General features: G+C 71.4%; 56 protein-coding genes, 1 pseudogene and 1 riboswitch (2 of these 58 cut by a window edge). Of the genes and pseudogenes, 23 read left to right on the top strand and 34 right to left on the bottom strand.

The features are described from left to right. A protein-coding gene (gene fxsT, locus OG707_RS02985) for an FxSxx-COOH system tetratricopeptide repeat protein (protein WP_329114014.1) crosses the window boundary here: on the top strand, positions 1-2,194 show its 3' portion. It extends 1,763 nt beyond the left edge of the window; the window shows 2,194 of its 3,957 coding nt (coding positions 1,764-3,957); its start codon lies beyond the left edge, outside the window; the stop codon is at positions 2,192-2,194. Positions 2,195-2,224: 30 nt separating this feature from the next. On the opposite strand, the gene OG707_RS02980 is transcribed toward fxsT, so the two are convergent. The 4 genes from OG707_RS02980 to OG707_RS02965 form a co-directional block, all read right to left on the bottom strand. Further along, complete coding sequence (locus OG707_RS02980) at positions 2,225-3,088, bottom strand: alpha/beta fold hydrolase (protein ID WP_329114012.1); 864 nt, start codon at positions 3,086-3,088, stop codon at positions 2,225-2,227. An 88-nt stretch (positions 3,089-3,176) separates the two neighbouring features. Further along, on the bottom strand, positions 3,177-3,983 hold the full coding sequence (locus OG707_RS02975) for an aminoglycoside N(3)-acetyltransferase (RefSeq protein WP_329114010.1): 807 nt from the start codon (positions 3,981-3,983) through the stop codon (positions 3,177-3,179). A gap of 57 nt (positions 3,984-4,040) precedes the next feature. Then, the gene (locus tag OG707_RS02970; RefSeq protein WP_329114008.1) at positions 4,041-4,823 is read right to left on the bottom strand and encodes a DUF899 family protein; all 783 of its coding nucleotides are present in this window, start codon (positions 4,821-4,823) and stop codon (positions 4,041-4,043) included. 63 nt (positions 4,824-4,886) lie between these two features. Further along, a complete protein-coding gene (locus tag OG707_RS02965; protein ID WP_329114006.1) occupies positions 4,887-5,291 on the bottom strand; it encodes a CoA-binding protein in 405 nt (134 codons plus the stop codon). A gap of 102 nt (positions 5,292-5,393) precedes the next feature. Here OG707_RS02965 and OG707_RS02960 point away from each other — a divergent pair, with 102 nt between their 5' ends. From OG707_RS02960 to OG707_RS02945, 4 genes are all read left to right on the top strand, one after another. Next, a complete protein-coding gene (locus OG707_RS02960; protein WP_329114004.1) occupies positions 5,394-7,367 on the top strand; it encodes a glycosyltransferase family 2 protein in 1,974 nt (657 codons plus the stop codon). A gap of 4 nt (positions 7,368-7,371) precedes the next feature. Beyond that, positions 7,372-7,998, top strand: coding sequence for a YigZ family protein (locus OG707_RS02955; RefSeq protein ID WP_329114002.1), 627 nt, complete (start codon positions 7,372-7,374; stop codon positions 7,996-7,998). Positions 7,999-8,069: 71 nt separating this feature from the next. Continuing rightward, positions 8,070-9,236 (top strand): exonuclease SbcCD subunit D, encoded by a 1,167-nt coding sequence (locus OG707_RS02950; protein WP_329114000.1) that lies wholly within the window; start codon positions 8,070-8,072, stop codon positions 9,234-9,236. Continuing rightward, positions 9,233-12,247, top strand: a complete 3,015-nt coding sequence (locus OG707_RS02945; protein ID WP_329113998.1) for an SMC family ATPase — start codon at positions 9,233-9,235, stop codon at positions 12,245-12,247. Before OG707_RS02950 ends, OG707_RS02945 begins: the two co-directional genes overlap by 4 nt. Here OG707_RS02945 and OG707_RS02940 read toward each other — a convergent pair. Beyond that, positions 12,237-12,683 carry an Lrp/AsnC family transcriptional regulator gene (locus OG707_RS02940; RefSeq protein ID WP_329113996.1) on the bottom strand — a complete coding sequence of 149 codons (447 nt, stop codon included), beginning with the start codon at positions 12,681-12,683 and terminating at the stop codon, positions 12,237-12,239. The two genes, OG707_RS02945 and OG707_RS02940, sit on opposite strands and share 11 nt — an antisense overlap. A 94-nt stretch (positions 12,684-12,777) precedes the next feature. Here OG707_RS02940 and OG707_RS02935 point away from each other — a divergent pair, with 94 nt between their 5' ends. Further along, positions 12,778-13,263 carry a rhodanese-like domain-containing protein gene (locus OG707_RS02935; protein ID WP_329113994.1) on the top strand — a complete coding sequence of 162 codons (486 nt, stop codon included), beginning with the start codon at positions 12,778-12,780 and terminating at the stop codon, positions 13,261-13,263. Positions 13,264-13,325: 62 nt separating this feature from the next. Here OG707_RS02935 and OG707_RS02930 read toward each other — a convergent pair whose 3' ends face one another. Next, positions 13,326-15,008: a DUF885 domain-containing protein gene (locus tag OG707_RS02930; RefSeq protein ID WP_329113991.1), complete on the bottom strand. Its 1,683-nt coding sequence runs from the start codon at positions 15,006-15,008 to the stop codon at positions 13,326-13,328. A gap of 43 nt (positions 15,009-15,051) precedes the next feature. Beyond that, entirely contained in the window at positions 15,052-15,540 is a 489-nt protein-coding gene (locus OG707_RS02925; protein WP_329113989.1) for an Lrp/AsnC family transcriptional regulator, read from the bottom strand. A gap of 59 nt (positions 15,541-15,599) precedes the next feature. On the opposite strand from OG707_RS02925, the gene OG707_RS02920 reads away from it, so the two are divergent. Then, positions 15,600-16,793 (top strand): trans-sulfuration enzyme family protein, encoded by a 1,194-nt coding sequence (locus OG707_RS02920; RefSeq protein ID WP_329113987.1) that lies wholly within the window; start codon positions 15,600-15,602, stop codon positions 16,791-16,793. Here OG707_RS02920 and OG707_RS02915 read toward each other — a convergent pair. From OG707_RS02915 to pdxR, 3 genes are all read right to left on the bottom strand, one after another. Beyond that, positions 16,729-18,099 carry a GNAT family N-acetyltransferase gene (locus OG707_RS02915; protein WP_329113985.1) on the bottom strand — a complete coding sequence of 457 codons (1,371 nt, stop codon included), beginning with the start codon at positions 18,097-18,099 and terminating at the stop codon, positions 16,729-16,731. The genes OG707_RS02920 and OG707_RS02915 overlap by 65 nt on opposite strands. Positions 18,100-18,227: 128 nt before the next feature. Then, positions 18,228-19,808: an alkaline phosphatase D family protein gene (locus OG707_RS02910; protein WP_329113982.1), complete on the bottom strand. Its 1,581-nt coding sequence runs from the start codon at positions 19,806-19,808 to the stop codon at positions 18,228-18,230. A 97-nt stretch (positions 19,809-19,905) separates the two neighbouring features. Continuing rightward, complete coding sequence (pdxR, locus tag OG707_RS02905; RefSeq protein ID WP_329113980.1) at positions 19,906-21,312, bottom strand: MocR-like pyridoxine biosynthesis transcription factor PdxR; 1,407 nt, start codon at positions 21,310-21,312, stop codon at positions 19,906-19,908. Between pdxR and OG707_RS42415 the strand changes: the two are divergent. Continuing rightward, positions 21,303-21,716, top strand: a pseudogene (locus OG707_RS42415) (EamA family transporter); the annotation flags it as partial. The gene pdxR and the pseudogene OG707_RS42415 sit on opposite strands and share 10 nt — an antisense overlap. A gap of 516 nt (positions 21,717-22,232) precedes the next feature. Here OG707_RS42415 and OG707_RS02895 read toward each other — a convergent pair. Together OG707_RS02895 and OG707_RS02890 are read right to left on the bottom strand one after the other, a co-directional pair. Continuing rightward, on the bottom strand, positions 22,233-23,066 hold the full coding sequence (locus tag OG707_RS02895) for an alpha/beta fold hydrolase (protein ID WP_329113978.1): 834 nt from the start codon (positions 23,064-23,066) through the stop codon (positions 22,233-22,235). Between the two features lie 101 nt (positions 23,067-23,167). After that, complete coding sequence (locus tag OG707_RS02890; protein ID WP_329113976.1) at positions 23,168-23,821, bottom strand: NADPH-dependent F420 reductase; 654 nt, start codon at positions 23,819-23,821, stop codon at positions 23,168-23,170. A gap of 112 nt (positions 23,822-23,933) precedes the next feature. On the opposite strand from OG707_RS02890, the gene OG707_RS02885 reads away from it, so the two are divergent. Together OG707_RS02885 and OG707_RS02880 are read left to right on the top strand one after the other, a co-directional pair. Further along, a complete protein-coding gene (locus OG707_RS02885) occupies positions 23,934-24,818 on the top strand; it encodes an RNA polymerase sigma-70 factor (RefSeq protein WP_329113974.1) in 885 nt (294 codons plus the stop codon). A 249-nt stretch (positions 24,819-25,067) separates the two neighbouring features. Continuing rightward, a complete protein-coding gene (locus OG707_RS02880) occupies positions 25,068-25,850 on the top strand; it encodes a GntR family transcriptional regulator (protein WP_329113972.1) in 783 nt (260 codons plus the stop codon). A gap of 33 nt (positions 25,851-25,883) precedes the next feature. Here OG707_RS02880 and OG707_RS02875 read toward each other — a convergent pair whose 3' ends face one another. The 4 genes from OG707_RS02875 to OG707_RS02860 are packed head-to-tail and all read right to left on the bottom strand — an operon-like array spanning position 25,884 to position 29,910. Further along, positions 25,884-27,044, bottom strand: coding sequence for an ROK family transcriptional regulator (locus OG707_RS02875; protein WP_329113970.1), 1,161 nt, complete (start codon positions 27,042-27,044; stop codon positions 25,884-25,886). A gap of 19 nt (positions 27,045-27,063) precedes the next feature. Further along, positions 27,064-27,627, bottom strand: a complete 564-nt coding sequence (gene mug / locus OG707_RS02870) for a G/U mismatch-specific DNA glycosylase (protein ID WP_329113968.1) — start codon at positions 27,625-27,627, stop codon at positions 27,064-27,066. Positions 27,628-27,634: 7 nt separating this feature from the next. Continuing rightward, entirely contained in the window at positions 27,635-29,068 is a 1,434-nt protein-coding gene (purB, locus tag OG707_RS02865; protein WP_329113966.1) for an adenylosuccinate lyase, read from the bottom strand. Positions 29,069-29,127: 59 nt separating this feature from the next. Next, entirely contained in the window at positions 29,128-29,910 is a 783-nt protein-coding gene (locus OG707_RS02860) for an SGNH/GDSL hydrolase family protein (protein WP_329113963.1), read from the bottom strand. Between the two features lie 120 nt (positions 29,911-30,030). Between OG707_RS02860 and OG707_RS02855 the strand changes: the two genes are divergently transcribed. Further along, complete coding sequence (locus tag OG707_RS02855) at positions 30,031-30,258, top strand: holin (protein ID WP_329113962.1); 228 nt, start codon at positions 30,031-30,033, stop codon at positions 30,256-30,258. A 1-nt stretch (position 30,259) separates the two neighbouring features. On the opposite strand, the gene OG707_RS02850 is transcribed toward OG707_RS02855, so the two are convergent. From OG707_RS02850 to OG707_RS02820, 7 genes are all read right to left on the bottom strand, one after another. Beyond that, a complete protein-coding gene (locus OG707_RS02850) occupies positions 30,260-31,279 on the bottom strand; it encodes a hemolysin family protein (protein ID WP_329113960.1) in 1,020 nt (339 codons plus the stop codon). Further along, entirely contained in the window at positions 31,276-32,616 is a 1,341-nt protein-coding gene (locus OG707_RS02845) for a hemolysin family protein (RefSeq protein ID WP_329113958.1), read from the bottom strand. Before OG707_RS02845 ends, OG707_RS02850 begins: the two co-directional genes overlap by 4 nt. Before the next feature lie 145 nt (positions 32,617-32,761). Further along, complete coding sequence (locus OG707_RS02840; protein ID WP_329113956.1) at positions 32,762-33,187, bottom strand: GNAT family N-acetyltransferase; 426 nt, start codon at positions 33,185-33,187, stop codon at positions 32,762-32,764. 50 nt (positions 33,188-33,237) lie between these two features. Further along, the gene (locus OG707_RS02835; RefSeq protein ID WP_329113954.1) at positions 33,238-34,554 is read right to left on the bottom strand and encodes a glycosyltransferase family 2 protein; all 1,317 of its coding nucleotides are present in this window, start codon (positions 34,552-34,554) and stop codon (positions 33,238-33,240) included. After that, the gene (gene wecB, locus OG707_RS02830) at positions 34,551-35,789 is read right to left on the bottom strand and encodes a non-hydrolyzing UDP-N-acetylglucosamine 2-epimerase (protein ID WP_329113952.1); all 1,239 of its coding nucleotides are present in this window, start codon (positions 35,787-35,789) and stop codon (positions 34,551-34,553) included. The genes OG707_RS02835 and wecB overlap by 4 nt, the downstream gene beginning before the upstream one ends. A 135-nt stretch (positions 35,790-35,924) precedes the next feature. Then, the gene (locus tag OG707_RS02825; protein ID WP_329113950.1) at positions 35,925-38,489 is read right to left on the bottom strand and encodes an ABC transporter permease; all 2,565 of its coding nucleotides are present in this window, start codon (positions 38,487-38,489) and stop codon (positions 35,925-35,927) included. 7 nt (positions 38,490-38,496) lie between these two features. After that, the gene (locus tag OG707_RS02820) at positions 38,497-39,279 is read right to left on the bottom strand and encodes an ABC transporter ATP-binding protein (RefSeq protein ID WP_329113948.1); all 783 of its coding nucleotides are present in this window, start codon (positions 39,277-39,279) and stop codon (positions 38,497-38,499) included. A gap of 142 nt (positions 39,280-39,421) precedes the next feature. Between OG707_RS02820 and OG707_RS02815 the strand changes: the two genes are divergently transcribed. Further along, a complete protein-coding gene (locus tag OG707_RS02815; RefSeq protein WP_329113946.1) occupies positions 39,422-39,655 on the top strand; it encodes an antitoxin in 234 nt (77 codons plus the stop codon). Continuing rightward, positions 39,652-40,023 carry a fic family toxin-antitoxin system, toxin component gene (locus OG707_RS02810; RefSeq protein ID WP_329113944.1) on the top strand — a complete coding sequence of 124 codons (372 nt, stop codon included), beginning with the start codon at positions 39,652-39,654 and terminating at the stop codon, positions 40,021-40,023. Before OG707_RS02815 ends, OG707_RS02810 begins: the two co-directional genes overlap by 4 nt. 3 nt (positions 40,024-40,026) lie before the next feature. Here OG707_RS02810 and OG707_RS02805 read toward each other — a convergent pair whose 3' ends face one another. The 4 genes from OG707_RS02805 to bioB form a co-directional block, all read right to left on the bottom strand. Further along, positions 40,027-40,707, bottom strand: a complete 681-nt coding sequence (locus OG707_RS02805) for a class I SAM-dependent methyltransferase (protein WP_329113943.1) — start codon at positions 40,705-40,707, stop codon at positions 40,027-40,029. 81 nt (positions 40,708-40,788) lie between these two features. Beyond that, positions 40,789-41,478, bottom strand: a complete 690-nt coding sequence (gene bioD, locus OG707_RS02800; RefSeq protein WP_329113941.1) for a dethiobiotin synthase — start codon at positions 41,476-41,478, stop codon at positions 40,789-40,791. 1 nt (position 41,479) lies between these two features. After that, positions 41,480-42,742, bottom strand: coding sequence for an adenosylmethionine--8-amino-7-oxononanoate transaminase (locus OG707_RS02795; RefSeq protein ID WP_329113939.1), 1,263 nt, complete (start codon positions 42,740-42,742; stop codon positions 41,480-41,482). Next, positions 42,735-43,796 (bottom strand): biotin synthase BioB, encoded by a 1,062-nt coding sequence (gene bioB / locus OG707_RS02790; RefSeq protein ID WP_329113937.1) that lies wholly within the window; start codon positions 43,794-43,796, stop codon positions 42,735-42,737. Before bioB ends, OG707_RS02795 begins: the two co-directional genes overlap by 8 nt. 141 nt (positions 43,797-43,937) lie before the next feature. On the opposite strand from bioB, the gene OG707_RS02785 reads away from it, so the two are divergent. Continuing rightward, positions 43,938-45,098: an 8-amino-7-oxononanoate synthase gene (locus OG707_RS02785; protein ID WP_329113934.1), complete on the top strand. Its 1,161-nt coding sequence runs from the start codon at positions 43,938-43,940 to the stop codon at positions 45,096-45,098. Between the two features lie 3 nt (positions 45,099-45,101). Here the strand turns inward: OG707_RS02785 and OG707_RS02780 are convergent, their stop codons facing one another. Both OG707_RS02780 and OG707_RS02775 read right to left on the bottom strand, forming a co-directional pair. Beyond that, positions 45,102-45,344, bottom strand: coding sequence for a DUF397 domain-containing protein (locus OG707_RS02780; RefSeq protein WP_329113932.1), 243 nt, complete (start codon positions 45,342-45,344; stop codon positions 45,102-45,104). A gap of 11 nt (positions 45,345-45,355) precedes the next feature. Then, positions 45,356-46,222: a helix-turn-helix domain-containing protein gene (locus OG707_RS02775; RefSeq protein ID WP_329127588.1), complete on the bottom strand. Its 867-nt coding sequence runs from the start codon at positions 46,220-46,222 to the stop codon at positions 45,356-45,358. A 233-nt stretch (positions 46,223-46,455) separates the two neighbouring features. Here OG707_RS02775 and OG707_RS02770 point away from each other — a divergent pair, with 233 nt between their 5' ends. Further along, positions 46,456-46,887, top strand: coding sequence for an ATP-binding protein (locus tag OG707_RS02770; protein ID WP_329113930.1), 432 nt, complete (start codon positions 46,456-46,458; stop codon positions 46,885-46,887). On the opposite strand, the gene OG707_RS02765 is transcribed toward OG707_RS02770, so the two are convergent. Further along, complete coding sequence (locus OG707_RS02765; protein WP_329113928.1) at positions 46,884-47,789, bottom strand: LysR family transcriptional regulator; 906 nt, start codon at positions 47,787-47,789, stop codon at positions 46,884-46,886. The genes OG707_RS02770 and OG707_RS02765 overlap by 4 nt on opposite strands. A gap of 72 nt (positions 47,790-47,861) precedes the next feature. Here OG707_RS02765 and OG707_RS02760 point away from each other — a divergent pair, with 72 nt between their 5' ends. After that, positions 47,862-48,491 (top strand): LysE family translocator, encoded by a 630-nt coding sequence (locus OG707_RS02760; protein WP_329113926.1) that lies wholly within the window; start codon positions 47,862-47,864, stop codon positions 48,489-48,491. Here OG707_RS02760 and OG707_RS02755 read toward each other — a convergent pair. From OG707_RS02755 to OG707_RS02740, 4 genes are all read right to left on the bottom strand, one after another. Then, a complete protein-coding gene (locus tag OG707_RS02755) occupies positions 48,460-48,963 on the bottom strand; it encodes a DUF6328 family protein (RefSeq protein WP_329113924.1) in 504 nt (167 codons plus the stop codon). The two genes, OG707_RS02760 and OG707_RS02755, sit on opposite strands and share 32 nt — an antisense overlap. A 57-nt stretch (positions 48,964-49,020) precedes the next feature. Further along, positions 49,021-49,494, bottom strand: a complete 474-nt coding sequence (locus OG707_RS02750) for a C40 family peptidase (protein ID WP_329113922.1) — start codon at positions 49,492-49,494, stop codon at positions 49,021-49,023. A gap of 3 nt (positions 49,495-49,497) precedes the next feature. Next, a riboswitch (cyclic di-AMP (ydaO/yuaA leader) is annotated at positions 49,498-49,673 on the bottom strand. 291 nt (positions 49,674-49,964) lie between these two features. Next, on the bottom strand, positions 49,965-50,273 hold the full coding sequence (locus tag OG707_RS02745) for a hypothetical protein (protein WP_329113920.1): 309 nt from the start codon (positions 50,271-50,273) through the stop codon (positions 49,965-49,967). A 7-nt stretch (positions 50,274-50,280) separates the two neighbouring features. Continuing rightward, on the bottom strand, positions 50,281-50,895 hold the full coding sequence (locus tag OG707_RS02740; protein WP_329113918.1) for an ATP-dependent Clp protease proteolytic subunit: 615 nt from the start codon (positions 50,893-50,895) through the stop codon (positions 50,281-50,283). Between the two features lie 71 nt (positions 50,896-50,966). Between OG707_RS02740 and OG707_RS02735 the strand changes: the two genes are divergently transcribed. From OG707_RS02735 to OG707_RS02705, 7 genes are all read left to right on the top strand, one after another. Further along, positions 50,967-51,242 (top strand): type II toxin-antitoxin system Phd/YefM family antitoxin, encoded by a 276-nt coding sequence (locus OG707_RS02735; protein ID WP_329113916.1) that lies wholly within the window; start codon positions 50,967-50,969, stop codon positions 51,240-51,242. Between the two features lie 127 nt (positions 51,243-51,369). Further along, positions 51,370-51,672 (top strand): urease subunit gamma, encoded by a 303-nt coding sequence (locus OG707_RS02730; protein WP_329113915.1) that lies wholly within the window; start codon positions 51,370-51,372, stop codon positions 51,670-51,672. 16 nt (positions 51,673-51,688) lie between these two features. Continuing rightward, entirely contained in the window at positions 51,689-52,000 is a 312-nt protein-coding gene (locus OG707_RS02725; RefSeq protein ID WP_329113913.1) for an urease subunit beta, read from the top strand. Beyond that, the gene (locus tag OG707_RS02720; protein WP_329113911.1) at positions 51,993-53,714 is read left to right on the top strand and encodes an urease subunit alpha; all 1,722 of its coding nucleotides are present in this window, start codon (positions 51,993-51,995) and stop codon (positions 53,712-53,714) included. Before OG707_RS02725 ends, OG707_RS02720 begins: the two co-directional genes overlap by 8 nt. Further along, positions 53,714-54,376, top strand: coding sequence for an urease accessory protein UreF (locus OG707_RS02715; protein ID WP_329113909.1), 663 nt, complete (start codon positions 53,714-53,716; stop codon positions 54,374-54,376). Before OG707_RS02720 ends, OG707_RS02715 begins: the two co-directional genes overlap by 1 nt. 27 nt (positions 54,377-54,403) lie before the next feature. Further along, the gene (gene ureG, locus OG707_RS02710) at positions 54,404-55,081 is read left to right on the top strand and encodes an urease accessory protein UreG (protein ID WP_329113907.1); all 678 of its coding nucleotides are present in this window, start codon (positions 54,404-54,406) and stop codon (positions 55,079-55,081) included. Then, positions 55,078-55,400 carry the beginning of an urease accessory protein UreD gene (locus OG707_RS02705; protein WP_329113906.1) on the top strand. Its footprint extends 430 nt past the window's final position, so the window shows 323 of its 753 coding nt (coding positions 1-323); the start codon lies at positions 55,078-55,080; the stop codon falls past the right edge of the window. Before ureG ends, OG707_RS02705 begins: the two co-directional genes overlap by 4 nt.

The raw sequence follows: 55,400 nt of genomic DNA, 5'->3' as shown, positions 1-55,400 counted from the left end.
CCGCTGGCTGCTGATCTTCGACAATGTGGAGGATCTCGACAAGCAGCTGCTGCTCTTCCCCGAGGAGACCAGCCCCGTCTCGGGCCATGTGTACGGCCATATCCTCGCCACCTGCCGCAACAAGCCGGTCTCCACCCGCGTCGAGTCGACCGAGGTGGACGTCTTCGCGCGCGGCGAGAGTGTGGAGCACCTCTGCCGGCGCGTACGCAAGCTCGCGCCCCCGGACGCCGAGCGGGTCGCCGAGGCCGTCGGCGACCTTCCCCTCGCGGTGGAGGTCGCCGCGGCCTGGCTGGCGGAGACCGCGACCCCCGTGGACGCCTACGTCGAGCAGCTGAAGGAGCAGAGCACCAGGGTGCTTTCGCTCGGGAAGCCCGAGGACTACGCGCAGAAGATCGGAGCGACCTGGAACATCTCCATCGACCGGCTCAGGGAGGAGTCGAAGGCCGCCGTCCGTCTCCTGGAGCTGTGTTCCTTCTTCTCCGCCGAACCCATCTCGATGCGGCTCATCGGCAGCGACGCGATGCTCCAGTCCCTGCTGCCGTACGACCCGGACCTGCGCGAACGGTACATGCTCGGGAAGGTCATCCAGGCGCTCAACCGGTTCGCGCTCGCCAAGGTGGACCCGGCCGACAGCAGCATTCAGGTGCACCGCCTCGTCCAGGCGGCGGTCCGCGCCGGGCTCAGCGCCGAGGAGCAGGAGAAGGCCAGCCACGAGGTGCATCTGATCCTCGCCGAGGCCCGGCCCGCGGAGGGAGTCGACCGTGACAATCCCGTCAACGACCCAAAGAGCTGGCCGAGTTTCGAGCTGATCTGGCCGCACCTGGGTCCCTCCGGCATCGCGGACTGCGACGACGAGAAGGTCCGCCAGATCATGGTCGACCGCATCCGCTACCTGCTGAAGCGCGGGGAGCTGGAGAGCGCGCGATTACTCGGTACGCAGCTCAACGCCATCTGGAGCAGGCAGCTGGGCGAGGACGATCTGCAGACCCTCAACATCCGCTTCGAGCTGGGCAACGCGCTGCGGGCGCAGGGCAAGTACGAAGAGGCGCGCGCCCTGGACGAGGACACCCTGGCCCGGCAGGTCCGGGTGCTCCACAAGGACCACCCCCACGACGACCACCCCAGCATCCTGATCACCACGGGGAGTCTCGCCGCCGACCTGCGGGCGCTGGGCCGGTTCGAGGAGGCGCTCGGCAGGGACCTCGGGATCTACCGCGGTCTGCGCCAGATCTTCGGCGAGAACCATCCCCGTACCCTGATCGCCGCCAACAACCTCGCGATCGACTACCGGCTGAGCGGCGACAGCGAACTGGCGCGCAGGCTCGACGAGGAGACGGTGGAGCGCCGCAGCGCACTCCTGGGCGACGACCATCCCTTCACCCTCACCACCAAGGGGCATCTCGCCCGGGATCTGCGGGAGACCGGTGAGTACCGGGCCTCGGTGCAGGTGCTGAGGGAGGTCGTGGCCGCGTTCGAGCGGGTCCTCAACGCCGATGTGCCGGAGGTGCTGCGTACGGCCAAGAGCCTGGCGGTGTCCCTGCGCAAGGCCGGGCACCCGTACGACGCGAAACGGCTCACCGAGGAGACGTACAACCGCTACCGGGCGCGGTACGGGACCAAGGTGCCCGACGCCCTGGCCTGCGGGCTGAACCTGGCCGCCGACTTCTCCGCGGTCGGCGACAAGCAGGCGGCGCTCGACCTCGCGAGCCAGGTGCTGGAGGGATACCGCGAGACCCTCGGCGACGACCACCCCTTCACCCTCGCCTGTCGCAACAACATCGCGATCTACCAGCGGGGGCTCGGGGCGGCCGCCGAGGCGGCGGAGGCGGGCGAGTGGGTCCGCGTGGCGCTCGAGGAGGCGCTGGGCGCGCGCCATCCCTTCACCCTGTGCGCGGCGCTCAACCTGGCCAACGCGTACGGCGACATCGGGGAGCTCGCCAGGGCGGAGGCATGGGAACGCGCCGCGCTGGAAGGGCTGTTGGAGCGGTACGGGCCCACGCACCCGGACGTGCTCGTCTGCCGGTCCAACCTCGCCATCACGCTCCGGGCGTCCGGCCGCAGCGAAGAGGCCCAGCAACTGCGGACCAAGGTCCTGGAACCCGCCGCCCGTCAGCTGGGCGTGGACCATCCGATCACCGAGGCGGCCCGGGCCTGGCGGCGGCTGAACCGAGACCTCGAACCGCAGCCGGTCTGAGGCGCCGGCGGGGGAGGGCGGGGTACGGGCTCACCGGGTGGCCCAGATCAGTACGCGGGTGAGGACCCGCAGGGCCCCGAAGTGCGCCGCGCCGCGCTCCACCACCAGTTCGGCGCGCGGGATCCGTTCGGCCAGCCAGCGGGTGTGGGCCGCGGGGGCGAAGACGTCGTCCTCGCCGTGCCAGAGCAGCACGGGCGCGCTGATGTCCTCGGGCCGGAACTCCCAGTCGCTGGCGAACGCCATGACGTCGTCGACCCAGCCGTCGGCCGAACTCCGCAGCCCCTCGGCGAAGTTGCGCACCAGCATGGCCCGGATCCCGGTGTCCGAGACGATGCCCCGGTCGGAATCGGAGAGGTCGCGGTGCATGTCGGCGACCGAAGCCGCCGGATCGGACCTGATCGCCACCGACCGGAACTCCAGCGCCGCGGTCAACTGCCGGTGTCCTGCGGCCGCATTGACGTACTCGCGTACGTTGCCCTCGGTCATGCCGTCGAACCAGTCGAGCCCCTTTGCGTCGCGCGGCGCGAGCCCGACGAGCGCGGCCGCCCTCGCGATGCGATGCGGCAGCAGAGCGGCGCAGGCGAGGGCGTGCGGGGCGCCGCCCGACCGGCCGACGACGGCGAACTCGGCCAGGTCCAGGGCGTCGGCGATCGTCTCCACGTCGGCCGCGGCATGCGCCACCGGACGGCCGGGCAGCCGGTCCGAATCGCCGTATCCGGGCCGGTCGAAAGTGATCAGACGCACCCCCAGGCGGTACAGCACCGCGCTGCGCGGTGCCGGCCCCAGCCTGCTGCCCGGGGTGCCGTGCAGCAGGAACACGGGTCTGCCCCGCGGATTTCCGTAGTGCTCGACCGCCAGTTTCCGGCCGTCCTTGGTGCGGATCACCTGTCCCACCTGGCGCCTCCCCCGTGGTCCGGGTACGCGGCAAGTATGAGCGCGCGGAGGCCGGTCGGTACATACCCGCACAAGCCGAAGTTCCCCGTCAGTAGGGGCGGTTGGCCGGGAGCCACCCCTTGGCGAAGTCCGCGGCCTCGGTGACGTGGAAGAGCCGGCAGGACGCGTCACCGACCTGTCCGTACTTCACCGTCCCGCTGTCGCAACCGCGCTCGAAGTCGTCCCCCAGCGCGGCGAAGTCGTGGTCGGTGAGGTCGACGTCCTCGTAGCTCCACCAGGTGCGCCGCCCCTGCGTGGTGATCACGCACCGGTAGGTGCGGCGTGGGGGGTTCGGCACCCGGTACTCGCCCAGATGGAAGGCGCTGCAGGCGTCGAATCCGGTACCCAGGAGCAGGACTTGGGCCCAGCCGTCGTAGAGCCGGGCCAGCGGCGAGTCCTCGCCGAGGTGACAGTCGGGCAGATGCCCGGCCACGATCTTGCCGGCCCCCGATCCCAGCGCGGCGAACGAGGTCTGGGGGTGGGCGCTGCGCTCGGCGCCGGGTGTCCGGCGTACGGTCTCCGCCAGCACCCCCAGGGTCGGCGACGCAGGGGTGGTGAGCCGGTCGAAGGCCGGCATCCGCTCCCGTACGGCGGCAGCGGCCTCCTCGTCCAGCCCCTGCACGCGCGCACGGTAGTCCGGAGAGGTGTCCGAGTTCTCCGCGGTGAAGGTCGGCACCACCACCGTCCCCGACTCCCCGAGCGCACCCTGCAGGGCGCGGACGACGGTCTCCGCTCCGCCGTCCACCGCACCGAGCGCACGGAGCGAGGCGTGCACCACCAGCAGACCGCCGGTTTCCACACCCAACTCGGCGAACTGGGCGGTGAGTTGCTGTTGGCTGTGCGGCGGTCGGTGCATGGCGTCATTATGGGCGCAGTTCGCCGCAGTGGGACGCACCTTTCAGGTCAGGGCGCGTCAGTGGTGGTCGCCGTGCCGGCCGAGGGTCTGTTCGGGCGTCGCGCCGGGACGTGTCCACTGCGGTACGGGGCGGCCGGTCGGCCCCCAGGTGGCGTTCCCGTCCACGTCCGTACGCCAGGACCAGCACGCGTCGCGCCCCTCGGGCCAGCCGTCGGGGGTGTCCTCCCAGGCCTCGCCGCGGCCGTAGGGGGTCATGTCGAGCAGGGCGATCGAGCTGTTGATGCGCTCGTTGCCGCGGCCCGTCGTGGAGTAGGTGAGGTAGGTGCGGTCGCCGTCGCGCAGGAAGCAGGCGAGGTATCCCATGTCGCCGCCGACCGGCTCGGCGACGCCGTGTACCGAGTACCAGGGCTGGGTGTAGCCCATGAACTCCACGAAAGGCGCCACCTCGTCCCACACGCCCGTGGTCAGGACGGCGAACGAGACGCCGCGGGCGTGGAGGTAGGAGGCGTCCCGCAGGTGCCAGGCCGCATGGGTGCAGCCTTCGCACTGCCCCTGGTGCGGCGCGCCGTCGTGCCACATGTGCTGGTATACCACGAGCTCGTCGCGACCCTGGAACAGGTCCAGGAACGGGACCGGTCCTTCGGGGCCGACGACCTCGACCGTCCCGTCGAACTCCACCATGGGCAGCCGGCGGCGGGCCGCGGCGAGGGCGTCGCCCTCGCGGGTGTGGGCCTTCTCGCGGACCAGCAGTTCGGCACGATCCTTCTGCCAGGTGGCCAGGTCGACCACGGGCGGCCGGCCGGGCAGTTGGGCGGTCGGGTCGTGCGGCGAGGTCGTCATGGTGTCCTCCGGTGGAGTCGCGTGCCGGGCATCACCAGACGAGACTCCCGGCCCGGCCGGAACTCATCGCATCGCGCGGAATTCAATCGCCGGGCAGCGGTCCATGACCATGTCGAGACCGGCGGCGCGCGTGCGCTCGTACGCGTCCTGGTCGATGACGCCGAGCTGGAACCAGACGGCTTTCGCGCCGATGGCCACGGCTTCGTCGGCGACCTTCCCCGCGAGGGCGCTGTTGACGAAGACATCCACCACGTCGATCTCGAACGGGATGGCCTCGAGGGTGGGATAGCCCTGTTCGCCGTGGACCGTCTCGGCCTTCGGATGGACGGGGACGACGCGCTTGCCGTGGCGCTTGAGGACGTCCGCGACGCGGTACGCGGCGCGCTCCTGGTTCGACGACAGACCGACGACGGCCCAGGTGTCGCCGGATTCCGTGAGGATCTTGCGGATGGTGTCCTGATTGTTCATCGCACCACTGTACGGACGATGAGGACTCCCGCCGAAACGCCGCTGCTAGAGTCCCGACGGCCGGACATCGGGCCCGCACGGCGGGCCGCACCTGGGAGATCCATGATCAAGGTCAGTGTCGTCGTGGCCGTGTACAACACGGGGCGCTACGTCGAGGAGTGCGCCCCGTCGCTGCTGCAGCAGAGCCTGAGCGCCGACGAGTACGAGGTGATCTACGTCGACGACGGGTCGACGGACGACACCTTGGAGCGGCTGGAGAAGCTCGCTGCCGAGCATGCGCATGTGCGGGTGTTCACCCAGGCCAACTCCGGATGGCCGGGGAAGCCGCGCAACACCGGCATGGGTCATGCACGAGGCGAGTACATCCAATTCGTCGACCACGACGACCTGTTGGGCCACGAGGCGCTGGAGCGGCTCTACGAGCACGCCCGCCGCAACAACTCCGACGTGGTCATCGGCAAGATGTCGAGCACCATGGTCCGCCCCCGCCGGATCTTCCGGCACACGGTCGACGCCTGCACCGTCGAACACGACGAGCTGATGCAGACGATGTCCCCGCACAAGATGTTCCGGCGGGCGTTCGTCGAGGAGCACGGGCTGCGGTTCCCCGAGGGGCCGTGGATCCTGGAGGACCTGCTCTTCGTCTCCGCCGCCTATCTCGCCGCCGAGCGGATCTCCGTCCTCGGCGACTACCCCTGCTACTACTGGATGAAGCGGGACGACGGCGGCAACAACACCCGGCACCGGTTCGATCTGCGGCACGGCTTCTTCGACAACGTCCGCACGATCGTGCGGCAGATCAAGGACGGCACGGAACCGGGCGATCTCCAGGACCGGCTGCTCCACCGGCTCTACCACGTGGAGATCCTCTCCCGGACCCGCGAGCCCGAGATCCTCGCCGTTCCCGGGGACGAGCAGCGCCCCCGGTTCGACGAGGCACGCCGCGTGGCGATCGAGGAGTTCCCGCCCGGTGTGCGCGACCGGCAGCCCGCCGTGTCGCGGCTGCGTGCCGCCCTGCTGGAGCGCGGGGACTTCGCGGCGGCGCGCGAACTGGCCTCGCGCATCAAGGAGATCACCCTCACGCCCGAGGTCGGCGGCCTGCGCTGGGACGGGGGTGTGCTCACCGCGGACGTACGGCTGACCCAGTACCGGGGCGACGGCGAACCGCTCGTCCTGGTCGAGCGGGACGGCAGGCTGCTCCTGGACCCGGCGCTGCTCGACGGCGTACCGGGCGCCGAGGAGTGGGAGGTGAGCGATCCGTTCGCCTACGCGTACGCGGATCTGATCGTCAAGGACCGGGACCGCGAGGACTGGTGGTACCCCGAGGGCGACCTCGACGTACGGCTGGAGGAGCTGGGGGACGGCCGCTCCCAGGTCGTCGCCGTCGGCCGGCTCCGCCTCGACCCGGCCATCCTGGCCGGCGGCAGGCCGCTGGAGCGCGGGGTGCACGACATATGGGCGTACGTGCAGATGCTGGGCGTCGACCGGCACGTCCGGCTGACCGTCGAAGGGGAACCGGGAACGACCGCCGCGGCCGGACCCGCCGTGCTGGGCGAGCCCGCGCGGATTGCGATCCCGTACGTGACGGGGAGCGGCCAGCTCGCCCTCGACCTGGAGGAACGGCAGCGACGCCTCGCCGACGACCTCGGCAGGGGGCTGAACACGGGCCGCAGCAGGGGGCGCAGGCCGTCCGGCGAGCCCGTCGAGCTGCCGCTGCCCGGCCCGCTGGCGACGGCCGGCGCGCCGCTGCCGGTGAAGGTGCGGATCGGGGCGTCGAAGAAGCCGGTCACGGTCGCCGCGGAGATCGTCGGCGGTGACACCCCGGTGCTGCGGATTCCCGACCGGATCAAGGCGCCGGCCGGCCGCCATCCCGTGAGCCTGGTCACGGCCGCGGGGGAGCGGCCCAAGGCGGGCCCCGTCGCGTTCGCCGTCGTACGCGACGGACGCCTCGTCCGCCTCGAAGGCCCCGCCCACGAGCCGTCCGCCGGGGAGCGCCTCGCGGACGCCGTCGGCTCGAACGGGCAGGTCCGGCGCGTTCGCCGGGTGCTGGGGCGGGCGGCTCGGCGCATAGGGTGACGGGATGCAGGAGCAGTACCTGACCCTCACCCGCGCCGGCGTCCACGAGACCGAGATCAGCCGGTCGCGCTTCCTCTGCGCGCTCGCACCCGCGGCGACCGAGCAGGAGGCGCAGGACTTCGTCGCACGGATCCGCAAGGAGCATCCGACCGCCTCGCACAACTGCTTCGCGTACGTCATCGGTGCCGACGCCTCCGTCCAGAAGGCGAGCGACGACGGCGAACCCGGCGGTACGGCCGGCGTCCCGATGCTGCAGATGCTGATGCGACGCGAGGTGCGGTACGCCGTCGCGGTCGTCACGCGCTACTACGGCGGCGTGAAGCTGGGAGCGGGCGGGCTGATCCGGGCGTACGGAGGAGCCGTCGGGGAAGCGCTCGACGCGGTCGGCACCGTCACGCGCAGGCGCTTCCGGCTGGCCTCCGTCACCGTCGACCACCAGCGGGCCGGGAAGCTGGAGAACGATCTCCGTGCCACCGGGCGGGCCGTGCGCGAGGTGCGGTACGCGGAAGCCGTGACCATCGAGATCGCGCTGCCCGACGCCGACGTGGAGTCCTTCCGCGGCTGGCTCGCCGACACCACCGCGGGGGCGGCGGTGCTGGAGCTGGGCGGCGAGGCGTACGGCGACGCCTGAGTGCCACCGGAAAGCACGGATACGGGAGTAACCGCCCGTGATGTCAGACCCGCCGGTTAACCTCGGGGATCATGAGGCTCCTGCACACGTCCGACTGGCACCTGGGACGGTCCTTCCACCGGGTCGGACTTCTCGACGCCCAGGCCGCGTACCTCGACCACCTGGTGGCGACGGTCCGCGAGCGCGACGTCGACGTGGTCCTGGTCGCCGGTGACGTCTACGACCGGGCGGTCCCTCCGCTCGCCGCCGTCGAGCTCTTCGACCGGGCGCTGCACCGCCTCGCCGACTCCGGGGTGCAGACGGTCATGATCTCCGGCAACCACGACTCGGCCCGCAGGCTCGGCGTGGGCGCGGGACTCATGGAGCGGGCCGGCATCCATCTGCGGACCGATCCGGCCGGCTGCGCCACCCCGGTGGTGCTCACCGACGCACACGGCGATGTCGCCTTCTACGGGCTGCCGTATCTGGAGCCCGCGCTGGTACGGGACGGACTCGGCGCGGCGAAGGCGGGGCACGAGGCCGTGCTCGCGGCCGCCATGCGACAGGTGCGCGCCGACCTCGCAGGACGGGACGCGGGCACCCGCTCCGTCGTTCTCGCCCATGCCTTCGTCGCGGGCGGCGAGCCCAGCGACAGCGAGCGCGACATCACCGTCGGCGGGGTGGCCGCCGTCCCGTCCGGGGTCTTCGACGGCGCCGACTACGTCGCGCTGGGGCATCTGCACGGCTGCCAGGCCGTCACCGAGCGCGTCCGCTACTCCGGCTCCCCGCTCGCCTACTCCTTCTCCGAGGTCGACCACCGCAAGACCATGTGGCTCATCGATCTGGGACCCGGCGGCGAGATCGACGCCGAGCGGCTCGACTGCCCGGTGCCGCGCCGCCTCGCCCGGATCAGGGGCAGGCTCGACGAACTCCTGGAGGACCCCGCGCTCGTACGGCACGAGGAGTCCTGGGTCGAGGCGACGCTCACCGACCCGGTGCGGCCGCCCGAGCCCATGGCGCAGCTGGCGGGGCGCTTCCCGCACGTGCTGAGCCTCCTCTTCGAGCCCGAACGGGCCCCGGAGGATCCCCTCGCCTCGTATGCGCAGCGGCTCAAGGGACGCAGCGACCAGCAGATCGCCGAGGACTTCGTGGCGCATGTGCGGGGCGGGGCGGGGCCGGACGCACGGGAGCGGACCGTACTGGTCGGCGCCTTCGACGACGTCCGCGTGGACGACGGTGTGAAGGAAGTGGCCCGATGAGACTGCACTCGCTGCACATCAGCGCCTTCGGCCCCTTCGCCGCACCGCAGACGGTCGACTTCGACGCACTGTCCTCCGCCGGACTCTTTCTGCTGCACGGGCCGACCGGGGCGGGCAAGACGTCCGTCCTCGACGCCGTCTGCTTCGCGCTGTACGGGGCGGTGCCCGGGGCCAGGCAGAGCCCCGGTGCCTCGCTGCGCAGCGACCACGCCGCCGACGCACAGCTGACCGAGGTCCGGCTCGAACTGACCGTGGGCGGACGCCGGTTGGAGATCACCCGGCAGCCCGCACAGCCACGCCCCAAGAAGCGCGGCACCGGCTACGTCACGGAGAAGGCGCAGAGCTGGCTGCGCGAGTACGACCCGCAGGCCGGGAAGTGGGAGGCGCTGAGCCGCTCCCACCAGGAGATCGGCGAGGAGATCGGCCAGCTCGTCGGGATGAGCAGGGAGCAGTTCTGCCAGGTCGTGCTCCTGCCGCAGGGCGACTTCGCTCGCTTCCTGCGCGCCGACGCCGAGGCACGAGGCAAGCTCCTCGGACGCCTCTTCGACACCCGCCGCTTCGCCGCCGTGGAGGAACGGCTGGCAGAGCTGCGGCGTGCGGCGGAACACCAGGTGCGCGCGGGCGACGAACGGCTGCTGACCCTCGCGCACCGGATGGCGGAGGCCGCGGGCAGGGCGGCGGCCGGGGAGTGGCCGTTGCCCGACGCACAGCCCGGCGACCCCGGGCTGGCCGAGTCCGTACTGGAATGGGCGGCGATCGCCCGCAGCGGCGCCCGCGAAAGGCTCGACATCGCGGCCGAAGCCGTACGGGCGGCCGAGAACCGGCAGGCGGCCGCACGGATCGAGCTGGACTCCCTGCGCGAACTGGCCAGGCTGCAGCAGCGGTACGCGGACACGCGGCGCCGCGCCGGTGAACTGGCGGCCCGCCGCCCCGAGTACGAGCAGCTCAAGGCGCGCCTGGACCGGGCGCGGAAGGCGGAGCGCGTGGCGCCCGCGCTCTCGCTCCGCGACGAGGCGACCCGCGCACACGGCGCGGCGAGCGGCAGCCGTGAGAGATCCCGCGCACAGCTCCCCGACACGCTCGCGGACGCCGGCGCCGAGCAACTCTCCGCGCTGGGACGGACGTTGCGCCAGGAGCTGGGCGGACTCGACGCCGCCCGCAGGGACGAGCGGCGCAGCGCGGAGATCACCGCGGAGCTCGTGGAGCTGGAGCGCGAAGCGCGCGGAGACGACGAACTGATCCAGGAATCGGCGGGCTGGCTCTCCGGCTGGGAGGGCGGACGCCGCCGGCTGCAGGACCGTATCGAGGCGGCCCAGGAAGCGGTGGCCCGGGCCGAGCACCTCGCCGGCCAGCTGGAGCCCGCCCGTGGCAGGCTGCAGGCGGCACGCGAGCGCGACCGGCTGGAGAGCGGGACCGCCCAGGCCGCGGACCGGCTGAGCGCCGCCCGTGAACAGGCCGCTGCGGCCCATGAGTTCTGGCTCGACCTCAGAGAGCGCCGACTGCTCGGGATCGCCGCCGAGCTGGCGGCGGGCCTGCGTGAAGGCGAGGCCTGCACGGTCTGCGGGGCGAAGGACCACCCGGCGCCGGCGCAGGCCGGAGCGGACCATGTCGACCGGGCGGCGGAGGAAGCGGCGTACGAGCGCCACACCCGTGCCGAGGAGGCCCGCGCCGAGGCCGAGCGGCAGCTCGCCCGCGTACGGGAAGCGGTCGCCGTGGCGCGCGGCGAGGCGGGCACCGCCACCGTGGCCGAACTGGCCGAGCTGACCGGCCGGTTGCAGCAGGAGCACTCCGAGGCGCACGCGGTCGCGGCCGGAATGCACGCGGCCCGCGAAGCTCTCGACCGCGCCGAGCGCGAGCACACGGGGCGCGTCGCCGCCCAGCAGCAGGCCGAACTGCGCGCCTCGGGACGCACCTCACGGCGTGAGGCCCTGGAGGGTGAACGGATCGCGCTGGAGAAGGAGTTGACCCGGGCCCGCGGAAGCGAGGGCAGCGTCGCCGCGCACGCCGCGCTCCTCGAGCGGCGGGTACGGCTCCTCGAAGAGGCCGTCGAGGCAGTGCGTGCGGTCGAGACGACCGCACAGCGTCTGAAGGAGGCCGACGACAGGCTTGCCGACGCCGCGTTCAAGGCCGGCTTCGACACCCCGCAGGCAGCCGCAGCCGAGCTGCTCCCCGAGGAAGGCCACCGCCGGCTCCAGCACCAGGTGGACGCCTGGCAGGCCGAAGAGGCGGCGGTCGCCGACCGGCTCGCCGAGCAGGACGCGGCCGAAGCCGCCGGGCTGCCGCAGGCGCGCCCGGACATCGCGGGCGAAGCCTTCGACCGGGCGGAGCGGGCCGTCCGGGAGGCGGGCTCGGCGCTCGACGCCGCCCACGAGCGCGCCGCCGCCCTCGCCCGGCTCTCGCGGCAGGCCGCCGACGAGCTGCGGGGACTCGGACCGCTGCGCGAGGAGTACGACCGGGTGGCCCGGCTGGCCGGACTCACCGCAGGGACCTCCTCGGACAACGAACGCAGAATGCGCCTGGAGTCGTACGTGCTGGCCGCCCGCCTGGAGCAGGTCGCCGCGGCCGCCACCGTACGCCTGCACCGCATGTCTTCCGGCCGCTACACCCTGGTGCACTCCGACGCCCGGGCGGGCGGCCGCAGCCGCTCCGGCCTCGGGCTGCACGTCGTCGACGCCTGGACCGGACGCGAGCGGGACACCGCGACGCTCTCGGGCGGCGAGACGTTCTTCGCCTCGCTCGCCCTGGCACTCGGCCTCGCCGACGTGGTCACCGACGAGGCGGGCGGCACCCGGCTCGACACCCTCTTCATCGACGAGGGCTTCGGCAGCCTCGACGACCAGACGCTCGACGAGGTCCTTGACGTACTGGACTCGCTGCGCGAACGGGACCGCAGCGTCGGCATCGTCAGCCACGTCGCCGACCTGCGCCGCCGGATCCCCGCCCAGCTGGAGATCCACAAGGAGCGCGACGGTTCGCAGGTGAGGCTGCGCGCCGCTGGACTCAGCGGCTGATGGGGCGCCGCGGCAGCGGCGAGGAGTAGACGACGCTGGTGGTCACCGAGCCGAGGGTCGCGATCTTGCCGGAGACCTCCTCCAGATGTGCCATGGAGCGCGCCGCGACCTTGATGACGAAGCAGTCGTCGCCGGTGACATGGTGCGCCTCCAGGATCTCCGGAGTGACCGCCACCAGATCGTGGAACGGCTTGTAGTTGCCGTTCGGGTAGCGCAGTCGCACGTACGCGAGGATCGGCAGCCCCAGCCGGTCCGGGTCGACCACGGCCGCGTAACCCGAGATGACCCCGGACTCCTCAAGCCGCCGCACCCGCTCGGTCACGGCGCTCGCTGACATGGAGACGGCCCGCGCCAGCTCGGCGAAGCTGGCCCGGCCCTCCCGCTGGAGGACATCGAGAATGCGCCAGTCGGTGGCGTCCGGGGAATACTCGGTCATGAGGGAAAGGTAAGCGCCGAATCACCGGTCGATCAAGGCAAGTGCCGGGGAATCCCACTTCAAGAGATGATCACCGCGCCGTAGATTTTGAGGCATGACAACACAGCTCACCGCCCCCGCCAACGCCGTCCTCCGCGTCCCTGCGGCGTCCCCCGCAGCGGCCGCCGCCTACTTCTCCGCCAGCCTGGCCTTCCACGCGGACGTCTCCGACGTCGCCGCCGCGCTCGGCGCAGAGGGCGACCCGGGCTTCGTCGTCGTCGACTCGCGCTCCACCGCCTCCTGGGACCAGGGCCACATCCCCGGCGCGGTCCACCTGCCGACCGCGCTCATCGCCGAGCAGGCCGAGCGGCTCCTCGACAAGTCGGTGCCGGTCGTCACCTACTGCTGGGGCCCCGGCTGCAACGGAGGCACCCGCGCGGCGCTCGCCCTCGCGGAACTCGGCTTCCAGGTCAAGGAGATGCTGGGCGGCTTCGAGTACTGGGCGCGCGAGGGCTTCGCGTTCGAGACCTGGGAGGGCACGGAGAAGCGCGACGCCGACCCGCTGACCGCCCCGGTCGACTCCGAGGACTGCGGCTGCTGAAGACGCGGCGGAGGCCGGGCCCCGGGCGGTGCGCCCGGGGCCCGGCCTCCGTACAACTGCCGTTACAGCTTCGACAGTTCGTCCACCAGGTCGTCCAGACCCAGCGAACCCTGCGACAGCGCCGCCATGTGCCAGGCCTTCGCGTCGAAGGAGTCGCCGTGCGCCTTGCGGGCGTTCTCCCGGCCGAGCAGCCAGGCGCGCTCGCCCAGCTTGTAGCCGATCGCCTGCGCGGGCATCGACAGGTAGCGGGTCAGCTCGCTCTCCACGAAGTCCGCGGGACGGCCGCTGTGATTGCCGAAGAACTCCTGGGCCAGCTCGGGCGTCCAGCGCTCACCCGGGTGGAAGGGCGATTCCGCCGGGATCTCCAGCTCCAGGTGCATGCCGATGTCCACGATCACCCGGCAGGCGCGCATCATCTGCGCGTCCAGGTAGCCGAGCCTGCGCTCCGCATCCGTCAGGAAGCCCAGCTCGTCCATGAGCCGCTCCGCGTACAGCGCCCAGCCCTCGGCGTTGGCGCTGACCCCGCCAATGCTCGCCTGGTAGCGGGAGAGCTGGTCGGAGACGTGGACCCACTGCGCCAGCTGCAGGTGGTGGCCGGGGACACCCTCGTGGTACCAGGTCGACACGAGGTCGTACACCGGGAAGCGGGTCTCGCCCATGGTCGGCAGCCAGGTGCGGCCCGGACGGGAGAAGTCCTCCGACGGAGGGGTGTAGTACGGGGCCGCCGCACCGCCCGGAGGGGCGATGCACGACTCCACCTTCCGCACCCGCTCGGCGAGTTCGAAGTGGGTGCCGTCCAGCGCGTCCATCGCCTCGGTCATCAGCTCCTGCAGCCAGACCTGCACCGCCTCGACGCCCTCGATGTGAGTGCCGTGCACGTCGAGATGGGCCAGCGCCTCCCAGGGGCCCGCGCCCGGCAGGATCTTCTCGGCCTCGGTCTTCATCTCGGCCAGCAGACGGTGGTACTCCGACCAGCCGTAGGCGTACGCCTCGTCCAGGTCCAGGTCGGTGCCGTTGAAGTAGCGCGACCAGCGGGCGTACCGCTCACGGCCCACCGTGTCGGGGGCGCCGGCGACGGCGGGCGCGTACACGTCGCGCATCCAGTCGCGCAGCGCCACGACCGCCTCGGTGGCGGAGCGGCCCGCGGTGTCGAGCTCCTTGCGCAGCGCGTCGGGACCGGCCGCGGCGAAGTCCTCGAACCAGCCGCGCTCCTCCCCGGCCCAGTCGGTGAGCTGCTCGATGAACGTCGCGGTCGGGCGCGGCCCGCCGAGCAGTCCGCGCTCGAGACCCAGGGCGAGCGACTGGCGGTAGCCCTCGAACGCGGCCGGCACCGCGGCCAGCCGCTCGACGACCGCGGCCCAGTCCTCCTCCGTCTCCGTCGGCGTCACGGTGAACACCTCGCGGATGCCGTGCGCGGGGGAGTGGATGTTGGAGACGGCGCGCAGCGCCTCGTCGCTCTCGTGGACGGCGAGTTCGGCATTGAGGCGCTCGCGCAGCAGCCGTCCGCAGCGCCTCTCGGCGTCGCTGTCCGCACCGGGCAGTTGCTCGGCCGCGTCCAGCTTCAGAAGCGTCGCACGGGCGAGGGCGGCGAGGCGCTCGGTGCCCGCGGGGGAGAAGTCGGGCAGGCGCGAGGAACTCTCCGCGACTCCGAGGTACGTACCGTTGATCGGGTCGAGGGCGATGAGCTCGTCGACGTAGGCATCGGCGACCTGACGGGGCAGTGAGCTGCTGGAAGTCTCTGACATGCGGCCCATCCTCGTATGAAAGAGGGGCCCGCGTCATCACTATTCAGGCCCGGACTCCTGACGCGGGCGGCAGCAGCGGCCCGCACTCCCACTGCTGGAAGATGAGCCGCGTCTCCACCCTGGCGACCTCGCGCCGCGCGGTGAACTCGTCGAGGACGAGCCGCTGGAGATCGGCGGTGTCGGCCACCGCCACATGGACCAGATAGTCCTCGGGCCCGGCCAGATGGAAGAGCGCCCGCGACTCGGGCAGCGCCCGGATCCGGTCCACGAAAGGACCGACGAGCTCGCGGCGGTGCGGCCGCACCTGTACGGAGAGAAGCGCCTCGAGACCGCGCCCGAGCTTCGCCGGATCCAGCCTCAGCTGATGTCCGAGAATCACCCCCGAGCGGCGCAGCCGCGCCACCCGGTCCAGGCAGGTCGACGCGGCGACGCCCACCTCGGCGGCGAGCTCCCGATAGGTGGTCCGGGCATCGTTCTGCAGCAGGCGGAGTATGTGCAGATCGACCGGGTCCAGTGCGACAGATGCGGTCATCGGGCGAACGTAACACGGCAGTTGACGGCGGATGCCCGGGGGTTGTTCACAGTACGGCCATGGAAACCGACGTCACGACCACACCCAGGGCCCTGGCCACCGAAGCCGTGCACGCCGGACGCGAAGACCTCGCCGGTCTCGGACTGCACGCCCCGCCGCTCGATCTGTCGACGACCTACCCCTCCTACGACAGCAGGGCGGAGGCGGCCAGGATCGACGAGTTCGCCGCCACCGGCGCCCGCCCCGAGGGCCCGCCCGTCTACGCCCGGCTCGACAACCCGACCACCGGCCGCTTCGAGACGGCGCTCGCCCGCCTCGAAGGGGCCGACGCCTCGGTCGCGTTCGCGAGCGGCATGGCGGCGCTGACCGCGGTCCTTCTCGTACGGGCGGCGGAGGGCCTGCGCCATGTGGTGGCGGTGCGTCCGCTCTACGGCTGCAGCGACCACCTCCTGACCGCAGGGCTCCTCGGCACCGAGGTCACCTGGGTCGACCCGGCCGGTGTCGCCGACGCGATCCGCCCCGACACCGGTCTGGTGATGGTCGAGACGCCCGCCAATCCGACGCTGAAGGAGACCGACATCCGGGCGCTCGCCCACTCCTGCGGCACCGTCCCGCTGCTCGTCGACTCCACCTTCGCGACCCCGGTGCTCCAGCGGCCGATCGAACTCGGCGCGCGGATCGTGCTGCACAGCGCCACCAAGTACCTGGGCGGGCACGGCGATGTGATGGGCGGAGTGGTGGCCTGCGACGAGGAGTTCGCCGCGAAGCTCCGCCAGATGCGGTTCGCCACCGGCGGCGTACTGCACCCGATGGCCGGATATCTGCTGCTGCGCGGCCTGTCCACGCTTCCCGTACGGATGCGGGCCGCGTCCGCGACCGCCGCCGAACTGGCCCGCAGGCTGGCGGCCGACCCGCGCGTGGCACGCGTCCACTACCCGAAGCTGGGCGGCGCGATGATCTCCTTCGAGGTGTACGGCGACCCGCACCGGATCATCGCGGGCGTACGGCTCGTCACCCCCGCCGTCAGCCTCGGGAGCGTCGACAGCCTCATCCAGCATCCGGCCTCCATCAGCCACCGCATCGTGGCCGAGGGAGACCGTCGCTCCGCGGGGGTCAGCGACCGGCTGCTGCGCATGTCGGTCGGGCTCGAGGACGTCGAGGACCTGTGGCGGGACCTGTGCGAGGCCCTCAGTACTCAGCCTGCTCGTGACGAAGACGCGACCGGACCGGTGTGGCATTCAGCCGTGCGGTGACCACCAGGGTGCCGTCCTCGATCTGGTAGTCCAGCGGCAGACCGAGGCCCCGCATGGCCGCCACCATCCCGGTGTTGGAGGCCTGGGTCACCGCGTACACGCTCTCGCAGCCGGCCTCGACGGCGAGTGCGACGAGCCGGCCGAGGAGCTCGGAGCCGATGCCCCGGCGCTGCCAGTCGTCCTCGACGAGCAGCGCCACCTCGGTCTCGTCGCCGTCCCACAGAAGATGGCCGAGCGCGACGATCCGCCCCGACGCGGTCTGCACGGCGAGCGTGCGGCCGAAGCGGGGGCTGAGGAGGTGGTTGAGGTAGCGGTCCGCGTCGCCGACCGGGCCGTGGTAGCGCAGGCCGAGGGTCCGCTCCGAGCAGCGCTCCTGCATCTCGCGGGCGGCCTCGGCGTCGGACTGGTCGGCCCGCCGTACGGTGATCTCGTTGCCCTCGGGCAGGGTGAGGACGTCCTCGCTGCGCGGGATGCGCGGTCCGAGCCTGGCATCGAGCTCGACGAGGGCGCGGGCGCGCGCGCCCTCGGTCGGGGTGAACGGCAGATAGGGCCGCTCGACGGTGATGACACCGCCCGACGGGTCGCGCAGCCGCAGGGACGTCCCGTCCAGTACGCCTTCCACGGGAGCGGTCTCGCCCGTGGGCCGGCCCGTGATCGATACGGCGGGAAGCGAGTGGATCGTGCAGCGGCCGAGCAACTGGCGCAGGGCGAGCGGCAGTTCGGCCGCGTCCAGTGCGGTGCGGGTGGCGAGGCCGAGGATCCGGGTCGGCGCGTCCACCAGGTCGTGGGCGTCGGCCCGCTCGATCCAGGTGTCCAGGCCGCCGGCCGCGGCGACCTCCCTGCTCAGCTGGGAGGCCTGCAGGGTGGCGGGGGCCCGGAGCAGGAACTCGTCGACCGTGCCCTCGGCGAGCGGGTGGGTCTGCAGGGTCAGGATGTCGACGCGGTGGCGGGCGAGCGCGGTGCAGAGCGCACCGAGGGCGCCCGGTTCGTCCCGTACGGTCGTGCGCATCCGCCACAGGGCGGTGTCCGTGTCCGTGGCCTGCGCGACGGGGGTCGGATCGGTGTCGGTGTCGGCGGCCGGTGGTGCATGGCTGTGGCGGCGTGCCCACCATGTGTGGAATCCGGCCGTGGCGGCGAGTGCGACGGCCGAGAACACCAGCAGGTACCGGCCGTCGGGGCCGTGCGCGACCAGATTGGCGATGCCGTCGGCGACGGCGACGGCGGTGAAGAGTGCGGCGAGTTCGACGAGGTCCCGCCGCCAGTGGTGCGGACGGCGGGCGCTCTTCGAGGAAGTCACATCAGTCATGGCATCACTCTGACAAAGCGGTGTTGCGTGATCACGAACGTTTTGTGACTGACGGGTTAAGTGTGGTTTTGGTCGTTTGGATACCTTTTCTCGCCACGGATGGCGTGAAATGCCTGGATACCTTGCCGTTACTGGCCGACGCGCCCGGGCTGCAGAACCTGGGTGAACAGGACGGTGCCGCCCTGCGCCCGCAGCCGTACCGTCAGCTCACCGCTCTCGCCGTCGATCTCCACCTCGCCGTAGTACGGCGGATTCTCCAGCGGCGAGGCATTGGCGACCGCCGGGGCCGCCACGAAGACCCGGTCGGGCCCGAACGTGGCATCCAGCTGACTCGCCTGGAAAGCCCCCGCGGCCAGCGGCCCCGAGACGAACTCCCAGAACGGCGCGAAGTCCTTGAACGCCGCCCGCTCCGGAACGTAGTGCTGGGCGGAGGTGTGGTGCACATCGGCGGTCAGCCACAGCGTCCCGGTGATCCGCCTGTGCTTGATGTACCGCAGCAGCTCCGCGATCTGCAGCTCCCGTCCCAGGGGCGCGCCCGGGTCCCCCTGCGCGACCGCCTCGAAGTCGGTTGCCCCGTCGGGGACGACCAGACCGAGCGGCATGTCGGCGGCGATCACCTTCCACGTCGCGCGCGACCGCGACAGCTCGCGCTTCAGCCACGCCAGCTGCTCCGCGCCCATGATGCCGGTGGTGTCGTCGCTCTGCCGGCCGGGGGAGTTGGCGTCGCGGTACGTCCGCATGTCGAGGACGAAGACATCGAGCAGGGGACCGTGGTGCACCACCCGGTGCACCCGGCCGCCGGGCCGGTCCGGGCGCAGCGTCGAGATCGGGAAGTACTCGCGGAAGGCCCGCATCGACCGGGCGGCCAGCACGTCGACGTTCTTCTCGGCGTAGCGCACGTCGTCGAGGATCTGGCCCGGGTACCAGTTGTTGCGCACCTCGTGGTCGTCCCACTGGATGATCGAGGGCACCTGGGCGTTGAACTGACGCAGGTTCCGGTCGAGCAGGTTGTAGCGGAAGTTGCCCCGGTACTCGTCAAGGGTCTCGGCCACCTTGGACTTCTCCACGGTGGTCACATTGCGCCACACCCGCCCGTCGGGCAGCGTCACGCTGGGCAGGATGATGCCGTCGGCGTAGATGTTGTCACCGCTGCACAGGAAGAAGTCGGGGTCCAGTCGGCGCATTTCGTCGTAGACGGTGTAGCCGCCGATGTCCGGGTTGATGCCCCAGCCCTGCCCTGCGATGTCGCCGGACCACAGGAAGCGCACCCCGTCCCTGCGGTGGGCGGGCGCGGTGCGGAAGGTGCCGAGCACCGGCTCCGAGGTGCGGCGCGGGTCGTCCGGGTCGGAGAGCGTGACGCGGTAGTGGATCTGCTCGCCGGCGGGCAGACCGTGCAGCGCGGTCGTCCCGGTGAAATCGGTGCCGGAGCCGAGCAGCGGGCCGTGCCAGCTGCGGGCGCGGCGGAAGGACTCGGTCGCCGAGGTCTCCACCGTCATACGGGCCGGACGGTCCGAGCGCGCCCAGACGATGCCCGACGAGGTGGTGATGTCGCCCGCCTGGACACCCCAGTCGGCGCGGGGGCGCCCGGAGAGCGCCTGTGCGGGGGCGGCGGCGAGCCCGGCGGGCAGGGCCAGCGCGGCCGAAGCGGCGAGCGAACCGCGCAGGACGGTGCGGCGGTCGGGTACGGGGATACGGGGGCTGTACGACATCGATGCGCCTCCAGGGGCGGGTCGGCCGGGTGTGCCGAGCCATGCCTACTGCCCGGCCGAGGCGCCCGTGCGAACCCCAAGTGAACGGCGGGTGCTGTCAGTTGGCCGCGGCCAGCAGACGCACCCCGCGGACGATCTCGGAGGGCGAAAGGTGGGCGTAACCGAGCACCAGTCGTACGGCGCCGTCCTGCGGGCGCGCGCTCCCGTAGTCCGCCAGCGGCCGGACGGCCACGCGCGTGCGCTCCGCCCGCCGCAGGAAGCCGCTCTCGGGTCCGTAGCGCTCGGGCAGCCGCGCGATGATGTGCAGGCCTGCGGCGATTCCGCTCACCTCGGCGCCGGGGAAGTGCTCGGCGAGGGCGGCGACCAGGGTGTCGCGCCGCTCCCGGTAGAGGCGCTGGCAGCGGCGCAGCTGGCGGTCGTAGCCGCCCCCGGAGACGAACGTGGCGAACGCCGCCTGGTCGAGGGCCGGGTGGCCCATGTCCAGGGTGCGTTTCCGGGCGACGATACGGTCGGTCAGCCACTCCGGGGCCAGCAGCCAGCCCAGCCGCAGGCCCGGGGCGAGTGACTTGCTCACCGATCCTGTGTACGCGACGCGTTCGGGGTCCAGACCCTGGAGCGCGCCGACCGGGGCGCGGTCGTAGCGGAAGTCCCCGTCGTAGTCGTCCTCGACGATCAGACCGTCCACCGACCGCGCCCAGTCGAGGAGTTGGGTGCGCCGGTCGGCCGAATAGCCGATGCCGGTGGGGAAATGGTGGGCCGGTGTGGTCTGTACCGTCCGTACACCGCTCGCGGCGAGCGGCCCGATCGCGAGACCTTCGTCGTCGAGCGGAAGCGGAACCGCGCGCAGCCCGGCCGCCGCGAACAGTGCGGGGTGTTCGGGACTGCCGGGGTCCTCGACGCCGACCGTACGCTGACCCGCCGCGTGCAGGACGAAGCCGAGCAGCGTCATGGCCTGTGCCACGCCCGAGCAGACGACGATCCGCTCGGGATCGGCGACCACCCCGCGACGGCGTGTCAGCAACTCGGCGAGCGCGATGCGCAGTTGGGGAAGGCCGCGCGGGTCCGGATAGCCCAGCGCATGGTGTTCGAGGGTGTTCAGTACGGACTTGTGCGCGGCGGCCCAGGCGGTGCGCGGGAAGAGGGAGAGATCGGGGGTGCCGGGGACGAAGCTGACGAGGTCCTCGGCCGGACGCGGAACCGGAACGTCCGCCGCCCGGGCCGCCGACCGCGCCGACGCGCCCACCCAGGTGCCCGAGCCCCGGTCGCTGCGCAGATAGCCCTCGGCGGTCAGCTGCTCGTACGCCTCGGTGACCAGGCCGCGCGAGACCCCGAGGTCGGCGGCGAGTTCACGGCTGGCGGGCAGCCGGGTGCCCGCCGCGAGCCGCCCCGAACGGACCGCCTCGCGCAGCGACTCCTGCAGCATGCGGCCCCGGCTGCGGGCAGGGGCCGCGGCGGCGGGCAGCAACAGCTCCCAGGCCGGTGAATTGGTCCCCGATGGCTCCATGGAAGTGGACCTTAATACGGACCACCCCGCTCCCTAGCGTCATCTTCATGAACGCAACGTCCCTGCGAGGAGCGCTCCTTGCCGCCTTCGCCTGCATCCTCGTCGGCGGTTCCTTCACCGCCAACTCCGTCCTCGGCGACTATCCGTACGCGGGCGGCCAGGCCCTGCGCTACGGCCTCGCCTGTCTGCTGCTGCTCCCGCTGCTCGACCGCGGATCGACGCGCGTCCTGCGTACGCTCTCCCCGGCCCAGTGGGGCCGCATCGCCCTGATCTCCGTCGTCGGCATGGTCGGCTTCAACCTGGCGGTCCTCGCCGCCGAACGCAGCGCCGAACCCGCCGTCCCCGGGGTCTTCGTGGGCTGCGCACCGGTCGTCGTCGCCGTGCTCGTACCGCTGGTCGCGGGCAGGCGGCCCACCAGGCCGGTGCTGATCGGCGCGGCCCTGGTGGCGGCCGGGGCCTTCACCGTGCAGGGCTGGGGCCGCACCGACCTCGAAGGCATCGCCTTCTCGGCGGGCGCGCTGGTGGGCGAGGTGGGCTTCGCCGTACTGGCCGTGCCCGTGCTGCGCCCGCTCGGCCCCCGGCTGCTGTCCGCCACCGTCTGCGGGGTCGCCGCCGTCGAGTCGACGGTGGTCGGACTCGCCGTCGACGGGGGCGGATTCGTGCGCGTACCGGACGCGGGGGAGACGGCGGCGCTGCTGTGGCAGGCCGCCGTCGTGACCGTCGTCGGCTTCGTCTGCTGGTACATGGGCGTGCAGCGGATCGGCGCCGAGCGGGCCACCCTCTTCTCCGGGCTCATTCCCGTCGCGGCCGCGATGACCGCACCCCTGGTCGGCACGGGTGCGTACGGCATCGCGCAGGGCGCAGGGAGCGCGCTCGTCGGGGTGGGCGTCGCGCTCGGTTCCGGTGTGCTGGCCCGTCGTTCAGCGGCTGGTGTCGAGGATGACGCGCGCCACCGCCGCGGGGTCGTCGTTCATCGGGACATGACCGCAGCCGGGCAGCCTGACCAGGCGGGCCCCGGGGATGGTGTGCTTGGCCCGGATCCCCTGGCGGCGCAGGAGCAGCCGGTCCTTCGTGCCCCAGGCGACCGTGACGGGAAGGTCCCGTACGTCGTCGGTGAACTGGACGGTCAGACCGGCGGCCAGGGTCTCCTCGAAGCCGGTGGCCTCGCGCAGCGCGAGCGTCTCGGCGACGACGGCCTCGGGTGAACGGCGGGCGGGCCGGGCGTAGATGGTGCTGGTGAGCGCCGTACGCCCGGCCGCCGAGCGCGACATCCGCTCGATCAGCGGCAGCGGCAGGGAGTTCGCGATCCCGCGCATCGCCTTCAGGGTCGAGAAGGCGTACCGCCGCTCCGCCTGCGTCCAGAAGCCGGCGGGCGACAGGGCGGTCACCGATCGTACGAGCTTCTCCCGCCCCAACTCCAGGGCGAGCAGGCCGCCCAGGGAGTTGCCGGCGACGTGCGGGCGCTCGACGCCGAGCGCCTCGCACAGCGCGCCGAGCGTGGGGACCACCGATGCGAGGCCGTACGAGACGCCGTCGGGCAGGGCCGGCGACGCGCCGAATCCGGGCAGGTCCACGGCGATCACCTCGCGCTCGGCGGCCAGGATCCCGACCACCGGGTCCCAGGCTTGCCGGTGGTGCCCGATGCCGTGCAGCAGCAGGAGGGGTTCGCCGGCACCGGTGCGTTCGTACGCGACGGTGACCGTGCGGTTCCCCCGGGGGGACTCGACGGTGAATGAGACCTGGGCGGCGGCCATGCTGCTGCTCCCTGTTGTCGGGGACGGTGGTGAGACACCGTGTCAACAAGGATTACCCCTGGGTAGCTTTCACTTCAAGAGGCCGCCGCCAACCCGTCACATCAAGGTGCGCTGCGGATCTCGTAGTTGAAGGCCCCATGGCCGAACCGCTTGTACAGATTGATCCAGAGCGGCATCAGCATCTCCACGTCGCGCGCCTCCACGATCCCGCCCAGATCGAGCACCCGGTGCGCCGGCCACCCGAACTCGCCGAGCAGCGCCACCGTCTCCTCCTTGGCCCCGGCGTCCTCGCCGCACACGAACAGGTGGTGCTCGCCGGGTACGGCGTCCGGATCGACCATCACCGCCAGATTCACGGTGTTGAGCGTCTTGACCACCCGCGCCCCGGGGAACGACCGCTGCAGCAGCGCGCCCACACTGTCCGACTCGACCGGCGCCACCCGCAGCAGACCGTCCTCGAAGGTGATCGGATTCGACACGTCGACCACCAGCTTGCCCGCCAACTCGGCCTCGCCCGCGGCCTGCAGAACAGCCAGGGCCACCTGCCCGTTGACCGCCACCACGATCCGCTCGCCGAACGCCGCGGCATCGGCGAACGTCCCCGCCCCCGCGAGCGGACCCGCGCCCTGCGCCCACTCCAGCGCCTGCGGATTGTCCTTGGTCCGGGACCCCATCACCACCTCGTGCCCCAGCTCCACGAGCTTGCTGCCGAGCTTGACGCCGACCGCGCCGGTCCCCAGTACCCCGTAACGCATCCGAAATCCTCCCCTGACGGGCCGCCACCCGTGGGCGGCCGCCCGCACATTGTGCTCCTTCGCACGCCGGGAGCGCCTGGACAGCGGTGGACCCGTCGGATGGGATGGGAGAGTGGCAACTGACCTCTCCACCGACACCTTTGAAGAGCACCGATCCCTCCTGACCGGGGTGGCCTACCGGATGCTGGGCCGGGCGGCCGACGCCGAGGACGTCGTCCAGGAGACCTGGCTCCGCTGGTCCGCGGGCGAGCGCGAGACCGTCCGCGAACCGCGCGCCTATCTCCTGCGCATCACCACCCGGCTCGCCATCGACCGCCTGCGGTCCGCGCAGGCGCGGCGCGAGACCTACGTCGGCCCCTGGCTGCCCGAGCCGATCGTCACGGAATTCGGGCGCACCGCCCCCGACACGGCGGAACGGGCGGTGCTCGCCGAGTCCGTATCGCTCGCCGTCCTCGTCGTCCTGGAATCGCTCTCCCCGCTGGAGCGCGCCGTCTTCGTCCTCCGCGAGGCCTTCGGCTTCCCGTACGCGGAGATCGCCGGGACCCTCGACCGGTCCGAGGCGGCGGTGCGTCAGCTCGCGGGCCGCGCCCGCCGCCATGTCGACGAACGCAAGCCCCGTTTCGACGTCGACCCGGCCGAACGCCGCGATCTGACCCAGCGGTTCCTCGCCGCGGCGACGGAAGGGGACCTGGAGGGACTGCTCGCGCTGCTGGCCCCCGACGTACGTCTCGTCGGCGACAGCGGCGGCAAGTCCCAGGCGCCGCGGCGCGTCATCGAGGGCGCGGACAAGGTCGGGCGCTTCGTGCGCGGTGCGGCGACCAAGGGGATCACCGACGTCTCCTTCCGGATCGCGGAGGTCAACGGCGGGCCCGCGCTGCTCATCTACTCGGGTGCCGTACTGGACAGCATGTTCCAGCTGGACGTCGCCGACGGGCGTATCCAGTGTGTGTACATCGTGCGCAATCCCGACAAACTCGCCCTGCCCGCCGTGGAGTAGGTGCCGGCGAACACCACAAGGCCCCGCGATCCGTTCCGGACGCGGGGCCTTGTGCTGCGCGCACCTCACGGCCGTACGAACGTCCTGTGAACGCTCTGCGGCAGGCCTCGGTTTCGCTCCGTAACGGAACGAGGATTGGTCTTGACCAAGGGGGAGCGTCGCCCTATGGTCGCAGAGTTAGTGCAGGAACCTTTAATAAACAAGGGCACGGAAAAGCCGCCGGGGACACGGCGATTGCGGAGGATCAGGGTGGGGACCACGCAGCTGGAAACGGCGCCGGAGCCGAAGTACTGGCACCTCAAGACCGTCCTCAGTGACGCTCTCGACTCGGACTTCGCGGTCGGGGAGATCCTCCCCAACGAGCGTGACCTCGCGGCCCGCTTCGGTGTCGCGCGCGCCACACTGCGCCAGGCACTCGAACAACTCGAGCTGGAAGGGCGGCTGCAGCGCCGCCGCGGCGTGGGCACCACGGTCGCGCCTCCGCGCGTCGGTGTGGACGTGTCGACGTCGCAGCACGTCTGGCCGGGAGCCGGCGACGACGCCTGGCAGGCGCTGGACTGCACCCTCGCCGCGCCGCCCGTCGCGGTGGCGCGCATGCTGGACGCGGGCGACGAGTCCGGGAGCGGCTCGGGCGACGCGGTGCACACCGTACGAAGGATCCGGATGACGCAGGGCCAGCCGGTCGCGGCCGAGCTCCTGTACGTACCGGCCGGATCCGTGCCCGAACTCTCCGCCATCGACGCCCCGTCGGGCGCGACCCGTGCCCGCAGCGTCCTGCGCGAGCTGCAGCGTCTCGGCCTCGAGGGCCAGGACCGCTCCGTCGAACTCGGCTCCGCACGTGCCGACGACGCCAAGGAACTCGACCGGCTGCCCGGCGCACCCGTCCTCGTCGTCACCACGCGCTACCTCGCCGCGGGCGGCACCGTCGCCGTCTCCGTGGCGACCTACCGCGCGGACACCTGCCGGCTCACCTTCGGGGACTCCGGCGACCTGGAGATCAGTCACCACGGCGAGGAGCGCAAGGCCTCCTGAACAGCCTTCACGACACGGCCCGTTGCTGACTCGTCAGCGGCGGGCCGTGACTGTTCCCTCGACCGCGAAGAGCTGCTCCTCGACATGGTCGAGGGCAAGCCGCAGCGCACCGGTCGCCACGGCCGAGTCGCCGAGCAGCGAGAGCGCCACGCGCGGCGGCCGCAGACAGAACCGCGCCAACTCCCCGCGCAGCGGCTCCAGTACGTCCTCCAGACCGGCAGCCCAGCCGCCGATCACGACCAGTTCGGGGTCGAGCGCGAGCACCAGCGCCGCGACGTCGTGCACGAGGCGCCCGATGAACCGCTCCATGGCGGCCTTGGCCTGCGCGTCGCCGCGTTTGGCGTCGGCGAAGACCTGGGCCACCGCCTGCTCGTCGAGCGCGTGCAGCGGCTCGTCCGTCGTGGACAGCAGCTTCTCCGGGGTGGCCCCGCGCCCGAGCAGATGCAGTGCGCCGATCTCGCCCGCCGCCCCGCCGTAACCGCGGTGCAGCCGCCCGCCGATCAGTGATCCGGCACCCGGGCTGAGTCCGGCGAGGACGAAGACGATGTCGTCGGAGTCGGTGGCCGCACCCTTCCAGTGCTCGGCGACCGCCGCCGCGTTGGCGTCGTTCTCGACCAGTACGGGACAGCGGAAGGACCGCCGCAGCCGTTCGCCCAGGGCCAGGCCCGTCCACTCGGGGAGCGCGGTGCCGAGCCGTACGGTGCCGTCCGCCTCCACGATCCCCGGGCTGCCGACTCCGACCGCGCGCAGGCTGCTGCGGGCGACGCCGGCGCGGCGCAGTACATCGGCCACCGTCAGACGGACCCGCTCGAGACGTTCGTCGGCCGACGCGGTCTCCGGCACCTCGCGCGAACCCGCCGCGGTGATCCGTCCGTCGAGCCCGGAGAGCAGGGCGGCGACCCGGTGCGGGCCGATCTCGATGCCCAGCAGATGCCCGGCCTCGGCACGGAACCTGAAGCGCCGCGCGGGCCGGCCCTGACGGCGCGTCTCGCCGTCCTCCTCGGGTGCGTCCTCGACGACGAGCCCGGCCTCCATGAGCCCCTCGATGACGCCCTCGACCGTCGGCCGGGAAAGACCGGTGATCCGGGTGAGATCCGTGAAGGTCGGGAAGTCGGCCCCGCGCAGTGCGTGGAGCACCACCGCGGAGTTGATCCGCCGCAGCAGTGAGGGATCCCCGCCGGTCAGCCGCCCCAACGTGTCCTCCCAGCTCAGGTCATGCGCGTGTCTGCCGGATCGTACCGGCTGGTCGGGTGGACCGCAGCAGCCGGGCGTATTCGTCCGCCATTGTCTGGGCGGTCCAGTGCGCGTTGAGGCCGCTCGGATTGGGGAGCGCCCAGATCCGGGTGGCCCCGATCGTCCGCTCCTGCGGTCCGATCCGCGCCTTCGGCTCACCGAAGGCGGTCCGGTAGGCGGTGATGCCGACGACCGCCAGCCACTCGGGCTTCAGTTCCGCCACCTTGGCGGTGAGGATCCGGCCGCCCTCGCGGAACTCCTCGGCGCTCACCTCGTCCGCGCGTGCGGTGGCCCGTGCGGCGACATTGGTGATGCCGAGCCCGTACGAGAGCAGCTCGTCCTGCTCCTCGGGCTTCAACTGCCTCGGCGTGAAGCCCGACAGATGGAGCACCGGCCAGAAGCGGTTGCCGGGGCGGGCGAAGTGATGGCCCGTCGCCGCGGTCATCAGCCCCGGGTTGATCCCGCAGAACAGCACGCGCAGACCGCCCGCGGCCACATCGGGAACGATGCGGTCGCGGGCGGCTTCGAGCTCTTCGCGCTTCATCGTCGCGTCAGAGGATGGAGCCCGGGGTGTAACCGGCGGCCGCCGGGTGCTGCTTGGCGATCTCTTCGATACGGGAGACGACTGCCGCCACCTGGGCGCCCGCCGCGCCGGTGAAGGAGAGCTTGTCGGCCATCAGCGCGTCCAACTGGGCGCGGTCGAGCGGCATCCGCTCGTCGGCGGCCAGCTTGTCCAGGAGCTCGTTGCGCTCGGCGCCCTGCTCGCGCATGGCCAGCGCGGAGGCGACCGCGTGCTCCTTGATGACCTCGTGCGCGGCCTCGCGGCCCACTCCCGCCCGTACCGCGCCCATCAGGACCTTGGTGGTGGCGAGGAAGGGCAGGTAGCGGTCGAGCTCGCGGGCGACGACCGCGGGGAAGGCACCGAACTCGTCGAGGACGGTCAGGAACGTCTCAAGGAGGCCGTCGAAGGCGAAGAACGCGTCCGGCAGCGCGACCCGGCGGACCACGGAGCAGGAGACGTCGCCCTCGTTCCACTGGTCGCCCGCCAGCTCGCCGGTCATCGACGCGTAACCGCGCAGGATCACCATCAGGCCGTTGACGCGCTCGCAGGAGCGGGTGTTCATCTTGTGCGGCATCGCGGACGAACCGACCTGGCCGGGCTTGAAGCCCTCGGTGACCAGCTCGTGCCCGGCCATCAGCCGGATCGTCTTGGCGATCGAGGAGGGGGCCGCGGCGAGCTGCACCAGCGCGGTCACCACGTCGTAGTCCAGCGAGCGCGGGTAGACCTGGCCGACCGAGGTGAAGGCGTGCGCGAAGCCGAGGTGGGAGGCGATCCGCTGCTCCAGGTCGGCGAGCTTGGCCTCGTCGCCGCCGAGCAGGTCGAGCATGTCCTGGGCGGTGCCGACCGGGCCCTTGATGCCGCGCAGCGGGTACCGGCCGAGGAGGTCCTCCAGGCGTCCGTACGCCACGAGCAGCTCGTCGGCGGCGGTCGCGAAGCGCTTGCCGAGGGTGGTGGCCTGCGCGGCGACGTTGTGCGAGCGCCCGGCCATCACGAGCTCGGCGTGCTCGGCGGAGAGCTTGCCGAGGCGGGCCAGGACGGCCACCGTACGGTCGCGCACGAGCTCCAGCGAGAGCCGGATCTGCAGCTGCTCGACATTCTCGGTGAGGTCGCGCGAGGTCATGCCCTTGTGGACCTGCTCGTGCCCGGCGAGGTCGTTGAACTCCTCGATGCGGGCCTTCACGTCGTGCCGGGTGACCTTCTCGCGCTCGGCGATCGAGGCCAGGTCGACCTGGTCGATCACGCGCTCGTAGTCGGCGAGAGCGGCGTCCGGAACCTCGATCCCGAGGTCCTTCTGAGCACGCAGTACGGCGAGCCAGAGGCGGCGCTCCAGCTTCACCTTCTGCTCGGGGGACCAGAGGACGGCGAGCTCCGTGGAGGCGTAGCGGCCGGCCAGGACATTGGGGATGCGAGGCTTTGCAGTCACGTAACCAGATTCTACTGGTGGTTTCTGCAGGCCAGAGCCCCGGCCTCATTTGTGGCTTGCTACGAGAGCGGCCCGTTCCCGTACGGCAGCAGCTCGGCCCTCTTGGGGTCCCTTCCGTCGCCGGAGGACTTTCCCGTGAGCCGTCGCCCGATCCACGGCACCAAGTGCTCGCGGGCGAAGCTGAGATCGCTGGTGCGGCGGGTCACCCAGCCGGGGGCGACGGCGGGCGGCAGCGGTGCCTGCCAGTCGTCCTCCGCGTCGAGGCCCAGGGCCTGCCAGACGGCCTCGGCGACCCGGTGGTGGCCCTCCGCCGTCAGATGCAGCCGGTCGACGTCCCACATCCGCTGGTCGCCGAGGACAGCTGACCCGTACAGGTCGACGACCACCGCGTCGTGCTTGGCGGCCAGGGTGTCGATGAACGCGAAGAGCTCCTCCATGCGCGGCCGGAAGCGCTCGAACACCGGGCCGTTGCGGCCGGGGCTGTGCATCAGCACGAGCTGCTTGCAGGACGGCGCGAGCCGCTCCACCGCCTCTTCGAGCCGACCGCAGACCATCGGCAGGTCGCACTTGGGGCGCAGGGTGTCGTTGAGCCCGCCGACCAGCGTGACGACGTCCGCCTGCATGGCGGCGGCGGCTTCGACCTGTTCGTCGACGATCTGGGCGATGAGCTTTCCGCGTACGGCGAGATTCGCGTAGCGGAAGCCGGGCTCGCGGGCGGCGAGGCGGGCGGCGAGCAGATCGGCCCAGCCGCGGTACGAACCGTCGGGAAGCCGGTCGGACATTCCCTCGGTGAAGGAGTCGCCGACGGCGACGAGGCTGGTGTAGGTGGCATTCAACTCCATGGCGGAGTGATCCTACCGCGCGGTAGGTACGCGGGATCTGTCGCCCGGGGCCGTGGAGCGGTATGCCATGAGCACACCGGGCTCCCGGCCCCGGACCCGCCGTACGAGAGCGAGCGAACCATGTTCACCGCAGCCTTCTGGAAGGCCACCGCCGAGCGCGCCGTCCGGACCTTCGCGCAGTCTCTCGCCGCGGTTCTGGTGGCGGGGGCGACCAGCCTCATCGATGTCGACTGGCAGGCCGCCCTCGCCACGGCGGGCCTGGCCACCCTCCTCGCCGTACTGACCGCGATCGGCGCCTCGGGGGTGGGCCGGGAGGGACCCGGCCTCACCGAGACGACCGACCGCTGACTCAGACGACGGGCGGCTGGCCGACCAGCTCCCGCAGGACGTCCTCCATCGTGACCAGCCCGGCGAGCGTGCCCTCGTCACCGAGCACGGCCGCCAGGTGCGTACGGCTGCGGCGCATCGCCGTCAGTACGTCGTCGAGCGGAGTGGCCGCCCGCACCCGGGCGATGGGCCGCATGTCGGAGGCCGGGAACGGCAGGTCGCGCGGGGTGGCGTCCAGGGCGTCCTTCACATGGAGGTAGCCCAGGATCCGCTGGGCGGAGTCCACCACCGGGAAGCGCGAGAAGCCGGACTCGGAGGAGAGCTTCTCCAGCTGTTCCGGGGTCGTCCCGAGGCGTGCGTACACGACCTTCTCCAGCGGCACGACGACGTCGCGCACCGGGCGGCGGCCCAGCTCCAGGGCGTCGTGCAGCCGCTCGGTCGCCCGGTCGTCGAGCAGTCCGGCGATCTTGGCGTCGGTCACCATCCGGGCCAGTTCGTCGTCGGAGAAGGTGGCGGCCACCTCGCTCTTCGCCTCCACCTTCAGCAGCTTCAGGAGGAAGTTGGCGAAGGCGTTGATGGCGAAGATCACCGGGCGCAGCGCCCGGGCGACGGTCACCAGCGGCGGACCGAGTGCCAGTGCGGTCCGTACCGGGGCGGCCAGCGCGATGTTCTTCGGCACCATCTCGCCGAACAGCATGTGCAGATACGTCGCCGCCGCCAGCGCGATGACGAACGAGATCGGGTGGATCAGACCGCCCGGCATGCCCACCGCGTGGAACGCAGGCTCCAGCAGATGCGCGATGGCGGGCTCCGCGACGATGCCGAGCACCAGGGTGCAGAGCGTGATGCCCAGCTGGGCCGCCGCCAGCAGCGCAGACACGTGCTCCAGGCCCCAGAGCACGCTGCGCGCACGCCGGTTGCCGGCCTCGGCCTCCGGTTCGATCTGGCTGCGGCGCACCGAGATCAGCGCGAACTCGGCGCCGACGAAGAAGGCGTTGACGACCAGGGTCAGCAGACCGATCAGCAACTGGATCGCGGTCATCGGCCCGCCTCCTCGTCCTCGTCAAGGCCGGTGGGCAGCGGTTCGTGGAGCAGCACGCGTGCCGCGCGCCGCCCGCTGGCGTCCACCACGTCGACCTGCCAGCCCGCCGCCTCGAAGGAGTCGCCCTCGACCGGGATACGCCCCAGTTCGGTGGCGACAAGACCGGCGAGGGTCTCGTACGGGCCGTCCGGCACGCGCATCCCGATGGTCTCCAGCTGGTCGGTGCGTGCGGCGCCGTCGGCGGAGTAGACCGCGCGGCCGTCCGCGTCCTGGCCCGCGGGGGCGAGGTCGGGGGTCTCGTGGGGGTCGTGCTCGTCGCGTACCTCTCCGACGACCTCCTCGACGATGTCCTCGAGGGTGACGACACCGGCCGTGCCGCCGTACTCGTCGATCACGACGGCCATGGTGCGCCTGCCGTACAGCCGGTCGAGCAGACGGTCCACGGTCAGCGTCTCCGGCACCAGCAGCGGCTCGCGCAGCAGCTCGGAGACGGGGTGGCGGGGTCTGCGCTCGGCGGGGACGGCGAGGACGTCCTTGATGTGCGCGACGCCGACGACGGTGTCGAGGCTGCCCCGGTAGACGGGGAAGCGCGAGAGGCCGGTGGCGCGCGTGGCGTTGGCGACGTCCTCGGCGGTGGCCTGGACGTCGAGCGCGGTGACCTGCACGCGGGGGGTCATCACGTTCTCCGCGGTGAGGTCGGCGAGGTTGAGCGTACGGACGAACAGCTCGGCGGTGTCGGCCTCCAGGGCGCCCGCCTTCGCGGAGTGCCGTGCCAGCGCGACCAGTTCCTGCGGGCTGCGTGCGGAGGCCAGCTCCTCGGCCGGCTCCATGCCGAGGCGGCGCAGGAGACGGTTCGCCGTGTTGTTGAGGTGGCTGATCAGCGGCCGGAAGAGTGCGCTGAACGCACGCTGCGGGGTGGCCACGACCTTCGCGACGGCCAGCGGCGAGGAGATCGCCCAGTTCTTCGGGACGAGCTCGCCCACCACCATCAGGACGACGGTGGAGAGGGCCGTGCCGAGGACCAGTGCCACCGTGGACGCGGTGCCCGCGGACAGGCCCAGGGATTCGACCGGGCCGCGGATCAGCTTGGCGATCGACGGTTCGGCGAGCATGCCGATCACCAGGTTGGTCACGGTGATGCCGAGCTGGGCGCCGGAGAGCTGGAAGGTGAGGCTGCGTACCGCCTGGAGAGCGCTGGACGCACCGCGCTCGCCGCGCTCCACGGCCTGCTCCAGGTCGCTGCGCTCGATGGTCGTCAGTGAGAACTCGGCCGCGACGAACGCCGCACAGGCAAGGCAGAGCAGCAGCGCCACGACGAGCAGGAGCACTTCGGTCATCGGTTCACCTCCGTCCCATGATCAGTCACGAGGTGGAGGAGTGCGCGATGTCGGGTACTGGGAGGCTCGCCCATGGGCGGACGCTCACACCTTTCGGTCGTCGTAACAAGGTCCACCCATGGTAAAGGAAGCGCAAAGTGGAGGCTCAGCCGGTCAGCGGCCTGACCCAGCGGGTCCAGTGGTCCTGGGGGGCGTAGCCGGCCGCGCGCCAGGCGTGCTGCCCGCGCTCGTTGTCGTTGAGCACCATCGCGTCGATGCGCCGGCCGCCCAGCGAGACGAACCGTTCCTCCGCCGCGGCCAGCAGCGCGGAGCCGATACCGCGGCGGCGCTGGTCCGGATGGACGGCGAGCCGGTACAGATGGCAGCGCCAGCCGTCGAAACCGGCGATCACCGTCCCGACGAGCTGCCCGCCGTGTTCCGCGAGCAGCAGCGCATCGGGGTCGCGGGCGACGAGACGCTCGATGCCGTCCAGGTCGTCGCTGATGCTGGTCCCCTCCGCCGCCGTCTTCCAGAAGGCGAGTACGCCGTCGAGGTCGTCCAGTGTCGCGGGCCGTATCCGAAGATCATCCATGGGCAGAGCCAAGCAGAGCGCTCACCCGTCTGGCGAACCGGTTTTGGTTGTCAGCCCCCGGAGATCGGCTCACGCGGCGTCTTCACCCAGCCGCCGCGCCGGAACATCAGCCGGAACAGCGCCCGGAACAGACTGGGGATGATCAGCCAGGTGTAGAGGGCGTAGGGGACCGACATCAGGAACGCCTTCGGCAGGTCGCGCACGCGCATCGGCTCGGAGCGGGCCAGCAGGCCGAGCGTGCCGGTGCCGAAGGCGAGCCCGTAGATCAGCACGACGAGCCACAGCGGACCGCTCAGGAACGGCAGGTCCTTGAAGCACCAGAGCACCACCGCCACCGGCAGCGCGAGGGCCACGATCAGCTGCTGGATCGGCAGGGTGATGTACCAGAGCAGGTCGATCCGGACGATGAACGAGACCTTCATCCGCAGGATGCTGCCCAGGTGGCGCAGCGCCTGCAGATTGCCCTGGTACCAGCGCGTCCGCTGCCGTGACAGGCGGCGGTAGTTGTTCAGCCCCTGCTGCGAGACGCCCGAGCGCCACTCGTGCGTACTGCGCCAGCCTGCGCCGTACAGCCGCAGTCCCAGATCCTGGTCCTCGGTGAGGGCCGGCCGCCACGGGCCGTCCGCGCCGGCGATCTCGTCGAGCATCGACAGCCGGTTGAACTGCCCGTTGCCGCCCATGTCGGCGATGAACCAGCGGCTGCGCGCCAGTTGGTAGAGCCGGCCGTACACGGCGAACTCGACGTCCTGGCACCAGGTGAGGAAGCCGCTGCGGTTGTAGATGGTCACCTGGCTCTGGACGCCCCCGATCCGCGGGTCCGCGAGCCGCCGGGCGATCGCGGAGGGGGCGGCTGCGTCCAGGCGGCCGTCGGCGTCCACGATCACCATCACCACGTCCTGCGGACCGGTACCCCGGTGCGGCCCCTGCTTCAGCACTACGGAGTGGATGTGCCGCCACGCGTCGTTCAGCGCCTCCGATTTGCCCTTACGGGCCTCGGGGAGGTCGCGGCGCAGCACCACGAGCCCCGGGCGCGCGAGGCCCGCCAGGATCTCCGGGGTGCGGTCCTGCGAGCCGTCGTCGACCACGAGCACCACGCGCCGTTCGACATCGAGGTCGAAGAGGCGGTGCACGCTGTCGGCGATCGTCACTTCTTCGTTCAGCGCGGGGACCACGAACACCCACAGCAGCGGCGGGGGAGTGGCCGTCTCGTCGGCCGTGTTCCGGTCGTGCCGGCGTTGCCGGGCCGCGAAGGCGAAGAGCATCGCGGTCCAGACGACGCCGAAGACGATCACGGCGAGCGCCAGCACCAGCAGGATCCGGGCTGCGCCGGCGCCGGCGTAGAAGTCGAACGCGGCCGGGCCGCTCACGCCAGGCCCGCCGCGCCCAGAACCGCCGAGCGCCGGTAGCCGTGCCCGAACGGCACCGGTGGCGGGGTGTTGAAGGCCAGGTGGCCGAAGGCCTGTACGGTCCGGCGCGCCGCATGCCCGTCGCCGTAGGGATTCGGCGCATCGGCCATCCTCCGGCGCGCCTGCTCGTCGCCCAGGAGCACGGCCGTCTCCGCGGCGATGAGGTCCTCGTCCGTGCCGACCAGGCGCAGCGTGCCCGCGGTGAGCCCCGAGGTGCGTTCGGTGGTGTCCCGGGTCACCAGGACCGGCGTGCCGAGCGAGGGCGCCTCCTCCTGGATCCCGCCGGAGTCGCTGATGGCCAGGGTCGCGCGCTTGAGCAGCTTCGCGAACGGTACGTAGTCCATGGGGCTGGTCACGTGGATGTTGGGGCGCCCTGCGAGCAGCGGTCCCAGGGTGTCGGCGACGACCGGATTGGGATGCAGCGGGACGACGAACAGCACGTCGGGGTGGTCCTCCGCGGCGCGCCGGACGCCGCGGCCGATGCCGATCAGCCCCTCGCCCCAGTTCTCCCGGCGGTGCGCGGTCACGACCACGACCCGGGTGTGCGGGTCGAGCCCGTCGAGGACCGGATCGCCGTACTCCGTCTCCTGCTCGGCGGCCCAGAGCACCGCGTCGATACCGGTGTTGCCGGTCACCAGGATCCGGTCGGAGTCGATGCCCTCCCGGATCAGGTTCTGCTTGCCGAGCGTGGTCGGCGCCAGGTGGAAGGCGGCGATCCGGGCGATCAACTGCCGGTTGAGCTCCTCCGGGAACGGCGACAGCGTCGAGTGGGTCCGCATCCCCGCCTCGATGTGGTTCACCGACAGCCTCAGATGGAACGCGGCGAGCGCGGCCGCCGCCGCCGAGCTGGTGTCGCCGTGCACCAGGACGGTGACCGGGTACTGGTCGGCCCCGAACTTGCGCTTGCCCGGCTCCGGCGGCTCCCCGAAGTTCTTGCGCAGCGCCTTGTCGAACCGGTCCATGACCTCGATGAACAAGTCGTTCAGCGGCATCCCCGGGTATCCGACGCCGAGCTCGATGTCCGGGGTGATCCCGTCGAGCGCCAGCACCTCGCGGACCATCTTCTCGTGCTGCCCGGTCGAGATGACGGTCGGATGCAGCCCCTCACTGCTCCTCAGCTCCCGGATCACCGGCAGCAGCTTGATCGCCTCGGGGCGGGTGCCGACGACGACCGCCACATTGAGGATGTTCGGCATGGGCGGGCCTTCCTGGCCGGGGCCGGGCCGGAATCCGCCCGCAGCGCGTCCTGGCACACCGCGGGGGGCGCCCCAGACGATCAGTTTCGGCGACCGCCGTCGTCCGCGCATCCCGGGTGTGTGCCAGGTCGCCCGCTACTCGTGGGCGATGGCCGTCAGCACGTTCATCCGCGAGGCCCGCAGCGCCGGCAGGATCGCCGCCGCCAGACCCACGACCACCGAGCCCACCACGACCGCGATCACCGTCGACCAGGGCACCGCGAACGCCTTCAGATCCTGCAGCGCGAGCACCTGCTGCATCGCCACACCCCACACCATGCCCAGCACGAGCCCGAGCAGGGCGCCGAAGACGGCGATCACCACGGACTCCAGGCGGATCATCCGCCGCAGCTGCACCCGCGAGAGCCCGATCGCCCGCAGCAGCCCGATCTCCCGGGTGCGCTCCACGACCGACAGGGCAAGGGTGTTGACGACGCCGAGCACCGCGATGACGATCGCGAGGCCGAGGAGTGCATAGACGAGGTAGAGCAGTACGGCGATCTGGTCGGTGACGATCTTCTTGTAGTCGGCCTGGTTGTTGACCTTCACCTGCGGATACGGGGCGAGGGCCCGCTCCAGCGCCGTACGGAGCGTCTGCTGGTCGGTGCCGCTCGACGCGTTGACGTACACGACCGCGTCCTGGCCGTCGGGAAGGTACTTCTCCGCCGTCGCCATCCCCATGATCATGCCCGCGCCCATGCCGGCGCCGCCGGTGGACGGCATGTTCGTGAGCGCGGACAGCGTCAGGGACGCGGTGGCGCCGCCGGGGAAGGCGACCTCGACGGGGGAGCCGAGCTTCAGCCCGTGGTCGTGGGCGTAGTCGCGGTCCATCGCCACATGGCCGGGCGCCAGCGCCTGGGCGGTCGAGCCGTCCGCGTAGGTGAGGTGGGCGACGTCGTCCAGCTGCGGGTCGTAGCCCGAGGCCGTCGAGTCGATGTGCCGGCCGTCGGGCAGCCGCAGCTGGAGGGGGACGAACCGCTGCCGTACGACGGTGCCCACCCCGTCCACGTCGCGGATCTTCCCGGTGATCTCCTGGGGGAACGGCATGAAGTTGCTGTTCTGCACGATGTAGTCGGCGCCCAGGACCCGGTCGATCTGCTCGTCGAAGGACTTGGTCATGGAGGCGCTCGCCACCGACATGCCGACCACCAGGGCGAGGCCCACCATCAGCGCCGACGCGGTCGCGCCGGTGCGCCGGGGATTGCGCAGCGCGTTGCGCTGGCTCATCCGGCCGACGGAGCCGAAGATCCGGGGAAACGCGCCGCCCAGGACACGGATCACAGGACGTACGAGCAGCGGTCCCGCCACCACGGTGGCGATCAGTGTGAGGACCACGCCGAGCCCCAGCAGGGACGACGCGGTCGAGGTCTTCGTACTCGCAGCGCAGCCTGCGAGCGCCGCCGCTCCGGCCACCGCGAGGACGGAGCCCACCACGGCGCGCACCTTCAACGGCCGCCCCACGCCCGCCACTTCGGCGTCCGAGAGCGCCGCCATCGGCGACACCTGCGCGGCCCGTCTGGCCGGCAGATACGCGGCCACGAAGGTGACCCCGACGCCCACCAGGTACGAGGCCACGGGGGTGGGCCAGCTGATCACGATCTCGGCGGCCTTCAGGTTCATCCCGAAGGTGCCCATCAGCGCGATGAGCCCGTACGCGAGACCGATCCCCGCGGCCAGCCCCAGCGTGGAACCGATCGCGCCGAGCAGCAGCGCCTCGATCCGCACCGAGCGCTGCACCTGGCGGCGGTCGGCACCCAGCGCCCGCAGCAGGCCCAGTTCGCGGGTGCGCTGGGCGATGAGCATGGAGAACGTGTTGACGATCAGGAAGATGCCGACGAGTACGGCGATACCGGCGAACCCGAGCATCACGTACTTGATCACGTCGAGGAAAGAGCCCAGGTCGGCGGCCGAGTCCTTCGCCTGCTCGGCGGCGGTCTTCAGCTCGTACCCGCTTCCGACCACGGCGGCGACCCGCTGCTTGAGCACCGCGTCGTCGACGCCCTGGGCGGCCTCGACGGAAACCGCGGTCGCCGCGTCCGCCTTGCCGAGCAGCTTCGTCTGGGCGGTCGGGGTGTCCAGGAAGACCAGCGCCGCACCGGGGTTGGTGGTCGTGAACGTGGCGATGCCGACGACCTGGACCTTGAAGGATCCTGGCTGGGCGAGAACCGTCAGCGAGTCGCCGATCCGCACCTTCTTCTTGTCGGCCGTGTCCTTGTCCAGGAGCGCCTCGCCCGCGCCGTGCGGTTCGTGCCCGCTGGTCAGCTTCACCGGACTGCGGTCGGTGACGTACCAGTTGGTGGCGATCGTCGGTGCGCCGCTCGTCGGCCCGACGTTCTTGTTGTTGTGGTCGACGATGGTGATGTTCTCCACCGAGATGTCGACCCAGGACCTGGAGACGCCGTCGACCTCTCCGATCCGGTCGGCCAGCGCGGCGGGAACCGTGCGCGTGATGCCGGAGGGGATCTGCTCGTCGACGTCCTTCTTCGGCTGGACCTGGACGTCCGCCGAGGTGGAGGCGAAGAGCCGGTCGAAGGTGCGGCTCACCGTGTCGGAGAAGATCAGGCTCCCCGCGACGAAGGCCACGGACAGGATGATGGCCATCGCGGACAGCAGCATGCGGCCCTTGTGCGCGAAGAAGCTTCGCAGTGTCGCCTTCAGCACGGCGGCCTCAGCTCTTGCGGAGGGAGTCGAAGCGTTTCATCCGCTCCAGGACCAGGTCGGCGGTGGGTTCCGCCATTTCGTCGACGATCCGCCCGTCGGCCAGGAACAGCACCAGGTCGGAGTGGGCTGCGGCCCCCGGGTCGTGGGTCACCATCACGACGGTCTGCTCCAGTTGGTCCACCGCGTCGCGGAGGAAGGAGAGCACTTCGGCGCCCGCGCGGGAGTCGAGGTTGCCGGTCGGTTCGTCGGCGAAGATCAGCTCCGGCCGGGAGGCGAGCGCCCGCGCGCAGGCCACGCGCTGCTGCTGGCCGCCGGAGAGCTGGGTGGGGCGGTGCTTGAGGCGGTCGCGCAGGCCGAGCGTGTCGATCACCTGATCCAGCCACTTCTGGTCCGGCTTGCGGCCCGCGATGTCCATCGGCAGCGTGATGTTCTCCGCCGCGGTGAGCGTCGGCAGCAGGTTGAAGGACTGGAACATGAAGCCGATACGGTCCCTGCGCAGCCGGGTCAGCTCCCGCTCCCGCAGCCCGGTGATCTCCGTCTCGTCCAGCCAGACCTGCCCGGCGGAGACGGTGTCGAGCCCGGCGAGACAGTGCATCAGCGTGGACTTGCCCGACCCCGAAGGCCCCATGACGGCCGTGAAGCGGCCGCGCGCGATGTCCACGTCGACCGAGTCGAGGGCCAGGACGGTGGTTTCGCCGCTGCCGTACGCCTTGGTGAGCCCCCGGGCGCGGGCCGCCACCGGGACCCCTGACACGAGGCCGTACGAGCGTGCAGTTGAAGGTGTGGACAAGGCCGCCTCCCCGTTTGTGGCCGTCCCGAAGAACCCAACTCCCGTGCAAACGTTGAGAGTAGAGGGTGGGGCGCCGCCTTCGGTATCCCCCGGAGGTCTGGTCCTCTTGCGGGTGCTAGCACCCTGGCGCTAGCTTGGTGGGGTGGCCAAGACTCAGCTGAACGTACGCGTGGACGAGTCCACCGCGGAAGCCGCACGGCGGCGCGCCCTTCAGCGCGGCATGAGCGTGAACCGCTACATCGAAGAGCTGGTGAAGCAGGACGCGGGCGAGGTGGGGCGCACCTTCGTCGACGCCGCGGCCGACTTCATGAAGCAGTACGCCTCGGTGTTCGCCGAGGAGTTCGACGCCGAGCAGCAGCGCAAAGGCCACCGTTGAACCTCGAGATCGACCTCGCCTGGCTGCTGATGGTCGCCGAGCACAAGACACCCGGCGACCCGCAGGTCACGGACTGGGGCGCGCTGGTCGCCGCAGTGGCCCGGCACGAGGCGGAGATATTCGGCATCCCGGTCTACAGCGACCCGCCCGCACGGGCCGCCGCGTTACTCCAACTCCTGCTCCACGTACCGGCGTTGGAGCACTCCAACGCCATGTTCGCCTCGGCCGTCGCGTACGGCTATCTCGTCGCCTGCGGACTGAAGGTCGTCACCTCGCCCGAGCAGGTCAGGGATCTGGCCCGCCTCGTCAAGCAGGACAAGGCCGATGTACGGACCATCGCCGACGAGCTGCGCCAGTGGAGCCTGTGACCGTCATTCCCCGGCGAGCTCCGGCCGGCGCGCCACGCCCAGCACGCAGGGCGACGACGGGAACTGCAGCCCCTTCTCCGGCACGGTGAGCCGCCGGTAGGTGCCCAGCTCGAAGCCCGCCGCCTCGATCGCGGCCAGGGTGTCCCGCGAGGTGTGACAGCCGCCGAAGAGCAACGGCCACACGGTACGGTCCACGACCCGCTGAGCCCTGGCCATGCCGCGCCCGGGCGCCAACCCGTGCTCGAAGAACCGCAGTTCACCGCCGGGCCGCAGTACCCGCCTGATCTCGGCGAGGGCGCGCGGCAGATCTCGTACGGTGCACAGCACCAGCGACGCCACAGCCGCGTCGAACGCCTCGCTCTTCACGGGCAGCGCCTCGGCCGCCCCCGGCACCACGTCCACCGGCACCTCGGCGCGCATCGCGCTCTCCACCGCCATCTGCCGCAGGGTGCGCTCCGGTTCGATCGCGACGACCTCGGAGACGGCGGAGGGATAGTGGGCGAAATTGAGCCCGTTGCCGGCGCCGATCTCGATGACCCGCCCGGAGAGCCCGTCGAGCAGCTCGGCGCGGTGGGCGGCGATCCCGCCCTTGAGGTCGGCGGTGACACTCATACGGGCATAGAAGCGCGCGAAGAGCGGATGGTGCACGGCGTCGCGGGGAACCTTGGCGGAGCGCAGGGGCATCACGAACCTCCTCCGGTGAACCGGTCCGCCTTCGCCGGGCGGCTGCTGTGATTGTCCCCCCGCGCGGGCCGCATCACCCCTTCACCGCACCCAGATGCCGCCCAGGCCCGGCGCCAGCCAACTTGCCGCGCGGGCGCGGAAGTCCATGGGTGCGAGCGATCCCGCTCCCTCCGGGGCCGCGCCCACCAGCGACGCCCCGGTCGCCCCGGGGAAGTCCTCCAGGTTGCAGCGCGCCGCCAGGTCCGGGGCCGTCGGCCAGCTGCCGATCACCGCCCCCGCGCACTCCAGGCCCCGTACCGTCAGCGCCTCCACCGTCAGGGCCGTCGCGTTCAGCGTTCCCAGGCCGGCCTGGGCCACCACCAGGACCGGTACGGACAGCAGACGCGCCGCGTCCGCGAGCGTCCCGCCCTCCTCGTCGAACCGTACGAGCAGGCCGCCCGCCCCCTCCACCAGCACCAGGTCGTGCTCGGCGGCCAGCTTCTCCGCCGCCTCCGCCACGTCGCCGGGCCGCACCGGCACCATGCCCGCGCGGCGCGCTGCCGTCGCGGGCGCCAACGGCTCGGGGAAACGGGCCAGTTCGACGGCGGTCACCGCACCCGCCAGCCGCTCCACCTCCTGCGCATCGCCGCGCTCGCCGGGCGCGAGCCCGGTCTGGGCGGGCTTGAGCACCGCCACCGACCGGCCCTGCGCGGTCGCCGCGGCCGCCACCGCGGCGGTGACCACGGTCTTGCCGATCTCGGTGCCTGTACCCGTCACCACAAGAATCGTCATCTCAGGCCTCCTGTGCGACCGCGCGCACGGCACGGCAGATCTGTGCGAGGTCGGCGTCCCCGGTGACGTACGGCGGCATCGTGTAGACGAGGTCGCGGAACGGACGCAGCCACACGCCCTCCCGCACCGCCGCCCGGGTGGCCGCCGCCATGTCCACCGCGTGGTCCAGCTGTACGACGCCGATCGCGCCCAGCACCCGTACGTCCCGCACACCAGGCAGCCCGGCGGCATCGGCCAGCCCGGCGCGCAGCCCGGACTCCAGCCGCTTGACCTCCTGGCGCCAGTCCTGGGCGAGCAGCAGCTCGACCGAGGCCAGCGCGACCGCGGACGCCAGGGGATTGCCCATGAACGTCGGACCGTGGGCCAGCACGGGGACCTCACCCTGGGCGATCCCCGCCGCCACCCGCTCCGTGCAGAGCGTCGCCGCCATCGTGAGATAACCGCCGGTCAGCGCCTTGCCCACGCACATCACATCGGGCGACACGCCCGCGTGGTCCGCCGCGAAGAGCTCGCCGGTCCGGCCGAAGCCGGTGGCGATCTCGTCGAAGACCAGCAGGACGTCGTTGGCGTCGCACGCCTCCCGCAGCACCCGCAGATACGCGGGGGAGTGGAACCGCATCCCGCCCGCACCCTGCACGACCGGCTCCACGATCACCGCGGCCAGTTCGTGCGCATGGGCCGCGATGGTCTCCCGCAGCTGCTCGGCGTACGCCTCCTCGAACTCCGCCGGTGGCGCGTCCGCGAACACCTGGCGCGGCAGCACCCCCGACCACAGCTCGTGCATCCCGCCCTCGGGGTCGCACACGGACATCGGCTGCCAGGTGTCCCCGTGGTAGCCGCCGCGCCACGTCATCAGCCGCTGTTTCGCCGGCCGGCCGACGGAACGCCAGTACTGGAGGCACATCTTGACCGCGACCTCGACCGACACCGAACCGGAGTCGGCGAGGAACACGTGCTGCAGCGGCTCGGGCGTGATCTCCACCAGCTTGGCGGCGAGCCGTACGGCGGGCTCGTGCGTGAGCCCGCCGAACATCACATGGCTCATCCGCTCCAGCTGGCCGTGGGCCGCCGCGTTGAGCACCGGGTGGTTGTAGCCGTGGATCGCCGACCACCAGGACGACATGCCGTCGACGAGGTCACCGACCCCCGCCACCCGCAGCCGTACCCCCGAGGCGGACTCCACGAGCAGTGGCTCCTGGCGTCCGGGCATCGGTCCGTACGGATGCCAGACATGGCGGCGGTCCAGTTCGAGCAGTTCACGCATTGGGTGCGAGATCCGTCCCCGCGCCCCGGCGGCGCACCGACACAAGTCCGTCGCGGTGGTCGGGCAGCGTCGTCTCCTCCGCGCCCTCCACCACAAAACCGGCGTCCGCGATCATGTCCAGGTCGGCCTTGCCCGCCTGGCCCTCGCTGGTCAGGTAGTCGCCCAGGAAGATGGAGTTGACCAGGTTGAGGGCGAGCGGCTGCATCGAGCGCAGATGCACCTCGCGCCCGCCCGCCAGCCGTACCTCCGCGTCCGGGCAGACGAAGCGGACCATCGCCAGGATGCGCAGGCACCGCTGCGGGGTGAGGTTCCACTCCTCCGCGAGGGGCGTGCCCTCGAAGGGGATCAGGAAGTTGACCGGCACCGAGTCGGGGTCGAGACCGCGCAGCGCGAAGACCACGTCGACGAGGTCGGCGTCGCTCTCGCCCATGCCCGCGATCAGCCCGGAGCAGGCCGAGAGGCCCGCAGACTGGGCGTGCTGGACGGTCTCCACACGGTCGGAGAACTCGTGCGTGGTGCAGATGTCCCCGTACGTCGCCTCGGAAGTGTTGAGGTTGTGGTTGTACGCATCCGCGCCCGCAGCCCGCAGCCGCTCGGCCTGCCCGTCCTTCAACAGCCCCAGACAGGCGCAGACTTCGACGTCCGCGTTGTCGCCCTTGATGGCCTCGATGGTCTCCGAGACCCGGTCGATGTCACGGTCGGTCGGCCCGCGCCCGCTCGCCACCAGACAGACCCGCTTGGCACCGCCCGCGACACCGGCGGCGGCCGCCTGAGAGGCCTCGTCCGGTTTCAGCCAGGTGTACTTGAGGATCTCGGCCTTGGAGCCGAGCCGCTGGGAGCAGTACGAGCAGTCCTCGGGGCAGAGCCCCGACTTCAGATTGACGAGATAGTTGAGCTTCACCCGCCGCCCGAACCACTGACGGCGCACCTTGCCCGCAGCGGCCACGACATCGAGCAGTTCGTCGTCGGATGTCGCCAGTACGGCGAGCGCTTCTTCGCGGGTCGGCAGCTCGCGCCGAAGCCCCTTGTCCACCAGCGTGCTCAACAGGTCCATGGGCCTGATCCTGGCGTACGGCACCATGCGCCGCCAAGGAGGATTTGAACAAGAGACCCTGTTCAGGGTGTGTGTATTGCCACACCCTGACCTCGGGCGGCCGCCGCTAGGGTCTGTGGACTGCCTACAAAAGGAACGGCCATGCCTGGTGAGTCTTCCGACGCGTTCTCAGGGTTCGACTGGATCGACGCAGCGGCCCGGGGGCGCGAGGCGGCCGGTCTCGTACGCACCCTGCGCCCGCGCCCCGCGGTGTCGGACCTGCTCGATCTGGCGAGCAACGACTATCTGGGGCTCACCCGCCGCCCGGAACTGACCGGTGCGGCCGCCGAGGCCGCCCGCCGCTGGGGCGCGGGGGCCACCGGCTCGCGTCTCGTCACCGGCACGACCGAGCTGCACACGGAACTCGAGCGCGAACTGGCCGAGTTCTGCGGCTTCGAGGCCGCCCTGGTCTTCTCCTCCGGTTACGCCGCCAACCTGGCCGCGCTCACGGCGCTCACCGCCCGCGACGGACTGATCGTCTCCGACGCGGGCAACCACGCCTCGATCGTCGACGGTTGCCGGCTCTCGCGCGCCGAGACGGCCGTCGTCCCGCACGCCGATCCCGAGGCCGTACGCAAGACGCTCCAGGCGCACGGTGGCCGCGCGCTCGCCGTCACCGACTCGGTCTTCTCCGTCGACGGCGACGCCGCGCCACTGCCCGAACTGGCGGCCGTATGCCGGGAGGTCGATGCCGCACTGCTCGTCGACGACGCACACGGTCTGGGCGTTCTCGGCGCGGGCGGCCGGGGCGCGGTCCACGCGGCGGGCCTGGCGGGCGACGCGGACGTGGTCGCCACCGTCACCCTCTCCAAGTCGCTGGGCAGTCAGGGCGGCGCGGTCCTCGGACCGGCCCGGGTCATCGACCATCTCGTCAACGCCGCCCGCACGTTCATCTTCGACACGGGCCTCGCCCCGGCCGCGGCCGGGGCGGCCCTGGCAGGGCTGCGGCTGCTGCGCGCCGAACCCGCCCTCGCGGTGCGTGTCCGTACGGTGGCGAGCTCGCTGCACCAGGGGCTGACGGCCGCCGGTCTGACCGCGCTGCGGCCGCAGGCTGCCGTCGTCTCCGTGCAGGCGCCGTCCGCGGACTCCGCGGTGCGGTGGGCCGCCGACTGCCGGAGTGCGGGTCTGGCCGTCGGGTGTTTCCGTCCGCCGTCGGTGCCGGACGGCATCTCGCGGCTGAGGCTCACCGCACGCGCCGACCTGACGGATCGTCAGATCGGCGCGGCGGTGGACACGATCATCGCGACCGCGCCGGTCGCGTAGCCGTCAACCCAGGCTGCCGGGCGCCTCGTTGCGCACGGCGGCGAGGAAGGTGGTCCACGTTCCGGGCGTGAAGAGCAGCGCGGGGAACGAGACATTCTTGGAATCGCGTACGGCCAGCCGGCCGCAGCCGAGCCGTGCCGCCTCGAGACAGTTGTTCATTCCTGTGCTGCGGCTGCTGCGCCGCCATTGCGCGCCGTACAGAGAAGTGGAAGTGCTGGAAGAGGTGTTCGCATGATGCGCGGACATGATGCCTCCCCTTACACGCCGTCACCGATCCCGGCGATGAGCTCCAATGAGTGTTGTGGCGGAAGAGCGAGCGCCTGAATGGTGCGGAACGCGGCGCTGTACGCCTCAAGGTCTTCTTTCCGCTCGAGGTAGAGGCTACTCGTCAAATGGTCGAGAACAACCACATCCAGATCAGCAATGTTCGGAAAGGAGAAGATAATGAAAGGACCGGTCATTCCGACGTAGCCGCCGATGGCGAAGGGCAGTACCTGCAGCCGTACATGCGGCAGTTGAGCGGTCTCCGTCAGATGGCGCAGCTGTTCCGCCATCACCCCGCGGCCGCCGACCGGCCGGCGCAGCACGGCCTCGTCGATGACGGCGCTGAGATCGAGCGGGCACTCCGTCCTGAGCACCTCCTGGCGGGCCACCCGTACGTCCACCAGTGAGTCGACCGTGTCCTTCGGCAGTTCCGGCAGCTGCTGCAGCGAGGCGCGGGTGACGGCCCGTGCGTACTCGGGTGTCTGCAACAGCCCGGGCACCGCAACGGTTTCCAGGGTCCGCGCGGTGTGCGCCTGCGACTCCAGGCTGATGAAATCGCGGTACTGCGGCGGCAACAGACCGCGGTACGCGTGCCACCAGTGGGGCCCCTCGCTGCCGCCCGCGCCCGACAGCGCGGTGAACAGCGCCCGTTGCCCCGGATCGTGCACCCCGTACGCGTCGAGGAGCAGCGCCACGTCGGCGCTCTTCACCCCGCTGCTGCCCGTCTCGATCCGGCTGATCTTCGACTGGTGCCAGCCGACGAGTTGTGCTGCCTGACTGCTGGTGAATCCGGCCCGCAGCCGCAGATTCCGCAATTCCTCCCCCAGCTTGCGGCGTCGCACCGCAGGACCGTTGCCCATGGGCTTCTCCTCACACTTCTGCCACGCGGCGATGGGCCAGTCTGCCGCCCAAATACGGTCTCTCGTAGCAGAGTTCATCACTTCGGGCGACAGATATATGCACATCTTGGTGGATCGCCGCCGATGGCGGCACGATGAGTGGCACTCTGGCGCGAAGCACAGTCCGAGGCCGTCCTCGAAGGACATCCGCAATTCGTCGGAGCCGGCCCCGGTGGGAAAGGGACAGCGTCGCCATGGCAGACCACCAGGAAGCATCCGTCACTCTGCCGAGCGAGCCGGGCTCGGTATCCTCCGCGCGTCGCTATGTCGCCAATGTGCTGGCCGAATGGGGACTCCCGACCGAAGCCGAGATCTCCGACACGGTCCGGCTGATCGTCTCGGAACTGGCGACCAACGCCGTACAGCACACCTTCGGGCAGTCGCCCACCTTCACGGTCGACGTCCAGCTCGACCGCGACGAGCAACTGCGCATCGGCGTCACCGACAGTCACCCGAGATGGCCCCAGCGGCTGCCGGCCGCCGTCCAGCAGGACAACGGCCGCGGCATGGTGATCATCCGCTGGCTGACCGCGGAGTGCGGCGGGCGGCTGACCGTCACCCCCACCCCCGAAGGCGGAAAGACGGTCTGGATCGCGTTGCCGTGGACGGCGGCGGTCGGCGGCTAGCCCCGCCCGAACCCTCCCCGCAGCAGGGCCCGGAGCGTGTCGGCGGCCGGGCTCTCCTCGCCCGTCCGGTACGCGACCGAGATCGTACGGCGGTACGCGGCGGGCTCCAGCTGACGCACCCCCAGCGGCGTCGCCGACATCGCCGCGACCATCTCCGGCACCACCGCCACCCCGATCCCCGCACTGACCAGCGCGCACACCAGGGCGTACCCCGGCGTCTCGCACACCACGGCGGGCGTCGCCCCCGCCGCGGCCAGCGCCGACTCCACGCCCTGGCGGGGCGGATGCGCGGGCGCACTGCTGATCAGCGGCTGCCCGGCGAGATCGGCCACCGGCAGCCGCCCCGCCCCACCGGCCAGTACATGACCCGGCGCGGTCACCAGCACCAGCTCCTCCACCAGCAGCGTCTCCAGCGCCACCCCCGAGGGCGGCGGCGCGGAAGCGGCGGGGTCGTACGCATGGGTCAGCGCCAGGTCCGCGTCGCCCGCGGCCACCGCACTCACGCCCTGAGGCGGCTCGTAGTCGGCGAGGGTCAGCTCCACGTCCGGATGGGCGCGGCGGAAGGAGCTCAGCACGGGCGGCAGCAGATGGATGCCCGCGGTGGTGAAGGTGCCCACTTTCAGCCGGCCGCCGGAGAGCCCGGCCAGCCGGGACAGCTCGTGGCGGGCCCGGTCCATCTCGTCGAGCACCGTACGGGCCCGCGCGGCCAGCAGCTCACCGGCCGCCGTCAGCTTGGCGCCGCGATGGTGTCGTACGAGCAGAGTGGCGCCCGACTCCCGCTCCAGCTTGGCGAGTTGCTGCGAGAGCGCGGGCGCGGTGTAACCGAGGCGCGCGGCGGCCCGGGTGATCGAACCGGCCTCGGCGACGGCCACGAGCGCGGCGAGCCGCGTCGGGTCGTACATAAGCGTTCCTTTAGGCAGACCCAGAAGATTGCAAGTACACGTTAAGGCCTCGCACGGTCCAGGCTGTACTGCATGGACGCTCAACTGCTCGCATTCACCGGAGTCGCCGCCGGCATGGTCGCCATGCCCGGCGCGGACTTCGCCGTGGTCGTACGGAACGCACTCGCCTCCCGCAGCTCCGGTGTCGCCTGCGCGGTCGGCGTCGCAGGGGGCCTGCTCGTGCACACCGCGCTGGCTGTCGCGGGCCTCGCGGCCGTCCTCGTCGCAGTGCCCGTCCTCTTCCGTACGCTCCAGATCGCGGGCGGGATCTACATCCTCTATCTCGGCTGCCGCGCACTCCACAGCGTGATCCGCCCCGCGCCCGCCCTGCCGGAGAGCGAGGAGAAGGCCACCGACGGCATCGGCCGGTGCCTGCGCCAGGGCTTCCTCACCAATGTCCTCAACCCCAAGGCGCCGGTGCTCTTCCTGAGCCTGCTGCCCCAGTTCGTCCCGCACGGGGCGCCGGTCCTTCCGCGCACGCTCCTGCTGGCCTCGATCGTGGTGGCACTCGCCCTCGTCTGGTTCCCCGCCGTGGCGCTGCTGGTGGACCGGCTCGGGCACTGGCTGCGGCGGCCGCGTACGGCCAGGACGGTCGAGGGTGTCACCGGGACCGCGCTGGCCGGTCTCGGAGTCATCCTGGTGGCCGGTTCCGCGTCTCACTGAGCCCGCGTCCGACCAGCCACGGCAGCAGCGCCCACAGCCCGCCGCAGACGAGCAGAGTCCCCGCCCCCGCCGCGATGCCCTCCGGCATCCCGTGGACGACGTCGACGACCAGCAGCACCGCACCCGCCAGGGCGAGTGCCAGCACCGCCATCCCCGTGCCCGCGAGCCGCGAGGACACCGTCACGATCCGCTCCTTCGCGCCCTGCCCGAACAGGGCGCGGTGCAGGGCGGCCGGTGCGGTGAAGAGCCCTGCCGCCACCACGGTGAGCAGCAGGGTCGTCACATAGGTCCCGCGCTCGAAGGAGTCGAGCTCGGGAAAACGGGTGGTGAAGGCGAGGGTCAGCAGGAAGGCGAAGAGGAACTGGACGCCGGTCTGGACGACCCTGAGTTCCTGGAGCAGCTCGACAAAATTGCGGTCGGCACGCTCCATGCGTGTCTCGTCGCGTTCCGGTCCGGGACCCTCGTCAGTCATGCCGGAGCGAGTATCCCGCCGGCCGGAGGTCATGCCCCCGGCCGGTGGGCCCCGGCGTCAGCGCACGCGTCCGTACCAGACGCTCTTCGTCCAGATCTTCTCCAGCTTGACCACGGAGCCGGTCTTCGGAGAGTGCCAGATCTTCCCGCTGCCGGCGTAGATCCCGACGTGGTAGACGCTCCGCCCGGAGTGGAAGAAGACCAGGTCGCCGCGGGTGCGGCTGCCGGACGAGATGTGGCGCACCTTGTTGTACTGCGCCTGTGCCGTGCGGGGCAGGCTCCTGCCCGCCTTCTTGTACGAGTAGAGCGTCAGCCCCGAGCAGTCGAACCGGGACGGGCCGGCGGCCCCGTACTTGTACGGAGACCCCTTCTTCGATGCGGCGACGTTCAGTGCTTTCGTCGCGAGCGTGGCCGCCTGGGCCTCGGATGCGGCTCCCGGCGCCAGCAGTGTGCCACCGACAGCGGCGGCAGTGAGCACCGTTACGGCGCTGGTCCGGGACAGCAGGGACGGAACACAAATCCGCGCAGTCATGCGCAACCCTTCGTCAACCGCCTGTGAAGGATGACCTGTCGGATTCGGACTGGCGAAGATGCCCGGCCGCCTGCTGGCGGCTTCACCCCAAGGGCCGACCCCGAACTCGGATCGGACCCGTACTGCCTGGGTCCTCCACTCCTGCCGATGCACTCCTGTCGACCAGACGTCCGGGACGGCGGCAGGACTCGACGTCCGCCCGGACCGCCCCGCCGAGGTGGCGGGGGCTTGTCGTCTGCAGGGATCTTGACCCATGAAGTGTCGGATTTCCGAGCGTTACCTGCCGTATGTGAGGCTCGTCACGACTGCCCCGTTCGGGTGGACAGAGCTCCGGCGGTGTCGAGTGTCGAGCCCCCGACGACCGCCGCACCAGGTGCGGAATCGATCATTCCGTACTACGCCTAGGTGGGCTGCGCAACTCATTTAGTACGCAGCGGCTACGCCCGTCTACGCCATCCGGGGGAGGTGGATCAACTCCCCGACGGGGGCGGCACGGTGACCCGCCCCGCCCGGCGCTCCCCGTCCAGCACCCGCAGGGCCGTCGTCAGGGTCCCTGCGTGGAGCCGGTCCTCGCCCCGGGTGTGCATCAGCGTCAGGGCGTCACGGAGTGCGGCGGCCCGGGCGACCAGGGCCTGGGCGGCCCGCAGCGCCCCGTAAGTGTCGTGGCCGCGGGCCGGGTTGATCCGTCCCAGCTGGTCGACCACTTCCAGATAGCTGTCGATGAACTCGCCCTCGGCGCGCGTCAGCGCGGGCAGCGGCGGCAATTCCGGTGGCAGCATCCGCGGGTCACCTCGCGGCCAGTACGTGATCGACCAGTCCGTACTCCTTGGCCGCGACGGCGTCGAAGACCTTGTCCCGCTCGATGTCCGCGGCGATCTGCTCCGGGCTGTGGCCCGTGTGCGTCGCCAGCATCGAAGCCATCAGCTCCCGCATGCGCAGCAGCTCCAGGCTCTGGATCTCCAGATCGGAGGGCTGCCCGTGGACGGGCTCCTCGATGGCGGGCTGCTGTACGACGACCCGCGCACCCGGCAGCGCCGCCCGCTTGCCCGGGGCGCCGGAGGCCAGCAGCACGGCGGCGGTCGAGGCGGCCTGGCCGAGACAGAAGGTCGCCACGTCGCAGGTGACGAGCTGCATCGTGTCGTAGATCGCGGTCATGGCGGTGACCGTGCCGCCCGGCGAGTTGATGTAGAGGGTGATGTCCCGGTCGGGGGCGGCGTACTCGAGATGGATGAACTGCGCGATCACGTCATTGGCCGAGGTGTCGTCCACGGCGGTGCCGATGAAGATGATCCGCTCCTCGAACAGCTTCGAGTAGGGGTCGAGGGTGCGGGTTCCCGTGGTCGTGCGCTCGGTGAACTCGGGCAGTACATAGCGGGCACTGGGGGCGGCGGGGCCGTGCATGGGCATACCTCTCCTCGGGCGGCGCCTCTGTAAAAAATGTACAGGACGTACAGGGCGTTATGATGGGGAGCATGTCCTACGAGATTCCGGTGACGCAAGCCCGTGCGGAGCTTGCCGACTTGATCAACCGCGTCGTCTACGGAGGCGAGCGGGTGGTCGTCACACGCCACGGCAAGCCGCTCGTCGCCCTGGTTTCCGCCGCTGACCTGGAGCGACTCGAGAGCGAGTCGGAGGTCGCGGAGGAGCAGGTGATCAGCTCGGTCTCCTCCGTGCGTTCGTTTCCGTCCGCTCCCGGCGAACGCGGGCGCAGCCGCTTCGGCATCGCGGCGGAGCACCGCGAGCCCTGACTCCGTATACGGGAGCGGTGCCCGTACGCCCGTGGTCGTGCGCGTTCAAAGCTCCAGTTAACGCCCCGGAAAAACTTCCGCCCTACTGTGCGCGAACAGCCAGTGAGGGAAACGGTGAGGTGGAAGCGTGCAATTGACCCCGCATGAGCAGGAACGCCTGCTCATCCATGTGGCAGCGGATGTCGCCGAGAAGCGCCGGGCGCGAGGGCTGCGGCTCAACCATCCCGAGACGATCGCGCTGATCACCTCGCACATCCTGGAAGGCGCCAGGGACGGACGTACCGTCGCCGAACTCATGGCATCGGGGCGCAAGATCCTCACCCGCGACGACGTCATGGACGGCATCCCCGAGATGATCCACGACGTACAGGTCGAGGCGACCTTCCCGGACGGCACCAAGCTCGTCACCGTCCACGAGCCGATCGCCTGACGGGGGAGCGACGCCGATGATTCCCGGAGAGATCCTGTACGCGGAGACGCCCGTGCCCCTCAACGAGGGCCGCCCCGTCACCCGCCTCACCGTCCTCAACGCCGCCGACCGGCCCGTCCAGGTCGGCTCCCACTACCACTTCGCCGAGGCCAACCCGGGCCTGGACTTCGACCGCGCCGCCGCCCGCGGGCAGCGGCTGAACATCGCCGCGGGCACCGCCGTGCGCTTCGAGCCCGGCATCCCCGTCGACGTCCAGCTGGTCCCCTTCACCGGGGCGCGCATCATTCCCGGCCTGCGGGGAGAGACCGGAGGATCCCTCGATGCCTGAGCTCTCCCGTGCCGTGTACGCCGATCTGTTCGGCCCCACCACCGGCGACCGGATACGCCTCGCCGACACCGATCTGCTCATCGAGATCGAGGAGGACCGCTCCGGCGGGCCCGGACTCGCGGGCGACGAGGCGGTGTTCGGCGGAGGAAAGGTGATCCGCGAGTCGATGGGCCAGTCCCGTACGACCCGTGCCGAAGGCGCACCGGACACCGTCATCACCGGCGCCGTCATCCTCGACCACTGGGGCATCGTCAAGGCCGACATCGGCATCCGCGACGGACGGATCACCGGAATCGGCAAGGCCGGCAACCCCGACACCATGGACGGAGTCGACCCCGATCTGGTCATCGGCCCCGAGACCGAGGTCATCGCGGGCAACGGCAGGATCCTCACCGCGGGCACGGTCGACGCGCACGTCCACTTCATCTCGCCGACCATCGTCGACCAGGCGCTGTCGGCGGGCGTCACCACCCTCGTGGGCGGCGGCACCGGGCCCGCCGAGGGCACCAAGGCCACCACCATCACTCCGGGCCAGTGGCACCTTGCCCGGATGTTCGAGGCGCTGGAGGAGTACCCGGTCAACATCGGGCTGCTCGGCAAGGGCAACACCATGTCCCGCGACGCGATGCACTCCCAACTGCGGGGCGGTGCACTCGGGTTCAAGATTCACGAGGACTGGGGGGCGACGCCGGCCGTCATCGACGCCTGCCTGAGGGTCTGCGACGAGACGGGCGCCCAGCTCGCCATCCACACCGACACCCTCAACGAGGCCGGGTTCGTCGGCGACACCCTTGCCGCGATCGCCGGGCGCTCCATCCACGCGTACCACACGGAGGGTGCGGGCGGCGGTCACGCGCCGGACATCATCACGGTCGTCTCGGAGCCGTACATCCTGCCCAGCTCCACCAACCCGACCCGGCCGCACACCGTCAACACCATCGAGGAACACCTCGACATGCTGATGGTCTGCCACCACCTCAACCCGTCCGTTCCCGAGGACCTGGCGTTCGCGGAGTCCCGTATCCGGCCCTCGACCATCGCGGCCGAGGACATCCTGCACGACCTCGGGGCCATCTCGATCATCTCCTCCGACGCCCAGGCGATGGGGCGCGTCGGCGAAGTCGCCCTGCGGACCTGGCAGACCGCGCACGTGATGAAGAAGCGGCGCGGGTCGCTGCCGGGGGACGGGCGCGCGGACAACCACCGGGCGCGTCGCTATGTCGCCAAATACACGATCAACCCGGCCGTCGCCCAGGGCCTCGACCACGAGATCGGCTCCGTGGAGAGCGGAAAGCTCGCCGACCTGGTGCTCTGGGAACCCGCCTTCTTCGGCGTCAAACCGCTGCTTGTGATCAAGGGCGGACAGATCGCGTACGCACAGATGGGCGACGCCAACGCCTCCATCCCGACCCCGCAGCCGGTCATGCCGCGCCCGATGTTCGGGGCCAAGGGGCGGGCGCCCGCGGCCAATTCGTACAACTTCGTCACGCAGACGGCCATCGACGATGGTCTGGAGGAGCGGCTCGGGCTCGGCAAGCAGCTCGTACCGATCCACTCCACCCGGGGGGTCACCAAGGCGGACATGCGGGAGAACGACGCGCTGCCGCGGGTCGCCGTCGACGCGGACACCTTCACGGTGACCATCGACGGGGTGGCGGTCGAGCCCGCGCCCGCCGCCGAACTGCCCATGGCCCAGCGCTACTTCCTCTTCTGATGAGCCGCGCAGCACTGCTCGTCCTCGCCGACGGCCGGTTCCCTGCCGGTGGCCACGCCCACTCCGGCGGGGCCGAGGCGGCCGTCCGCGCGGGGCGGATCCGTGACGCCCGGGACCTGGCCGCCTTCTGCCGGGGCCGACTGCACACCACCGGGCTCACCGCGGCGGCACTCGCCGCCGCGGCCGCGCTCGGACTCGACCCGCTCGGCCTCGACGAGGCGGCCGACGCGCGGACACCCTCACCGGCACTGCGGGCGACGGCCCGCAAGCTGGGCCGCCAGATGATGCGGGCCGCCCGCGCCACCTGGCCGTCCCCGGACCTCGACGCCCTCGCCGCGGCCCGCCCGCGCGGCGCCCACCAGCCCGTCGTCCTCGGCCTCGCCGCCCGGGCGGCGGGTCTCGGCCCGCAGGACGCGGCGCACTGTGTCGCGTACGAGACGGTGAGCAGCCCCGCGACGGCGGTGGTACGCCTGCTGAGCCTCGACCCCTTCGACGCGACGGCGGTACTGGCTCGCCTGGCACCGGAGATGGACGAGGTCGCCCGGCAGGCGGCCGAGATGGCGCGCGGTGGCATCGAGGAACTGCCCGCCCCTTCCGCGCCCCTGCTGGACATCATGGCCGAGGCCCATGCGGCCTGGCCCGTACGCCTCTTCGCATCGTAAGAACGTGCACCACCCAAGGAGCCGCACATGCACCTCGACCACTCCCACGAAGGACCCGCGGCCGTCAGCGCCGATGCCACCCGGCCCGACGGGCGCAGGCGCGCGCTGCGGATCGGGCTCGGTGGGCCCGTCGGGTCCGGGAAGACCGCGACCGTGGCCGCCCTCTGCCGGGCGCTGCGCGCCGAGCTGTCCATCGCCGTCGTCACCAACGACATCTACACCCGCGAGGACGCCGAATTCCTGCTGCGCAACGCGGTGTTGCCGCCCGAGCGCATCCAGGCCGTCGAGACCGGGGCCTGTCCGCACACCGCCATCCGCGACGACATCTCCGCCAACCTCGAAGCCGTCGAGGATCTGGAGGACGCCGTGGGGCCGCTCGATCTGATCCTCGTCGAGTCCGGCGGCGACAACCTCACCGCCACGTTCTCCAAGGGCCTGGTCGACGCCCAGATCTTCGTCATCGACGTGGCGGGCGGCGACGACATCCCGCGCAAGGGCGGACCCGGCGTCACCACGGCCGACCTGCTCGTCGTCAACAAGACCGACCTCGCCCCGTACGTCGGCTCCGACCTGGACCGGATGGCGAGCGACGCGGCGGCGCAGCGCGGCGAACTGCCCGTCGCCTTCACTTCGTTGAAGGCGGAGGACGGAGTCAAGCCCGTCACCGACTGGGTGCGTGAGCAGCTCGCCGGCTGGGCGGCATGAGCATCAGGGCCACCGCCCGCGTCTCAGCGGTCCGGGGCGAGGGCGGGGCCACCCTGCTCCCCGTACTGGAGAGCGCAGGGCCCCTCGCCCTGCGGCGCACGCGTGCACCGGGGGCCGGGGCCAAAGTGACCGTCGTCGGTGCGATGAGTGCGCCGCTCGGCGGCGACCGGCTTGCGATCGAGGCCGAGGTCGGGGCCGGGGCGCGGCTCGCCGTCGACTCGGCGGCGGCCACGATCGCACTCCCGGGCCGGGACGCCGACCGGGCCACGTACGACGTACGGCTCACGGTCGGCGAGGACGCGGAACTGTCCTGGCTGCC

Source organism: Streptomyces sp. NBC_01465 (assembly GCF_036227325.1).
Lineage (GTDB): Bacteria > Actinomycetota > Actinomycetes > Streptomycetales > Streptomycetaceae > Streptomyces.
The sequence above is the reverse complement of the archived record's forward strand: the minus strand, read 5'-3'. Positions and strand labels throughout refer to the sequence as shown.

Bases quoted from the DNA above. Each gene is read 5' to 3' on its own strand.
- OG707_RS02750 (WP_329113922.1), bottom strand. From the start codon at position 49,494: ATGACTGCGCGGATTTGTGTTCCGTCCCTGCTGTCCCGGACCAGCGCC.
- OG707_RS02765 (WP_329113928.1), bottom strand. From the start codon at position 47,789: ATGTACGACCCGACGCGGCTCGCCGCGCTCGTGGCCGTCGCCGAGGCC.
- OG707_RS02860 (WP_329113963.1), bottom strand. From the start codon at position 29,910: ATGGAGTTGAATGCCACCTACACCAGCCTCGTCGCCGTCGGCGACTCC.
- OG707_RS02725 (WP_329113913.1), top strand. From the start codon at position 51,689: ATGATTCCCGGAGAGATCCTGTACGCGGAGACGCCCGTGCCCCTCAAC.
- OG707_RS02935 (WP_329113994.1), top strand. From the start codon at position 12,778: ATGACAACACAGCTCACCGCCCCCGCCAACGCCGTCCTCCGCGTCCCT.
- OG707_RS02855 (WP_329113962.1), top strand. From the start codon at position 30,031: ATGTTCACCGCAGCCTTCTGGAAGGCCACCGCCGAGCGCGCCGTCCGG.
- OG707_RS02805 (WP_329113943.1), bottom strand. From the start codon at position 40,707: ATGCCCCTGCGCTCCGCCAAGGTTCCCCGCGACGCCGTGCACCATCCG.
- ureG (WP_329113907.1), top strand. From the start codon at position 54,404: ATGCACCTCGACCACTCCCACGAAGGACCCGCGGCCGTCAGCGCCGAT.
- OG707_RS02970 (WP_329114008.1), bottom strand. From the start codon at position 4,823: ATGACGACCTCGCCGCACGACCCGACCGCCCAACTGCCCGGCCGGCCG.
- OG707_RS02720 (WP_329113911.1), top strand. From the start codon at position 51,993: ATGCCTGAGCTCTCCCGTGCCGTGTACGCCGATCTGTTCGGCCCCACC.
- bioB (WP_329113937.1), bottom strand. From the start codon at position 43,796: ATGGACCTGTTGAGCACGCTGGTGGACAAGGGGCTTCGGCGCGAGCTG.
- pdxR (WP_329113980.1), bottom strand. From the start codon at position 21,312: ATGGAGCCATCGGGGACCAATTCACCGGCCTGGGAGCTGTTGCTGCCC.
- OG707_RS02945 (WP_329113998.1), top strand. From the start codon at position 9,233: ATGAGACTGCACTCGCTGCACATCAGCGCCTTCGGCCCCTTCGCCGCA.
- OG707_RS02890 (WP_329113976.1), bottom strand. From the start codon at position 23,821: ATGCGTTACGGGGTACTGGGGACCGGCGCGGTCGGCGTCAAGCTCGGC.
- OG707_RS02925 (WP_329113989.1), bottom strand. From the start codon at position 15,540: ATGACCGCATCTGTCGCACTGGACCCGGTCGATCTGCACATACTCCGC.
- OG707_RS02845 (WP_329113958.1), bottom strand. From the start codon at position 32,616: ATGACCGAAGTGCTCCTGCTCGTCGTGGCGCTGCTGCTCTGCCTTGCC.
- OG707_RS02745 (WP_329113920.1), bottom strand. From the start codon at position 50,273: ATGCTGCCACCGGAATTGCCGCCGCTGCCCGCGCTGACGCGCGCCGAG.
- OG707_RS02965 (WP_329114006.1), bottom strand. From the start codon at position 5,291: ATGAACAATCAGGACACCATCCGCAAGATCCTCACGGAATCCGGCGAC.
- OG707_RS02755 (WP_329113924.1), bottom strand. From the start codon at position 48,963: ATGACTGACGAGGGTCCCGGACCGGAACGCGACGAGACACGCATGGAG.
- OG707_RS02940 (WP_329113996.1), bottom strand. From the start codon at position 12,683: ATGACCGAGTATTCCCCGGACGCCACCGACTGGCGCATTCTCGATGTC.
- OG707_RS02770 (WP_329113930.1), top strand. From the start codon at position 46,456: ATGGCAGACCACCAGGAAGCATCCGTCACTCTGCCGAGCGAGCCGGGC.
- OG707_RS02920 (WP_329113987.1), top strand. From the start codon at position 15,600: ATGGAAACCGACGTCACGACCACACCCAGGGCCCTGGCCACCGAAGCC.
- OG707_RS02740 (WP_329113918.1), bottom strand. From the start codon at position 50,895: ATGCACGGCCCCGCCGCCCCCAGTGCCCGCTATGTACTGCCCGAGTTC.
- OG707_RS02915 (WP_329113985.1), bottom strand. From the start codon at position 18,099: ATGACTGATGTGACTTCCTCGAAGAGCGCCCGCCGTCCGCACCACTGG.
- OG707_RS02780 (WP_329113932.1), bottom strand. From the start codon at position 45,344: ATGTCCGCGCATCATGCGAACACCTCTTCCAGCACTTCCACTTCTCTG.
- OG707_RS02960 (WP_329114004.1), top strand. From the start codon at position 5,394: ATGATCAAGGTCAGTGTCGTCGTGGCCGTGTACAACACGGGGCGCTAC.
- OG707_RS02975 (WP_329114010.1), bottom strand. From the start codon at position 3,983: ATGCACCGACCGCCGCACAGCCAACAGCAACTCACCGCCCAGTTCGCC.
- OG707_RS02795 (WP_329113939.1), bottom strand. From the start codon at position 42,742: ATGCGTGAACTGCTCGAACTGGACCGCCGCCATGTCTGGCATCCGTAC.
- OG707_RS02775 (WP_329127588.1), bottom strand. From the start codon at position 46,222: ATGGGCAACGGTCCTGCGGTGCGACGCCGCAAGCTGGGGGAGGAATTG.
- OG707_RS02950 (WP_329114000.1), top strand. From the start codon at position 8,070: ATGAGGCTCCTGCACACGTCCGACTGGCACCTGGGACGGTCCTTCCAC.
- wecB (WP_329113952.1), bottom strand. From the start codon at position 35,789: ATGCCGAACATCCTCAATGTGGCGGTCGTCGTCGGCACCCGCCCCGAG.
- mug (WP_329113968.1), bottom strand. From the start codon at position 27,627: ATGAAGCGCGAAGAGCTCGAAGCCGCCCGCGACCGCATCGTTCCCGAT.
- bioD (WP_329113941.1), bottom strand. From the start codon at position 41,478: ATGACGATTCTTGTGGTGACGGGTACAGGCACCGAGATCGGCAAGACC.
- OG707_RS02735 (WP_329113916.1), top strand. From the start codon at position 50,967: ATGTCCTACGAGATTCCGGTGACGCAAGCCCGTGCGGAGCTTGCCGAC.
- OG707_RS02895 (WP_329113978.1), bottom strand. From the start codon at position 23,066: ATGGCCGCCGCCCAGGTCTCATTCACCGTCGAGTCCCCCCGGGGGAAC.
- OG707_RS02850 (WP_329113960.1), bottom strand. From the start codon at position 31,279: ATGACCGCGATCCAGTTGCTGATCGGTCTGCTGACCCTGGTCGTCAAC.
- OG707_RS02955 (WP_329114002.1), top strand. From the start codon at position 7,372: ATGCAGGAGCAGTACCTGACCCTCACCCGCGCCGGCGTCCACGAGACC.
- OG707_RS02785 (WP_329113934.1), top strand. From the start codon at position 43,938: ATGCCTGGTGAGTCTTCCGACGCGTTCTCAGGGTTCGACTGGATCGAC.
- OG707_RS02760 (WP_329113926.1), top strand. From the start codon at position 47,862: ATGGACGCTCAACTGCTCGCATTCACCGGAGTCGCCGCCGGCATGGTC.
- OG707_RS02910 (WP_329113982.1), bottom strand. From the start codon at position 19,808: ATGTCGTACAGCCCCCGTATCCCCGTACCCGACCGCCGCACCGTCCTG.
- OG707_RS02840 (WP_329113956.1), bottom strand. From the start codon at position 33,187: ATGGATGATCTTCGGATACGGCCCGCGACACTGGACGACCTCGACGGC.
- OG707_RS02930 (WP_329113991.1), bottom strand. From the start codon at position 15,008: ATGTCAGAGACTTCCAGCAGCTCACTGCCCCGTCAGGTCGCCGATGCC.
- OG707_RS02715 (WP_329113909.1), top strand. From the start codon at position 53,714: ATGAGCCGCGCAGCACTGCTCGTCCTCGCCGACGGCCGGTTCCCTGCC.